General features: G+C 65.1%; 53 protein-coding genes and 3 pseudogenes (1 of these 56 cut by a window edge). 33 read left to right on the top strand and 23 right to left on the bottom strand.

Translation table 11 applies throughout. The features are described from left to right. A protein-coding gene (locus ACQI5H_RS13495) for a haloalkane dehalogenase (RefSeq protein ID WP_427079864.1) crosses the window boundary here: on the top strand, window positions 1–407 show its final stretch. It extends 499 nt beyond the left edge of the window; 407 of the gene's 906 nt are visible here — the last part of the coding sequence; its start codon lies beyond the left edge, outside the window; it ends in the stop codon at window positions 405–407. A gap of 43 nt (window positions 408–450) precedes the next feature. Here the strand turns inward: ACQI5H_RS13495 and ACQI5H_RS13490 are convergent, their stop codons facing one another. Beyond that, window positions 451–1179, bottom strand: a complete 729-nt coding sequence (locus tag ACQI5H_RS13490; protein WP_427079863.1) for a 3'(2'),5'-bisphosphate nucleotidase CysQ — start codon at window positions 1177–1179, stop codon at window positions 451–453. A gap of 180 nt (window positions 1180–1359) precedes the next feature. Here ACQI5H_RS13490 and ACQI5H_RS13485 point away from each other — a divergent pair, with 180 nt between their 5' ends. Next, window positions 1360–1917 (top strand): hypothetical protein, encoded by a 558-nt coding sequence (locus ACQI5H_RS13485; RefSeq protein WP_427080003.1) that lies wholly within the window; start codon window positions 1360–1362, stop codon window positions 1915–1917. 66 nt (window positions 1918–1983) lie between these two features. Here ACQI5H_RS13485 and ACQI5H_RS13480 read toward each other — a convergent pair whose 3' ends face one another. Continuing rightward, window positions 1984–3159, bottom strand: coding sequence for a thiolase family protein (locus tag ACQI5H_RS13480; protein WP_427079862.1), 1176 nt, complete (start codon window positions 3157–3159; stop codon window positions 1984–1986). Between the two features lie 100 nt (window positions 3160–3259). Here ACQI5H_RS13480 and ACQI5H_RS13475 point away from each other — a divergent pair, with 100 nt between their 5' ends. Together ACQI5H_RS13475 and ACQI5H_RS13470 are read left to right on the top strand one after the other, a co-directional pair. Further along, the gene (locus tag ACQI5H_RS13475; protein ID WP_427079861.1) at window positions 3260–3652 is read left to right on the top strand and encodes a DoxX family protein; all 393 of its coding nucleotides are present in this window, start codon (window positions 3260–3262) and stop codon (window positions 3650–3652) included. A gap of 197 nt (window positions 3653–3849) precedes the next feature. Next, a complete protein-coding gene (locus ACQI5H_RS13470) occupies window positions 3850–4710 on the top strand; it encodes a DMT family transporter (protein WP_427079860.1) in 861 nt (286 codons plus the stop codon). Window positions 4711–4722: 12 nt separating this feature from the next. Here the strand turns inward: ACQI5H_RS13470 and ACQI5H_RS13465 are convergent, their stop codons facing one another. From ACQI5H_RS13465 to ACQI5H_RS13455, 3 genes are read right to left on the bottom strand one after another with little or no spacing between them, the layout of a single operon-like run. Next, complete coding sequence (locus ACQI5H_RS13465; RefSeq protein ID WP_427079859.1) at window positions 4723–6255, bottom strand: class I adenylate-forming enzyme family protein; 1533 nt, start codon at window positions 6253–6255, stop codon at window positions 4723–4725. Next, window positions 6252–7100, bottom strand: a complete 849-nt coding sequence (locus ACQI5H_RS13460; RefSeq protein ID WP_427079858.1) for an acyl-CoA thioesterase domain-containing protein — start codon at window positions 7098–7100, stop codon at window positions 6252–6254. The genes ACQI5H_RS13465 and ACQI5H_RS13460 overlap by 4 nt, the downstream gene beginning before the upstream one ends. A gap of 56 nt (window positions 7101–7156) precedes the next feature. Continuing rightward, a complete protein-coding gene (locus tag ACQI5H_RS13455) occupies window positions 7157–7516 on the bottom strand; it encodes a bleomycin resistance protein (protein WP_427080002.1) in 360 nt (119 codons plus the stop codon). A gap of 194 nt (window positions 7517–7710) precedes the next feature. On the opposite strand from ACQI5H_RS13455, the gene ACQI5H_RS13450 reads away from it, so the two are divergent. Together ACQI5H_RS13450 and ACQI5H_RS13445 are read left to right on the top strand one after the other, a co-directional pair. Beyond that, on the top strand, window positions 7711–9036 hold the full coding sequence (locus ACQI5H_RS13450; RefSeq protein ID WP_427079857.1) for a magnesium transporter MgtE N-terminal domain-containing protein: 1326 nt from the start codon (window positions 7711–7713) through the stop codon (window positions 9034–9036). Next, window positions 9033–10712, top strand: a complete 1680-nt coding sequence (locus ACQI5H_RS13445; protein ID WP_427079856.1) for an Nramp family divalent metal transporter — start codon at window positions 9033–9035, stop codon at window positions 10710–10712. Before ACQI5H_RS13450 ends, ACQI5H_RS13445 begins: the two co-directional genes overlap by 4 nt. A 15-nt stretch (window positions 10713–10727) precedes the next feature. Here the strand turns inward: ACQI5H_RS13445 and ACQI5H_RS13440 are convergent, their stop codons facing one another. The 3 genes from ACQI5H_RS13440 to htpG all read right to left on the bottom strand — a co-directional run bounded on the left by ACQI5H_RS13440 (window position 10728) and on the right by htpG (window position 13653). Next, window positions 10728–11387 carry a class I SAM-dependent methyltransferase gene (locus ACQI5H_RS13440; protein ID WP_427079855.1) on the bottom strand — a complete coding sequence of 220 codons (660 nt, stop codon included), beginning with the start codon at window positions 11385–11387 and terminating at the stop codon, window positions 10728–10730. A gap of 8 nt (window positions 11388–11395) precedes the next feature. After that, on the bottom strand, window positions 11396–11614 hold the full coding sequence (locus ACQI5H_RS13435) for a hypothetical protein (RefSeq protein WP_427079854.1): 219 nt from the start codon (window positions 11612–11614) through the stop codon (window positions 11396–11398). Window positions 11615–11718: 104 nt separating this feature from the next. After that, on the bottom strand, window positions 11719–13653 hold the full coding sequence (gene htpG / locus ACQI5H_RS13430; RefSeq protein WP_427080001.1) for a molecular chaperone HtpG: 1935 nt from the start codon (window positions 13651–13653) through the stop codon (window positions 11719–11721). Between the two features lie 269 nt (window positions 13654–13922). Between htpG and ACQI5H_RS13425 the strand changes: the two genes are divergently transcribed. From ACQI5H_RS13425 to ACQI5H_RS13410, 4 genes are all read left to right on the top strand, one after another. Next, entirely contained in the window at window positions 13923–14549 is a 627-nt protein-coding gene (locus ACQI5H_RS13425; RefSeq protein WP_427079853.1) for a chitin-binding protein, read from the top strand. Window positions 14550–14694: 145 nt separating this feature from the next. Next, window positions 14695–14820 (top strand): DUF2563 family protein, encoded by a 126-nt coding sequence (locus ACQI5H_RS13420; RefSeq protein WP_427080000.1) that lies wholly within the window; start codon window positions 14695–14697, stop codon window positions 14818–14820. Beyond that, a complete protein-coding gene (locus ACQI5H_RS13415) occupies window positions 14802–16727 on the top strand; it encodes an alpha/beta hydrolase (RefSeq protein ID WP_427079852.1) in 1926 nt (641 codons plus the stop codon). The genes ACQI5H_RS13420 and ACQI5H_RS13415 overlap by 19 nt, the downstream gene beginning before the upstream one ends. A gap of 82 nt (window positions 16728–16809) precedes the next feature. After that, window positions 16810–17292 carry a hypothetical protein gene (locus tag ACQI5H_RS13410; protein WP_427079851.1) on the top strand — a complete coding sequence of 161 codons (483 nt, stop codon included), beginning with the start codon at window positions 16810–16812 and terminating at the stop codon, window positions 17290–17292. A gap of 6 nt (window positions 17293–17298) precedes the next feature. Here ACQI5H_RS13410 and ACQI5H_RS13405 read toward each other — a convergent pair whose 3' ends face one another. Next, a complete protein-coding gene (locus ACQI5H_RS13405; protein ID WP_427079850.1) occupies window positions 17299–18222 on the bottom strand; it encodes a TIGR03619 family F420-dependent LLM class oxidoreductase in 924 nt (307 codons plus the stop codon). Between the two features lie 104 nt (window positions 18223–18326). On the opposite strand from ACQI5H_RS13405, the gene ACQI5H_RS13400 reads away from it, so the two are divergent. Then, window positions 18327–19013, top strand: a complete 687-nt coding sequence (locus ACQI5H_RS13400) for a histidine phosphatase family protein (protein WP_427079999.1) — start codon at window positions 18327–18329, stop codon at window positions 19011–19013. A gap of 9 nt (window positions 19014–19022) precedes the next feature. Here ACQI5H_RS13400 and ACQI5H_RS13395 read toward each other — a convergent pair whose 3' ends face one another. Beyond that, the gene (locus tag ACQI5H_RS13395; protein ID WP_427079849.1) at window positions 19023–19658 is read right to left on the bottom strand and encodes a class I SAM-dependent methyltransferase; all 636 of its coding nucleotides are present in this window, start codon (window positions 19656–19658) and stop codon (window positions 19023–19025) included. A 4-nt stretch (window positions 19659–19662) separates the two neighbouring features. After that, window positions 19663–20106 carry a VOC family protein gene (locus tag ACQI5H_RS13390; protein WP_427079848.1) on the bottom strand — a complete coding sequence of 148 codons (444 nt, stop codon included), beginning with the start codon at window positions 20104–20106 and terminating at the stop codon, window positions 19663–19665. 542 nt (window positions 20107–20648) lie between these two features. On the opposite strand from ACQI5H_RS13390, the gene ACQI5H_RS13385 reads away from it, so the two are divergent. Beyond that, window positions 20649–21620, top strand: coding sequence for a YihY/virulence factor BrkB family protein (locus tag ACQI5H_RS13385; protein ID WP_427079847.1), 972 nt, complete (start codon window positions 20649–20651; stop codon window positions 21618–21620). Here ACQI5H_RS13385 and ACQI5H_RS13380 read toward each other — a convergent pair. Both ACQI5H_RS13380 and ACQI5H_RS13375 read right to left on the bottom strand, forming a co-directional pair. Further along, complete coding sequence (locus ACQI5H_RS13380; RefSeq protein ID WP_427079846.1) at window positions 21617–22750, bottom strand: BTAD domain-containing putative transcriptional regulator; 1134 nt, start codon at window positions 22748–22750, stop codon at window positions 21617–21619. The two genes, ACQI5H_RS13385 and ACQI5H_RS13380, sit on opposite strands and share 4 nt — an antisense overlap. Before the next feature lie 23 nt (window positions 22751–22773). Further along, window positions 22774–24171, bottom strand: coding sequence for a serine/threonine-protein kinase (locus ACQI5H_RS13375; RefSeq protein ID WP_427079998.1), 1398 nt, complete (start codon window positions 24169–24171; stop codon window positions 22774–22776). 197 nt (window positions 24172–24368) lie between these two features. Here ACQI5H_RS13375 and ACQI5H_RS13370 point away from each other — a divergent pair, with 197 nt between their 5' ends. From ACQI5H_RS13370 to ACQI5H_RS13340, 7 genes are all read left to right on the top strand, one after another. Then, entirely contained in the window at window positions 24369–25550 is a 1182-nt protein-coding gene (locus ACQI5H_RS13370; protein WP_427079845.1) for a TolB family protein, read from the top strand. A 12-nt stretch (window positions 25551–25562) separates the two neighbouring features. After that, complete coding sequence (locus ACQI5H_RS13365; protein ID WP_427079844.1) at window positions 25563–26264, top strand: hypothetical protein; 702 nt, start codon at window positions 25563–25565, stop codon at window positions 26262–26264. 68 nt (window positions 26265–26332) lie between these two features. Further along, window positions 26333–27238 carry an NHL repeat-containing protein gene (locus ACQI5H_RS13360; RefSeq protein WP_427079843.1) on the top strand — a complete coding sequence of 302 codons (906 nt, stop codon included), beginning with the start codon at window positions 26333–26335 and terminating at the stop codon, window positions 27236–27238. Between the two features lie 11 nt (window positions 27239–27249). Next, window positions 27250–27993 carry an esterase gene (locus ACQI5H_RS13355; RefSeq protein ID WP_427079842.1) on the top strand — a complete coding sequence of 248 codons (744 nt, stop codon included), beginning with the start codon at window positions 27250–27252 and terminating at the stop codon, window positions 27991–27993. Between the two features lie 22 nt (window positions 27994–28015). Beyond that, window positions 28016–29269, top strand: coding sequence for a hypothetical protein (locus tag ACQI5H_RS13350; RefSeq protein ID WP_427079841.1), 1254 nt, complete (start codon window positions 28016–28018; stop codon window positions 29267–29269). 69 nt (window positions 29270–29338) lie between these two features. Further along, the gene (locus ACQI5H_RS13345) at window positions 29339–30028 is read left to right on the top strand and encodes a glycoside hydrolase (protein ID WP_427079997.1); all 690 of its coding nucleotides are present in this window, start codon (window positions 29339–29341) and stop codon (window positions 30026–30028) included. After that, a complete protein-coding gene (locus ACQI5H_RS13340) occupies window positions 30025–30705 on the top strand; it encodes a Type 1 glutamine amidotransferase-like domain-containing protein (protein WP_427079840.1) in 681 nt (226 codons plus the stop codon). Before ACQI5H_RS13345 ends, ACQI5H_RS13340 begins: the two co-directional genes overlap by 4 nt. On the opposite strand, the gene ACQI5H_RS13335 is transcribed toward ACQI5H_RS13340, so the two are convergent. The 3 genes from ACQI5H_RS13335 to ACQI5H_RS13325 form a co-directional block, all read right to left on the bottom strand. Next, the gene (locus tag ACQI5H_RS13335; protein ID WP_427079839.1) at window positions 30671–30997 is read right to left on the bottom strand and encodes an STAS domain-containing protein; all 327 of its coding nucleotides are present in this window, start codon (window positions 30995–30997) and stop codon (window positions 30671–30673) included. The genes ACQI5H_RS13340 and ACQI5H_RS13335 overlap by 35 nt on opposite strands. Continuing rightward, window positions 30997–33462 (bottom strand): SpoIIE family protein phosphatase, encoded by a 2466-nt coding sequence (locus ACQI5H_RS13330; protein WP_427079996.1) that lies wholly within the window; start codon window positions 33460–33462, stop codon window positions 30997–30999. The genes ACQI5H_RS13335 and ACQI5H_RS13330 overlap by 1 nt, the downstream gene beginning before the upstream one ends. Before the next feature lie 154 nt (window positions 33463–33616). Continuing rightward, window positions 33617–34513 carry a TPM domain-containing protein gene (locus tag ACQI5H_RS13325; protein WP_427079838.1) on the bottom strand — a complete coding sequence of 299 codons (897 nt, stop codon included), beginning with the start codon at window positions 34511–34513 and terminating at the stop codon, window positions 33617–33619. Window positions 34514–34607: 94 nt separating this feature from the next. Between ACQI5H_RS13325 and ACQI5H_RS13320 the strand changes: the two genes are divergently transcribed. Further along, window positions 34608–35591 carry a glycoside hydrolase family 6 protein gene (locus ACQI5H_RS13320; protein ID WP_427079837.1) on the top strand — a complete coding sequence of 328 codons (984 nt, stop codon included), beginning with the start codon at window positions 34608–34610 and terminating at the stop codon, window positions 35589–35591. Window positions 35592–36034: 443 nt separating this feature from the next. Further along, window positions 36035–36523 carry a glutathione peroxidase gene (locus ACQI5H_RS13315; protein ID WP_427079836.1) on the top strand — a complete coding sequence of 163 codons (489 nt, stop codon included), beginning with the start codon at window positions 36035–36037 and terminating at the stop codon, window positions 36521–36523. A 60-nt stretch (window positions 36524–36583) separates the two neighbouring features. On the opposite strand, the gene ACQI5H_RS13310 is transcribed toward ACQI5H_RS13315, so the two are convergent. Beyond that, entirely contained in the window at window positions 36584–37048 is a 465-nt protein-coding gene (locus tag ACQI5H_RS13310; protein WP_427079835.1) for a DUF732 domain-containing protein, read from the bottom strand. 124 nt (window positions 37049–37172) lie between these two features. Here ACQI5H_RS13310 and ACQI5H_RS13305 point away from each other — a divergent pair, with 124 nt between their 5' ends. Both ACQI5H_RS13305 and ACQI5H_RS13300 read left to right on the top strand, forming a co-directional pair. Beyond that, window positions 37173–38504 carry a hypothetical protein gene (locus tag ACQI5H_RS13305; RefSeq protein ID WP_427079834.1) on the top strand — a complete coding sequence of 444 codons (1332 nt, stop codon included), beginning with the start codon at window positions 37173–37175 and terminating at the stop codon, window positions 38502–38504. A gap of 67 nt (window positions 38505–38571) precedes the next feature. Continuing rightward, entirely contained in the window at window positions 38572–39207 is a 636-nt protein-coding gene (locus ACQI5H_RS13300) for a TIGR03085 family metal-binding protein (protein WP_427079833.1), read from the top strand. Between the two features lie 9 nt (window positions 39208–39216). On the opposite strand, the gene ACQI5H_RS13295 is transcribed toward ACQI5H_RS13300, so the two are convergent. From ACQI5H_RS13295 to cax, 3 genes are all read right to left on the bottom strand, one after another. Next, a complete protein-coding gene (locus ACQI5H_RS13295) occupies window positions 39217–39645 on the bottom strand; it encodes a hypothetical protein (RefSeq protein WP_427079832.1) in 429 nt (142 codons plus the stop codon). A gap of 112 nt (window positions 39646–39757) precedes the next feature. Next, window positions 39758–40324, bottom strand: coding sequence for a dihydrofolate reductase family protein (locus ACQI5H_RS13290; RefSeq protein ID WP_427079831.1), 567 nt, complete (start codon window positions 40322–40324; stop codon window positions 39758–39760). 333 nt (window positions 40325–40657) lie between these two features. Continuing rightward, window positions 40658–41815, bottom strand: coding sequence for a calcium/proton exchanger (gene cax, locus ACQI5H_RS13285; RefSeq protein WP_427079830.1), 1158 nt, complete (start codon window positions 41813–41815; stop codon window positions 40658–40660). Window positions 41816–42053: 238 nt separating this feature from the next. Here cax and ACQI5H_RS13280 point away from each other — a divergent pair. Together ACQI5H_RS13280 and ACQI5H_RS13275 are read left to right on the top strand one after the other, a co-directional pair. Beyond that, window positions 42054–42326 (top strand): annotated as a pseudogene (locus ACQI5H_RS13280) (SDR family oxidoreductase); the annotation flags it as partial. Window positions 42327–42919: 593 nt separating this feature from the next. Beyond that, a complete protein-coding gene (locus ACQI5H_RS13275) occupies window positions 42920–43600 on the top strand; it encodes an SDR family oxidoreductase (RefSeq protein WP_427079829.1) in 681 nt (226 codons plus the stop codon). Between the two features lie 104 nt (window positions 43601–43704). Here the strand turns inward: ACQI5H_RS13275 and ACQI5H_RS13270 are convergent, their stop codons facing one another. Further along, on the bottom strand, window positions 43705–46479 hold the full coding sequence (locus ACQI5H_RS13270; RefSeq protein ID WP_427079828.1) for a helix-turn-helix transcriptional regulator: 2775 nt from the start codon (window positions 46477–46479) through the stop codon (window positions 43705–43707). Window positions 46480–46719: 240 nt separating this feature from the next. On the opposite strand from ACQI5H_RS13270, the gene ACQI5H_RS13265 reads away from it, so the two are divergent. From ACQI5H_RS13265 to ACQI5H_RS13250, 4 genes are read left to right on the top strand one after another with little or no spacing between them, the layout of a single operon-like run. Next, on the top strand, window positions 46720–47286 hold the full coding sequence (locus tag ACQI5H_RS13265; RefSeq protein ID WP_427079827.1) for a sigma-70 family RNA polymerase sigma factor: 567 nt from the start codon (window positions 46720–46722) through the stop codon (window positions 47284–47286). A gap of 3 nt (window positions 47287–47289) precedes the next feature. After that, window positions 47290–48156, top strand: a complete 867-nt coding sequence (locus ACQI5H_RS13260) for an SDR family oxidoreductase (RefSeq protein WP_427079826.1) — start codon at window positions 47290–47292, stop codon at window positions 48154–48156. Further along, entirely contained in the window at window positions 48153–49343 is a 1191-nt protein-coding gene (locus ACQI5H_RS13255; protein ID WP_427079825.1) for a cytochrome P450 family protein, read from the top strand. Before ACQI5H_RS13260 ends, ACQI5H_RS13255 begins: the two co-directional genes overlap by 4 nt. 11 nt (window positions 49344–49354) lie before the next feature. Further along, entirely contained in the window at window positions 49355–50686 is a 1332-nt protein-coding gene (locus ACQI5H_RS13250; RefSeq protein ID WP_427079824.1) for an alpha/beta fold hydrolase, read from the top strand. A gap of 52 nt (window positions 50687–50738) precedes the next feature. Here the strand turns inward: ACQI5H_RS13250 and ACQI5H_RS13245 are convergent, their stop codons facing one another. Further along, window positions 50739–52130 (bottom strand): amidase, encoded by a 1392-nt coding sequence (locus ACQI5H_RS13245; RefSeq protein WP_427079823.1) that lies wholly within the window; start codon window positions 52128–52130, stop codon window positions 50739–50741. A 19-nt stretch (window positions 52131–52149) separates the two neighbouring features. After that, a pseudogene (locus ACQI5H_RS13240) lies at window positions 52150–52388 on the bottom strand (GMC oxidoreductase); the annotation flags it as partial. Window positions 52389–52682: 294 nt separating this feature from the next. Here ACQI5H_RS13240 and ACQI5H_RS13235 point away from each other — a divergent pair. From ACQI5H_RS13235 to ACQI5H_RS13220, 4 genes and pseudogenes are all read left to right on the top strand, one after another. Then, window positions 52683–53171 (top strand): hypothetical protein, encoded by a 489-nt coding sequence (locus tag ACQI5H_RS13235; RefSeq protein ID WP_427079822.1) that lies wholly within the window; start codon window positions 52683–52685, stop codon window positions 53169–53171. A gap of 51 nt (window positions 53172–53222) precedes the next feature. Further along, window positions 53223–53849 carry a PaaI family thioesterase gene (locus ACQI5H_RS13230; protein WP_427079821.1) on the top strand — a complete coding sequence of 209 codons (627 nt, stop codon included), beginning with the start codon at window positions 53223–53225 and terminating at the stop codon, window positions 53847–53849. Window positions 53850–53922: 73 nt separating this feature from the next. Further along, window positions 53923–54864 (top strand): annotated as a pseudogene (locus ACQI5H_RS13225) (R2-like ligand-binding oxidase); the annotation flags it as partial. A gap of 17 nt (window positions 54865–54881) precedes the next feature. After that, window positions 54882–55676 carry an alpha/beta hydrolase gene (locus ACQI5H_RS13220; RefSeq protein ID WP_427079820.1) on the top strand — a complete coding sequence of 265 codons (795 nt, stop codon included), beginning with the start codon at window positions 54882–54884 and terminating at the stop codon, window positions 55674–55676. Window positions 55677–55780: the final 104 nt, after the last annotated feature.

The raw sequence follows: 55780 nt of genomic DNA, 5'->3' as shown, positions 1-55780 counted from the left end.
TCGCGCGCTACTCCCCCGTGCTGCCCGCCGGTCGCCTCGTGTCCGTCGGGACCGTCCGCAGGGTTCCGACCAAGGTGCGGGCCGGGTACGACGCGCCCTTCCCCGACAAGAGCTATCAGGCGGGGGCCCGCGCATTCCCGCAGTTGGTGCCGACCTCTGCCGACGATCCCGCCATTCCGGCCAATCGCGCGGCGTGGAAAGCCCTGGGCCAATGGGACAAACCCTGCCTGACCATCTTCGGGTATCGCGACCCGATCCTCGGCGCCGCCGACCGTCCCCTGATCAAGCACATCCCGGGCGCGGCCGGCCAGCCGCATGCCCGCATCAACGCCAGCCATTTCATCCAGGAAGACAGCGGCCCTGAGCTCGCCGACCGCATCGTCGCCTGGCAGCAGGCGGTGCGGTAAGCGGTTTGCGCTAAACCCTGCTGCCCACAAGCGAAATCGATGGTCAGCCGGTGACCGCGAGCACGGCCGCGGCGAGCTCGGGGCGGCACACCACCAGGTCCGGCAGCTTCGGGTCCGGCTGGTTGTAGGCCAGCGCTGAGCCGTCGATACGTGAGGTGTGCAAACCCGCGGCCCGGGCGACCGCCACAGGAGCGGCCGAATCCCATTCGAACTGGCCGCCCGCGTGGACGTAGACGTCCGACAGGCCCTGCACGATCGACGCCACCTTGGCTCCGGCCGAACCCATTTCCACCAAGATGCCGTCCAGGGCGTCGCGAACCGCCAACGCAATCGCGGGCGGCCGGGTGCGTGATACCACGATGCGCGGCTTGTCCGGTGCGGCGGGCGGTGCCGCGACGTCCGGTGTGGCCAGCGTAATGCCCTGCGCCGGCAGCGCCACGGCGCCGGCGACAAGCTCGCCGGCCTCCCAGAGCGCGACGTGCACCGCCCAGTCGTCGCGCCCGAGTTCGGAGAATTCCCGCGTGCCGTCGAGCGGATCGACAATCCACACCCGCTGCGAGCGCAGCCGTACCGGATCGTCGGCCCCCTCCTCGGATAGCACCGCGTCGTCGGGGCGCTCGTTCGCGAGCGCTTCCATCAGAAAGTCGTGGGATCGCTTGTCCCCCGCGGCTTTCCGCTCGCTCGCGTCGGCGTCGGCGAATTCGTCACGCACTCCGAGCAACAGCCGGCCCGCCTCGGTAGCCAGCCGCGCGGCCAGTCCGTGGTCATTCATCGGTCACTCCGGAGATCATCGCCATCCTCAATATGTTGGTCGGATTGACCAAACTTACCGTGCCGCGATTCATGCGGCACCTGCCACCCCGGGTGATGTTTCTGCCATAACCTAGGGAACGTGAGCGGCAACGTCTCTTCATCGAGTCGGCCGCGGCGGATTCCGCGGGGGCGCCTGAGCGTGATCGGCGTCGTCCTCGCCGTTCTGCTGATCGGCGGGCTCGGCTTCGTCGGGTTCAAGCTGACCCAGCACCAGAATGGCGCCGCGCCGTCGACCACCACCCAGCCGGCGCCCCCGACCAGTTTCGCCATTCCGGCTTGCTACAACCCAGCGGTTCAACCGGCCGAGCGTCCGAAGAAGCTCAATGTCCTGGGCTGCGCGAGCGTAGCCGTTGCGCTGCAAGACATGTCGTGGAGCTCGTGGGGACCACAGGGCGCCGACGGGACCGGCAACGCCGTCTTCAAAATGTGCGACCCGAATTGCGCGGCCGGCTACCAGCTCACCGATCCGGTCGTCGTGCACGCATGGAATCCGCAGCCGCCGCGCCCGGACGCCATCTGCCAAGTCGGGCTCAGGATTTTCGCCGACATGATCCTGGCGTTCCCCAAGGACGTCCCGCCGCCCACCGCGCAGAAAATGACCACCCAGTACAACGGAATGCCGGCGGTGCACTACGTGAACTACGCCGTCGGCAACGGTCGCGACACCCAATTCATCGGCTATACGTTCTGCAACTAGCCGCGGCCGCTCAGACCTGATGGCGGCGACCCGCATCGCCCGGCTTCGCCGCCCTCGCGATCGCCGCTAGACCTCGATGACGACCGCCCCGCCCTGGCCACCGCCGGCGCACATGGCGGCGACGCCGATGCCACCGCCGCGGCGGGCCAGCTCGTAGGTCAACGTGGTAACCATGCGCGCACCCGATGCCGCGATGGGATGGCCCAGGCTGCAGCCGCTTCCGGAGAAATTGACCTTCTCGTCGTCGATGCCGTACTCCCGGCATGCCGCGATCGGCACCGAGGCGAACGCCTCGTTGATCTCCCACAGCGCTACGTCGCTCACCGACAGACCCGCGCGCTGCAAGACCTTCCCGATCACCTTGACGGCACCCAGACCGCAGTCCCGTGGCGGCACGCCCACCGCGGCCCACGCCTTCACCGTGCCCATCACGTTGAGCTTTTCGGCTTCCGCGTAGTCGCGGTCGACGAGGGCGACCGCCGCGGCGGCGTCGTTGGTGCCACTGCTGTTGCCCGCCGTGATGGAGAATCCCTCGATCTCGGGGTGCAGCACCTTGAGCCCGGCGAGTTTCTCGACGGTGGTGTCGCGGCGCGGATGCTCGTCCACCGAGAAGTCCGTCACCGAGCCGTCCAGCTGGGTGATCTTCAGCGGGACGATCTCGTCGACAAACTTGCCCGCGTCGATGGCCGCGATGGCGCGCTGGTGCGACCGGGCGGCCCAGGCGTCCATCTCCTCGCGGGTGATGCCGACCGTCTGCGCGGTGTTCCAGCCCACCGTGATCGACATGTCCTTGGTGGGCGCATCGGGCGTCTCGACGTGGGTCGGCGGCAGCCAGCGCTCCTCGAACTTCAGCTCGGGACCGGGAATCCGCTGGTTCATCAGCGGGGTCATCGACAGCGACTGCACCCCGCCCGCGATGAGCACCCGCTCCATCCCGGAGCCGATCTGGGCCGCGGCGTTGCCGATGGCGGTGAGGCTGCCGGCGCAGTGGCGGTTGACCGCCTGACCGGGAATGTCCTCCATGCCGGTCGCCGCGGCCGCATAACGCGCCAGATCGCCTCCGCCGTAATGCGATTCGGCGAAGATGATGTCGTCGATGGCCGACGGGTCGACGCCTGAGCGACGCACCACCTCGGGTAGCACCGTGGTGACCAGAACCTCGGGCGGCGTGTTGACGAGCGTTCCTTTGAAGGAGCGCCCGATCGCGGTCCTGACTGCTCCGACGATGACGGGTGTGGCCATTGTTCACCTCGAACTGTTGGGTGGGCGGTGCGCCAAGTTTACACTAAACGCCTTAACCGTAACGCCACGGCCGGGTCACACATAGCGCTACGCTCGCGCAATGACCGCCACCCCCCTCATAAGGCCCGACACGACCCAGACCGCGGCATACCGCGTCGCGGCGATGCTGATGGGCATCGGGACCCTGCACTTCCTGGCACCCAAGCCGTTCGACATGATCGTCCCCGCGGAGCTGCCGGGAAGCGCGCGGCGGTACACCTACGTGTCGGGGGCCGCCGAAGTATCGATCGGCGCGCTGCTGTTGCCGCGACGCACCCGGCGGTCCGCGGCACTGGCGGCCGCCCTGCTGTTCGTCGCGGTGTTCCCGGCCAACGTCAACATGGTCCACTTGTGGTGGGGCAAGCCCTGGCCGATGCGAGTCGCCGCCCTGGCGCGCCTGCCGCTGCAGATACCGATGATCACCACCGTGCTGAAAATCCGGCGCAACAGCTAGCGTGTCCCATGCGCCACATGCGTCGCTGGCCGCGGCGGCGGCCGTTGTGCCCGCCTCCGAGCGACAACCGACAGTTGGCGGCGTCCTGCCTGGTCGCCCGAGTTGTCGCTACGAGGCGGGCAAACTGCCTGTCGCCTGACGCGGAAACGCATGTGGCAGTTGAGATCGTTGCGGCCTGAACACGCCGGGAGGTTTTAGTGGCAAAGGCGGACATCGCGGCCCTGCTCGCGGTCGCGGCGGCGTTGACGATGGCGATCGGAGACGTGATCGAGCAGCGATCCGCCCAGCAGGTCACGGACAAGCCGGTCGGCACGTGGACCCTGTTTCGCCAGCTGCTCCGCGATCGTCGGTGGTGGGCCGGCAGCCTCGTGGCCGGGGCGGGGTTCGGGCTGCAGGCCGCGGCGCTCGCGCTGGGTTCGGTGGTGCTCGTGCAGGCGTTACTGGTCACGTCGTTGCTATTCGCGTTGGTCATCAGTACGAAGACAAGCCACCGCAAAGTCACTCGCCGGCAAGTGATCTGGGCCGTGCTCCTCGCGGTGGCGGTGACGGTGGTAGTTGTCGTCGGCGATCCACAGGCGGGGAATCCGCGAGGGTCATTCAAGACGTGGAGCATCGTGGCCCTCGTCATGGGACCGGCGCTGATCCTGTGCGTGATCGGCGCTCGGGTCTTCTCGGGATGGACCAGCGCCCTGTTGCTGGGCCTGATGTCAGGTTCGATGTGGGGCCTGTTTTCGGTGTTGACCAAGGGTGTCGTCGACCAGCTTGGCCACGGGATCATGCCCTTGCTGCGCATGCCCGAGCTGTACGTGTGGGCGGTGCTGGCGGTCGCCGCGACGGCGTGGGAACAGTCGGCGTTTCGGGCCGGCCCGCTCACCGCGTCGCTGCCCGCCGTGACCGTCGCCGAGCCGATCGTCGGATCGGTACTCGGTGTCACGGTGCTCGGCGAAACGATGAGCACCAACGATGTCGGCCTGGTGGCGCTCGGTATGTCGGTCGCGGTGATGCTCGCCGCGACGGTGGCGCTGGCGCATGGGCAGGCCGCGGCATCGAGCGGCTAGCGCGCACAGCAGTCAGCCGAAGGTCTCGCGCAGTTCTTTCTTGATCACTTTTCCGAATTGATTGCGCGGCAGCGCATCGACGACCACGAGACGCTCGGGATGCTTGTACCGGCTGAGCCCGTGCGAATGACAGTGCTGGACAAGGGCTTCCAGCGACACACCGTCGGCTGACGTCGGTACCACCACCGCGCAGACCCGCTCACCGGCGCTGCGGTCGGGCACTCCGATGACGGCGACGTCGGCGACAGCCGGATGGGTAACCAGCACATTTTCGATCTCGGCCGCGGAAACATTCTCCGCGTTGCGGATGATCGCATCTTTGATGCGGCCGGTGACGCGAACGTTGCCGTTGGCGTCGATCAGCCCGAGATCGCCGGTACGCAACCAGCCCTCCCCGTCGAACGCGTCGGCGTCGAGCGTCGCGTCCGCATAGCCTTGGAAGCACTGCGGGCCCTTGAGCCGCAATTCGCCTTCACGCCCGGCGGGCAGTTCGACTTCCCGGCTGTCGACCGCGCGGACGCTGACCCCCGATACCGGCGGGCCCACGGTGTGGTCGAGCACCTCCGGCGGGGCGGTCAAAGGCGGTGAGGTAGCGCAGGGAAACTCGGTGAGCCCCCAGGCGTTGGCGATGCCGGCGACTCCAAAGGCTTCGCGAACCTGACGTCCCAGTTCGGGTGTGATGGGTGCGCCTCCGGCCAAGCAGCCCCGCAGGGCGGGGAACAGTGGCCGATCGCCGTGGGCGCGTTGGGCCTCGAGGAACGCCACGAAGAACGGTGTCGCCGTGCCGAGGAACGTAGGGTTATGCGCCGCAATGGAAAACGGCGTCGTCGCCGGGTCGAATGCCTCGAACAACGCCAACCGCATACCGGTCAGCAGCGCGGCGGCCAGCATCGCGGCGCCGCCGATGTGTGCGATCGGGAACGCGATCGGATCCACGTCGCGGCCCGTCGCGCCGACCATGCCCACCACGCCCGTCGAGCCGGCGATCACCGACGCGTCGGTGTGACGAATGCCCTTGGGAGCCGCGGTGGTCCCCGACGAGTAGTAGATCCAGCGGGTGTCGCCGGTGGATCCCGTTGGCGCCGTGAGGGTATCGACGCTGCCGCGGGGCAGCCGCAGCTGGCCGGCGGCGGGCGGTGTCTCCAGGTCGACGGCGATGACCTCGAAGCCCTTGTCCAAGGACAACGTCCTGGCAAGCCCGCCGTGGTCGAATCCGCGCCAGAAGTCGGGCGCCACAAAGAATTCCGTTGCCAGCTGCCCGGTGATGAAGTCGACTTCGCGTTCCCGCAGTATCGGGACTATCGGGTTTTGCACCGCGCCGAGTCGAGCGAGCGCCGCCATGACAACCATGGTTTCGAGTGTGGTGGGCAGCTGCCAGGACACGACTGTCCCCGCGCCGATCCCCCGTTCGGCGAACGCGGCAGCCGTCGCGCACGCGGCGTCGCAAAGCTCACGCGCGGTAAGGCTTCGGCCGTGCTCATCGGCGAGCAGGCGGCGATTCGGGTCGCGTTGAGCCGCGCCGGCGATCAACGACCAGAACGTCATCTCGCCAGTTGATCGCCGGACGGTGGGCGAAATCCGGAGTGTGCGAGCGAGACGGACACGGCGCTGCCGACCGGACCCTGGTGGTCGACGAGGACGGCCGACCCCGTGGCCACCCCCTCATTGCTGTAGTGAGTGAGCGCGGCCAGCCCGATATGCGGCCCTTCCGGCAGCCGGCTCAGGGTCAGGGTGTAGTCGACATTGATGAACTGCAGAGCCTGAGTGCCCCAGTTGGCGATTGCGGCCGTCACGTCGGCGGCCATCGCCGCTCGCGTAAAGGCCGTGAATGGCTCGCCGTCGATCAACGGGCGCGTTTCCTGCAACCACGTGTATTTCTGCCCGGACGCGTTGACCCAGTCGGGGTCGGGATTCTGGACTCCCGCGCCCCAGCCGTACGTCCGCATGAACAGCGACGGGTGTGTGCCGTCCTCCTCGATCGGTAGCCGCGGCATCTGCACCGGCTGTGACCACACGTCCCCGTCGGGCTGCGGGCCGCGCCGTAGAAACAGCGCACTCCCGCGCGCCACGGGGACGTCGTGCTGGATCAGGACCGCCTCGACGAGCCGCAGTCGCCGTCGCTCGTGTCGCACCTGGGTGCGCACCTCGATCGGTTCCAGCGCGGTCGGTGCGGGAAGGTCGACGGTCAGCCGCGCGGGCTGCAGTTCGGGGTCGTCGACGGCCTGTTCGACGGCCCAGCCCAAGAGGCCGCCGGCGACGTGGCCGCTGAGCGACGGCCCCCACCCTCCGCGGGCGATTTGGGTTGGCACGTAATGGCTTCCGTCACGCACGAAGTAGGGTGTCGCCGCCGTCGCGTCGACGTCGTCGGGCACGATCCTCGTCTCGGTCACCGCATGCCTGCCTTCTCCCGTAAAGCCACGAACCGTGAATATTACAGTATTGCCTTCTAGTCCTGTGGCGAGCCGACACGATGTGCGGTGCCGTCGGGATCGACATATGCGAATTCCCGTAAGCCGTAGGGTGTGTCGTGCGGAGCGATCAAGCGGCCTTCGAGGTGCTCCAGCGCCGTCCATTCCGCGTACACCGCGTCGGCGTCGCTCACGTAGAGGTACACACTCGCGGCCGTGCGGAGGGGATCGTGCTCGGCCCACTCGATGAGGTGGATCGACACCGATCCGCGGTCGGCAAAACCGTACTGCTCGGGTCCTTCGTAGGCGCGGGCATCGAATCCGAGTCGGCGGTAACGATCAAGCGCGATGTCAAGGTCTCGGACGGGGACGATCGGTGATACCGACGTGAAATCAATCGCGGGCACACCACAGTGTGTCAGCGGGGTCGGACGGCGCCCAAATGGCCTCCCGCCGTTTACCTGTTGGCGGTGGAAAGCCGCCACGACCAGGGCGTACACTCTGGCGGCCGAGCCGGTCAAGCGACGATACTTGCGCCATCACAGTGCGGGCCCGCTGGCGGGGGCCTATCGCACAGCGTTGAGGAGGACAAGTGAGCACATCAGAGACGCCGGCCGGGGGGCTGCCGGTCATCCATCTGTCGCAACTGCTGCGCGCACCGGTGCTGGCCCGCTCCGGCGAGACCGTGGGCCGGGTCGAGGACGTGATCGTGCGGCTGCGCGGCGCCGAGGAGTATCCGTTGCTGACTGGGATCGTCGCCGGGGTCGGCGGCCGGCGAGTCTTCATCGGAAGCAAGTCGATTCATGAGTACGCCACGGATCGAGTCATCTTGGCCAAGAACAAGATTGACCTCCGGGGGTTTGAGCGCCGCGACGGTGAGGTGCTGCTGCGCGCCGACGTACTGGGGCACAGGTTGATCGACGTGGCCGCCGTGGAGTTGGTGCGCGCCTACGACGTCGAGCTGGAAGACACCGGCGCCGGGTGGGTGCTCGCGCGGCTGGACACCCGGCGGCCGCCGTTGTTGTTCGGGCTGATCAAGCGCTCCGGGGGCCACGCGGCGCGCGATTGGAAGGCATTCGAGCCGCTGATCGGGCACGCGCGCTCCGATGCCGTCCGCCGCATGTCGGGCCGGTTCGGCGGATTCAAACCCGCCGAGATCGCCGATCTGCTCGAGGACGCCGACAAGGCCGAGGGCGGCGAGATCCTTGATCGGGTGCGCAGCGACCCGGAATTGGAAGCCGATGTCTTCGAAGAGCTCGACCCCGACAAGGCGAGCCAACTCCTCGATCGCATGCCCGACGACGAGGTCGCGGCGCTGCTGGGCCGGATGCGCGCCGACGACGCCGCCGATGCGATCGCAGACCTTCGGCAATCGCGGCGCCGGCGCGTACTGGACCTGATGCCGGCCCCGCAGCGCACCAAGGTGATCACCCTGATGGGGTTCAACCCCGACAGCGCCGGGGGGCTGATGAACGTCGACTTCGTCTCCTGCGCCGCCACCGCAACCGCCGGCACCGCGCTCGCACTGATCGCCGACGCCCGCACCGTACAGCCCGAGGCGCTGATCAAGATGCACGTCGTGGACGAGGACAAACGCCTCGCGGGCGTGGTGTCAGTGATCACGCTATTGCAGGCCGATGCCGCCGAAAGTGTTGGGGCACTGATGGATTCCGATCCGATCCGCGTCGGATCCGAAGCCGACCTGACGGACATCGCGCTGCTGATGGCCGACTTCAACCTCTATTCCATCCCGGTGGTCGACGAGCAGGACCGCATGCTCGGGGTGGTCACCGTGGACGACGTGCTGGAGGCCACCGTCCCCGAGGACTGGCGACGGCGCGAACCCGCGCCCCGACCGGTCCGCGATATCACCAGTGATGAGGACAACGCGTCGGTGCCGAGAGGGGAAACTACGTGAGTTCCGGCGACGACAACACGGCCGTCGCGGGAGCGTCGGGTCCCGGGGTCGAACCGCCTGAGGTGCGGCGGACCGCGGTGCTCGACAGCAAGCACCTGGGTGATATCGAGGGCGCGTTCGGGCGCATCAGCGTCGGCGAGACCGACCATCCCCGCACCCTGAAGACCAGGCTGCTGACGCTGCTGGCAATCGTCGGTCCGGGGATCATCGTGATGGTCGGCGACAACGACGCCGGCGGGGTGGCCACGTATGCCCAAGCCGGCCAGAACTACGGCTATTCCCTGCTGTGGGTGCTGTTGCTGCTCATCCCCGTGCTGATCGTCAACCAGGAGATGGTGGTCCGACTGGGCGCGGTCACCGGCGTGGGACACGCCCGGCTGATCAACGAGCGCTTTGGGCGCGGCTGGGGCTGGTTCTCCGTCGGCGACCTGTTCCTGCTCAACTTCTTGACGATCGTCACCGAGTTCATCGGCATCACCCTGGCCGCCGACTACATCGGGGTGTCGAAATACGTTGTGGTGCCGATCTCGGCGGTGGCGCTGGTTGCGATCATGGCGAGCGGCAGCTTCCGGCGTTGGGAGCGGGCGATGTTCGTCTTCATCGCGGTCACGCTGCTGCAGGTCCCGATGCTGCTGATGTCGCATCCGCAGTGGGCGCATGCGGCGAAGTCGTTTGTGGTGCCCAGCATCTCGGGGGGCGTCAGCTCGGACGCGGTGCTGCTGATCATCGCCATCGTCGGCACCACCGTGGCGCCGTGGCAGCTGTTCTTCCAGCAGTCCAATGTCGTCGACAAACGCATCACTCCCCGATTCATGGGCTACGAGCGCGCCGACACCGTCCTGGGGGCCTTCGTCGTGATCGTCGGCGCCGCGGCGCTGCTCATGACCGGCGACTGGGCGGCACGCTCCACCAACACAGCCGGCCGTTTCACCGACGCCGGCGACATCGCGCACCTGCTCGGCCAGCACAGCGCGACGCTTGGTTCTTTCTTTGCGATCGTGCTGATGGACGCGTCGATCATCGGCGCGGCCGCGGTCACCCTGGCAACCAGCTACGCCTTCGGCGACGTGTTCGGCCTGAAACATTCGCTGCACCGCGGTTTCGCCGACGCCAAACAGTTCTACCTGTCCTACACCGCGATGGTGGTGCTGGCCGCGGCCATCGTGCTGATCCCCGGCGCCCCGCTCGGGCTGATCACCACCGCGGTGCAAGCCCTCGCCGGTCTGCTACTGCCCAGCGCCAGCGTGTTTCTCCTGCTGTTGTGCAACGACCGGGAAGTGTTGGGGCCCTGGGTTAATCGGCCCTGGCTCAACTGGGTCGCCGGGTTGATCGTCGGCACCCTGCTGCTGCTGTCCGGGATTCTGATGGCCACTACCCTGTTCCCCGGTATCGACGTCGTCGCCGTCGCCGGCTACCTGGCCCTGACGTTGGTAGTGCTCGTGGCCGCGGCCGCACCGGCGTTGCGCTGGATGGCCCGTCGACAACCCGCGCCACCGGCCGCCAAGCTCCCGGCGCGCGGGATCGACCGCACCCATTGGCGGATGCCGCCGCTGACCCTCTTGGAGCCGGTCACCTGGTCGCCGGGCACCCGGCTCGGCATGATCGCCCTGCGCGCCTACCTGATCCTGGGAGCGCTGCTACTGGTGGTCAAGGCAATCCAGGTCAGCCGCGGATAGTGTTTCCGTTGTCGATCAATCGGGTTTGACGAGAGTGACCCGCCATAACCGACGCGGTAGGTCTCCCTCTTCGAAGGTGTGCACGTCGTCCAGCGCCCAGCCATCGGCCAACCGGTCGACGAGTTCGCGAGAGAAGAAATGCACTGCGAACCCGCCGTGCTCGAAAATCTCGTTGCCGAGCGGGTTTCCGGCCCCGTAGTGGGCATCGTCGGTGTGCCGGACTGTGTAGACGAACTGTCCGCCCGGTCGTAGTACGCGACGGACCTCGTTCACCGCGGCGTGGATTTCTTTGGTAGACAGCGCCATACAGAGCGCCATATGTGCGAACACCGCATCGACGGTTTCGTCATCGAGCGGAAGGCGCTCGCGCAGATCGTGCACGATCGTCGAGACCGTCGTGGCCAAGCCCTGGGCTTGGGCGGCCCGCTGGATTTGGTCGAGCGCGACCCCGCTGAAGTCGGTGGCCAACACAGTGAAGCCCTGCCGCGCGAAATAGAGGGCATCGCGGCCATGACCGGCCGCCAGCTCCAATACCCGCTTTGCGCCAGCAGCCCTGAATGCCTGCGCCGCGTGCACTGCCGGGGCCGACGGGGCAGACCCATACATGCCCGGGTGCGTCCGGTAGGTGTCGTCCCAGTGCTGGCGCTGTGTCCGGGTTGAATCCGCCTCCGACACGTGTAGAGCTATCGACGCGAGCGCGGAGGTCGGCTGCCCGGGGCGGTAAAGCCCCCGGTGTCATCGAAGAAGGCCCACTCCCCCTCGTCGTCGACTTCCATGCGCCAACCGAGCTCGGAGGTGTGTGCAACGGAATTCGTGAACCAGGCGTGCGCAGCCTCGGCGCTGTCGAAATCCCTTGTCGCGATGATTTCGCCATGCGGTCCGATAACGCGAAACCTAGCCATACGGTGTGGTTATCCCTTCTTATCGGCATTCAATCGCAAGTAATGTCCGCCGACAAGTGCCGCGAAGGGACCAAAGTCAAGTGGGCTTCATGGGGCGCCGAGTATTAGACGGTGCGCGCCAGCCGGCCCGCTAGCAGCTCGGCGAACCTCGCCGGATCTTCGAGCGCGCCGCCTTCGGCGAGAAGCGCTGTGCCATAAAGCAGTTCGGCGGTCTCGACGACCTCGGCGCGAGCGGCGTCGTCGTTCGCCTGCTGCTGCGCCTGCCGCAGCCCGGTGATCAGCGGGTGGGTCGGGTTGAGTTCGAGAATCCGCTTCCCGACCGGAACCGCCTGCCCGGAGGCGCGGTACATCCGCGCGAGGGCCGGCGTGATGCCGAAGGCGTCGGTGATCAGGCAGGCCGGCGACTCGGTCAGCCGGGTTGACAGCCGGACTTCCTTGACGTGCTCGCTCAGGGTTTCCTTCAGCCAAGCCAGCAGGTCGGCGAACTCTTTCTCCTGTTCCTCGCGCTCAGCCTCGCTTTGCTCCTCTTCGGCGTCCAGGTCCACCTCGCCCTTGGCCACCGATTGCAGCGGTTTGCCGTCGAACTCGGTCACCGTTCCGACCCAGATCTCGTCGACCGGGTCGGTGAGCAGCAGCACCTCGTAGCCCTTGGCCTTGAACGCCTCGAGGTGCGGCGACTTCAGGATCTGCTGACGTGTCTCGCCCGTCGCGTAGAAGATCTGCTCCTGCCCTTCCTTCATGCGCTCGACGTACTCGGCCAGGGTGGTGGCTTCCTCCTCGCTGTGCGTCGACGCGAACGAGGAGATGCGCAGCAGGGTGTCCTGATTGTCGAAGTCCGACATCAGGCCCTCTTTGAGGACCCTGCCGAACTGAGTCCAGAACGTGCGGTAGTCCTCAGGGCGCTCGGACTGCAGATCCTTGATCGTGGAGAGGACCTTCTTGGTCAGGCGGCGACGGATCGCGTTGATTTGCCGGTCCTGCTGCAGGATTTCGCGAGAAACGTTGAGCGACATGTCCTGTGCGTCGACGACGCCCTTGATGAACCGCAGATACGCGGGCATGAGCTGGTCGCAGTCGCCCATGATGAACACGCGTTTGACGTAAAGCTGTATCCCGACGCTGGCGTCGCGGTCGAAGAGGTCGAACGGGGCGTGGGTCGGGATGAACAGCAGCGCCTGGTATTCGAAGGTTCCCTCGGCTCTCATCGCGATGACTTCGAGTGGGTCGTCCCACGCGTGCGCTATGTGTTTGTAGAACTCCTTGTACTCCTCTTCGGACACTTCGTCTTTGGGCCTGGCCCACAGCGCCTTCATCGAGTTGAGGGTCTCGGTTTCGAGGGTGACGACCTCCTCGCCACCTTCCTCAGCGGGCGGAGTGCGGCGCTCGACTTCCATCCGGATCGGCCAGGCAATGAAGTCGGAGTACTTCTTGACCAGGTTCCTGATCATCCACTCCGCGGTGTAGTCGTGTAGCTCGTCCTCTTTGTCTTCGGGCTTGAGGTGCAGCGTGACCGACGTGCCCTGCGGGGCATCCTCGACGGATTCGATGGTGTAGGTGCCCTCACCGCTCGACGCCCACCGGGTGGCTTCGCTCTCGCCGGCTTTGCGCGTGAGCAGCTCGACCTTGTCGGCCACCATGAACGACGAGTAGAAGCCGATACCGAACTGCCCGATCAATTCCTCGGAAGCGGCCGCGTTCTTGGCCTCGCGCAGCTGCTGGCGCAGCTCGGCGGTGCCGGACTTGGCCAGTGTTCCGATCAGGTCCACGACCTCCGCCCGTGTCATGCCGATGCCGTTGTCGCGAACCGTCAATGTGCGGGCGCCCTTGTCGATCTCGATGTCGATGTGTAGATCGGAGGTGTCGACGTCGAGGTCTTTGTTGCGGAACGCTTCGAGGCGCAGCTTGTCGAGTGCGTCAGAAGCGTTCGAGATCAGCTCCCGCAGAAACGAGTCTTTGTTGGAGTAGACCGAGTGGACCATCAAGTCGAGCAGTTGACGTGCCTCAGCCTGGAACTCCAACTGCTCTACACCGGCGTTCATGCGATTCGACATAGAACTAAAATCTACCGAGATCTGAATCTGTGACGGTGGGGGGCCTCACACATTCGCTCATTCGACGAGCGAGACCGCCGCGCCGGCATATCCGCCGCCAACCAGGCGAAACACCGTCCCGTGCGACCCGAAATCAGCCGGCATCGGCCTCGTCGCGCAAAGAGTCTGCACGTCCGGATCACAGCGCACGCATAGCCGGGCTTCCTAGCGTCGGTGGGCGTAGGGGGAATCAAGCAACTAGAGACGGGTGACGGACCATGAAATTCAAGCAACTGATCGCGGGAGGAACCATCGCAGGTGCTCTCGGTGCGGCGGTGTTGGGTGTGGGAGGGGGCACGGCGTACGCGGCTCCGGCCTCGCCGCCGCTGGCTCCAGGCGCTCCCCATGATCCGCCGGGACCCGGTGGGCCCGGCGGTCCAGGAGGGCCCGGCAATCCCGGCGGACCCGGGAATCCGGGCGGCCCCGGTGGCCACGGCCAAAACGGTCCCGGCGGACCCGGTGACCACGGCCCGGGCGGGCCCGGCGGACCTGGCGGGCCCGGCGGACCTGGCGGGCCCGGTGGACCGGGCGGCCCCGGTGGTCCCGGGGATTACCACCCGAATGGGCCCGGCGGCCCAGGTGGGCCCGGTGGACCGGGCGGACCCGGCCCGTGGCGCGGCGATCCGCACCGTGGCTACTTCCACGCAGCCCCCTGGGGTGACGGACCCGCACCCTGGGGATGGGGTGAGCCGCCGCGGCCCGCGTGGGACCGGCCGCTCCCACCGCCCGGCGGGCAGTGGGGCTACGGCCCGATCAACTACTGGGGCTACCAGGAAACTCCCGTCTGGGACCCCGGCTTCAACCAGTGGGGCTTCTGGTTCTTCGGGGTCTGGATCCCGCTGTAAAAGCCACCTCACACGGCGCCCGACTTGCCGCTCGGCGAGGCGGGCGTCGGCGTCGGCGCCACTGCCCAAGGTGAATTGACGGCCACAGGGGCGGTAGTAGCGTGGTCTCGAGTTCGAAGGGGAAGCGGTGGTCGTCGGCAGGCAGATGCTGCACTCGGGATCCAACGAGTCGCTGGGCCGCGAGGCGCACTGTGCTGCCACGGATTTCGCCGCCATGGATGAGCGCAGCGTCGCAAAACCGCGGGCGGTGCGATGCAGCTGCGGTACATAAGCGTCGCGGCGCTCGTCGCCGAAGCCGGCGGCGATCCCTGGGCGATCAACCACAGCCTGCAGGCCGGCCGCCCGGCCCAAATCTCCGACCTGGCGGAGGCGTTTCACGCCGCGGGCCGCTCCACCTCCGAGTCCAGCGCCGCTTTCGACGAAGCCCGCCGCCGCTTCGAGGCGTCCTGGAATCGGGACAACGGCGAGAATCCGATCAACGACTCCGCCGAAGTGCAGCGCGTGTCCAAAGCTCTGGGCGCCCAGTCCGTACAGCTGCCCAAGATCGGCGTCGACCTGGAAAACATCGCCGCCGCCCTCGCCGAAGCACAGCGAACCGGCGCGGTGGAGATCTCAACCCTCGAGGGCCAACTACAGCAGCTCGACAACGAAATCGGCCAAGCGGTCGAAGAGGAGAAAGACATCCACCTCACCGCGGCCGATAAGTCCGCGCTCGATGCGCTGATCACTCACCTCGAGCAAGAAGCCATTGACGACACCAAATCAGTACTGGGCCAACTCGTCTCGCTGCGCGACGGCTACTCGGACTATCTGCAGAAATCACTGGCCACCGTTCGTGCCGACGGATACGACGCGCCAATCAGCCAGGGATTGGGTGTGCCACCGCAGATTCCGCCACCCAATACCAAGCCCGAAGATGTGAAGAAGTGGTGGGATTCGCTGACCCAACAACAACGAGACCAGCTGATCGCTGAGCACCCGCCGGAGTTGGGAAACCTCAACGGAATCAACGCCATCGCCCGCGACGCCGTCAACCAAGCGGTGATGAACGACGACATCAATCTCGTCGAGAACATCGCCAAGCAACGCGGCGTGTCGGTCGCGGACGTCCTCGCCAACCCTGGCCTATATGGCCTTTCGGGCACCGAGGTCACGCGCTATGGCAACGCCGTAAAGACGCGTGACGGCCTGAACTACGACCGAGGGCCGGAAGGCCCCAACCAACGACCCGTCATGCTCTGGGCCTACGACCCGTTGGCATTCAACGGCTGGGGCAGGGCGGCGATCGCGATCGGCAATCCCGACTACGCGCGCAACACCGCCGTCATCGTCCCGGGCACCGGCAGCAGCGTGCAGCAGGGCTGGATGTCGGGGCACCAAGACGCGACCAACCTCTACGACCAGTCCCTGGCGGCCGACCCCGACCACCACTACACGTCCGTGATCGCGTGGATGGGTTATGAAGCGCCGCACGGCTTCTCCGATGTCCGGGTCAGCGAGCCCGGGTTGGCGCGGGCTGGCGGTGATCTGCTTGCCGCCGACGTCAACGGCCTGTGGGTAACCCACAACAGCCTCACGCCCGAGCACATCACGGTCATCGGCCACTCCTACGGCTCGACCACCGTTGCCGACGCGTTTGCGCATAGCAACATGCACGCCAACGACGCCGTGCTGATCGGTTGTCCGGGAACGGATCTGGCGCACAGCGCCGCAGACTTCCACCTCGATGGCGGGCACGTCTACGTCGGCTCGGCCTCCACCGACCCGGTCAGCTGGATCGGCCAAGGCAGCGGCCTGCCCGAAGAATGGCTCAAAGGCAAGCTCAGGGACCACGGACTCCCCGTTCCCTACGACGCCGGTCTGGGCCGCGATCCGGCCGGCGATGGCTACGGATCGATCCGGTTCCACGCCGAAGTGGCGGGCTCCACGGACATGGACAGGCACGACCATTCGCACTACTACGACATGGGCAGCGAGGCGCTGCGCAGCATGACCGACATCGCCAGCGGCCAGTCCGACCACTTGGCGACCGACGGACTACTTGCGGACGGCCGGCGCCAGCCACACATCGGGCCGTTCCGAATACCCGGTATACCTGCATATATCGACCCCGAACACGACCGCCCCCGCGATACGATCAACGACAACCATGCCTACCCCGCGTACGCCCCTCGCTGATCGCCACCAAATGCCATGGCGGTCCGTGATCTTCACTGCGCTAGTCCTCGTCCTGTCGATCGCCACGGGAGGGTGTTCGCTGATGTTTCCTGACCGGCACGACATTGACCATCCGGCCAACCCGCTCTCCGATGACCAAACCCAAGCCCAGGTTGTCGACGCCGCCAAGCAAATCGCACAGCAGGTGAGCCTGCCAGACGTGTACGGGGGCTTCGTGTTTCAGTCGTGCAACGACCAGGGGGAGCCACCCTACCGCGGGGTCGTCGAGATGAGCTTCAAACTGCCAACGGATGACCGCAAGGGGTATCCCGCCGAGGTCGACCCGGACACGTTCTTCAATCAAATCGCCGCGACGATGGTCGCTCACGGGTGGACCGACGGGCCCCCGCCCGGATTGCGCCCGAACGGAAGGGTCATCAACAAGAACGGCGTCATGGCGGTCATGTCCGCGGGGCCGAACCCCGGCTGGAACCGCATCCAGCTCTACGGCGAATGCCGGAACATGACCGATCACCACAACGATGGCAAGACCAGCTGGGTGAAGATCACCGACCAATTGCGTTGAGGATGCTCAATCCGCGACGTGCGGTTTGATTTCCTCGATCACCCACTGCGCGTAGTCCAGGTAAGCCTCCGGCCCGTCCAGGCGCGGCGGAGGGACCGAGCTGAACGTCACGCCGAGTTCGGCGAAGCGGCACAGCTGGTCGATGATTTCTTGCTTGCCCATCCCAGGGCGATAATTGGGGTCGTCCGCCGCGACGTGGCCCTCGCCGACTCTGCCCATTCCCAGCGGATACATGACGTCGAAGGACCTGCCGTCGTACGTCGGCTGCGACTTGATGAAGTCGACCTTGACCGGAACGTCTTCGACCTTCGACAGAAACGGCCACCATCCCGATGCGAACCGCGCCGCCCGCTTCAGCGCCGCATCCGCGTCACCCGCGATCCAGATCGGCAGATGTGGGCGCTGCACCGGCTTCGGCGCGAACGCGATGTCGCCGAATGACACATACGTGCCCCCAAAACTCGGCGACTCGCTTGTCAACAGTTCGACCATCGCCTGAAGGTACTCGTCGGCGATGCGGCCCCGCTCATGGAACGGCACCCTCAGCGCGTCGAATTCCTCTGCGTCCCAACCCACCCCGAACGTCGCGGTGATGCGCCCGCCGCTCATCCAGTCCGCGGTCGCCAGCGCCTTGGCCAGCACAATCGGATGATGCAACGGCAGGATCGTCACGCTCGAATTGACCCGGATCCGCTGTGTCGCCCCGGCGACGAACGCCTGCGCGACCGTCGAATGCAGATAAAACGGGCCGGACAGCTCCAGGTGCGAATGCGGAACGACGAAATGCTCAGGCACCGAAACCATGTCGTAGCCCAGCTCGTCGGCGCGCTTGAGCATCGCCGCTTGCTGCGGTCCCGTCACGGCGAACTCCCAGTCGGCCGTCATCGCCGGCAACTCCAGCGTGTGCGGCAGGGCGAATGCCAACTTCATCCCGCCATGATGTCGGGTCGACGGCGAGCTGCGTCCGCCGGGTGCCCGGTCACGGGCCGCGGGCTTTAGACTGCTCGCGTGAATCCGGTGAAATCGTGCTAACCCTGCGGCGTTTCGCCGCCGTCGTGGCCGTCTCGGTGCTGGCCGCGGGGTGCGGATCGGCGCATGCGGCCGGCCCGCGCACCATTACGTTGACGCTAGTGCGCCACGCCCAGTCGGCAGCCAACGCGTCCGGCTTGATCGACACTTCAATCCCCGGCCCGGACATCACCCCCAAGGGGTGGTGTCAGGCGACGCTCGCGGCCACGCAATTGGCCCCCAATCACTACGACGGCATCTACGCCTCGCCCATGATCCGCACGCAGGAGACGGCCACGCCGACGGCTCAGGCGCTCAGCGAACCCGTAACGGTGTTGCCCGGGCTGCGGGAGATCGAGGCGGGCCAGTACGAGGGCACACCCGAGTCCGACATCCCGCAGACGTACTTCGCCGCCCCCCGGCGATGGTTGCAAGGTGACCGGAGCGCGAGGATCCCGGGCTCGGTGGACGGCAACGAATTCGATGCGCGGTTCGACGCTGCCGTCCAACAGATTTACGACAGCGGCGAGCAGAACCCCGTCGCCTTCTCGCACAGCGCGGCGATCATGTTCTGGATGCTGATGAATGTCCGCAACGTCCCGTCACAGCTGACCGCCAAGCCGCTGCCGAATGTCGGGCGCGTGGTGCTCACCGGAAATCCCTCGGGCGGCTGGACATTGACCGACTGGGATGCCGACCCCCCGCAGTGCTGACGACGTAGCTTAGCTCTTGGTTCCGACCGTGATCAGGTCGGAGACGATCTGAGTCCACAGCGGTCGCGGGATGCGGTGCTGATCGGCGACGGTGAACCCCGCTTTCTCGAACAAAGACCGCATCTCGGTTGGCGACGCGTTGTGCTGAGGTTTCCACCGATTGGCGGCCGAAGCCTGTAGCCGCGGTTGCCGCGTGCTCAGGGCGCTGACGGCCACCAGGCCGCCGGGGGCCAGCACACGGTGGAACTCTCGCAGCGCCGCCGGCTGGTCGAAGAAGTGAAACGCCGACGTCGTCACGACGGCGTCGAGGGCCCCTTCGCCGAAGGGCAGCTGCTCTGCCGGCCCGCGCAGCCATTTCACCCGGTCGGACCTGGCGCGGGCTTTCTCGAGCATGCCGTCGGACATGTCGATCCCGTAGATCTCATCGGGCTGCAGTTCGCGCTGAATCCGGTCGCTGAGAATGCCTGTGCCGCAGGCGATGTCAGCGATCCGTCGGGCTCCGTGCTCGCGTAGCTGCGCGATCACTTCGTCGTGCGGCGGTCGGTACACCCACTGCTGCAAGATCGGCAGGTCGTAGGCCGGGGCCAGGAAACTCCATAGCCGCGTTACCGCGCTGTTGAGTCCCCGCCGTTGCGGTGCCGTCATGCGCTCATTCTGCCCCGGCGCCAGCGGCGCGTCGAAGTGCGATCAGGACGGGGTTGTCTGATTCGGCCCAGGTGATTTCGAAGTAGTTGCCCTCCGGGTCGCACAGGTAGGCCGATCGGCCGCTGAAGAACTCCGCGTCGACGGGCTCCTTGGTCACCCGGGCGCCGGCGTTCCGCATGCGCTCTGTCAGCCGGTCGACCTCCTCGGGAGTGTCGACGTTGATCCCGATCGTGAAGCGAATGCCGCCCGTGCTCGGCTCGGGCTCGGTGTGTCCGTCACGGGCGAGCTGCGTGACCGGAAACAGAGCCAGGACGATGCCACGAAGTTCGAATGCCACGAACTCGCCGTCGTCGATGATCTGCGGCCAGCCGAGCGCGCGGTAGAACTCCCGGAGCGCTGGGAGATCGTGGGCACCAAGGGTGATCAAATTGGCCAGGGGTGCGTTCATGGCGCCGAGTATCCGCCTGGCCTACGACATCGGGTCGAGTCGCCGACGCGGACTCAGGTGCGAAAGTTCGCCTAGCGGCCCGGGCCACCTGGCCCACCGGGTCCCCCAGGCCCGCCGGGACCGCCAGGTCCCCCCGGCCCCCCGGGTCCGCCGGGTCCATTGGCGGCAGGGAGCACGAATACGCATTGGTTCAGGTCAACGCTCCAGGCCCAACCCGGGGCGCAGGGTTCGTCGGCCCGGCTCACCGCCGGCGAGACGAGTGCGGGCAGCGGCAGGCCCGCCAACACAAGAGCGAACACGCCAATTGCGCAACGCCGCCGGAAATGACTCATCGGCCCATTTTGCGCCCGTCGACGCGCTGGCGTTCCGGATTGGCCATATTGACGGAGCCCCGACGCCCCGAACGTGACGCTGCAGTCACGTTCGGCGCCCAGCGTGACTGCAGCGTCACGCTCGACCCGCGCGGTTGACGGTCGGCGGATGCGGGTATTACCTGGCCAACCCATCGATTGGGTGTATGCGTGGGGACGAAGTGAGCGAGGATGGTCGGCTGGCTGGACAGGCTGCAACGACGGAATCGCGCCGTCGGTGTCGTCATTGCCGTCATCTACAAGTACCTCGATGACCAAGGCGGTTACCTGGCCGCGCTGATCACCTACTACGGGTTCGTGTCCTTGTTCCCGCTGCTGCTCCTCTTGACCACCGGCCTCGGGCTGCTGCTTGCCGGTCACCCCGCCCTGCAACAGCAGGTCTTGCAGAGCACGTTGAGCCAGTTCCCGGTCATCGGTAGCCAGCTGCACGAGCCGCACGGGCTCAGCGGTGGGAGCGTTGCCGTCGTCGTCGGTATCGGTGGCGCGCTCTACGGCGGCCTGGGCGTCGGCCAGGCGGTGCAGAACGCGATGGACTCCGTGTGGGCCGTCCCGAGGAACCAGCGTCCCGATCCGTTCCGATCACGTCTGCGGAGCTTGCTGCTGCTGTTGGTGCTCGGCTCGGCGGCCATCACGGCCACCGCCCTATCGGCGATCGGCCAGGCCACCGGCTCGCTGGGCGTCTTCGGAAAGATCGGCGTCGCCCTCGCCGCCGTGGCGATCAACGCGATGATCTGCCTGGTGGCTTTTCGCGTGACCACCGCGCGAGCGCTCACCTACCGGCAGGTCTTGCCGGGAGCGATTGTGGCGGCGTTCATCTGGCAGATCCTGCAGTGGTTCGGGGCCGGTTATGTGGGGCACACGGTGAAATCGGCCAGCGCCACCAACAGCGTCTTCGCGTTGGTGCTCGGTCTGCTCGCCTTCCTCTTCCTCGTATCCTCGACGCTGGTGCTGTGCGCGGAGATCAATGTCGTTCTGGTGGAAAAGCTTTACCCACGCGCGTTGCTTACTCCGTTCACCGACGACGCCGACCTCACCCCGGCGGATCGCAAGACCTACGCCAAACGGGCCAAAGCCGAACGCGTCAAAGGCTTTCAGCGTGTCAGCGTCAGGTTCGGCGACGGCCGCCCTAAGGCCACGCGCTAGCTTCGGTCTGTTTCAAAGGTGAATTCGTGGCCGCAGATGCGAATGCGGTCACCATCGGACAGCGTCGCACTGGTGCGAATCCGCTGGCCCGCGACATCGACGCCGTTGGCTGACTGCAAATCGGTGATGACAAAGCTGTTTCCGGTGTCGACTATCACCGCGTGGTAGCGACTAACCGTGTCATCGTCAATGACGATGTCGTTGTCGGACAGTCGGCCGATTCGAGTGGCCGCCCCCCGCAACGGATAACGACGCCCCGCGGGGTCGTGCAGATGTGCGACGGAGGATTCGCGGGTCGTGTCGCTACGCCACTGGAGGGTGCTGGCGGCACGCTTAGCGGTGGCGCGGGCCGCGTGTTTGACGTCCAGCGGCTCTTGGCGAAGGACCCGCTGATGAAGGCTCTGCAACGTGGGCCCGGGGTCGATGCCCAAATCGTCGGCGAGCGCGGTCTTCACTCGGTCGTAAGCGTCGAGCGCATCATATTGGCGCTCCGTCAGGTAGTAGCCGGTTATCAGCTGTGCCCACAACGGTTCCCGGTAGGGATGCTCGGCTACCAGCGCTTCCAGTTCCCCAACAATAGAATGAGTTCGCCCACAAGCGATTTCAGCTTCGGCCCGCACGGTCAGCGTCACCAGCTTGTCCTCCGCCAATGCGGCGGCGAAGGCGTCGACGAATCGGAAGTCGCGCAGATCTTCGAGCACCGGGCCGCGCCACTCCGCCAGCGCGGCCGATAGCTGGCCGCTGGCCTGTTCGAATCTGCCCGCGGCCGCGGCCTCGAATCCGGCTTTCCGTGCGATGGAAAAGCGGCCGACATCGCACGCCTCGTCGGACACGCTGAGCCGATATCCCGGTGGGGCACTGGCCAGGACGGCGGCCGGATCCACGCCGGCGCTGCTCACCATTCGGCGGAGCCGGGATATGTGCGCGTGCAGGCTTCCCCGGGCCTCGGGCGGGGGGCGTTCCTGCCATGCCGCGTCGATCAGCGAGTCGACCGGAACGGTGCGATTTCGATTGATCAACAGCGTGGCCAAGACCGCCCGCTGCTTCGCGGCGCCCAACGGCACGTCAGTACCGTTGGCGCTCACCCGCAACGGCCCCAGCACGCCGAACCAGAGGTCGCCCTGGGCCATCGCGGTACCAATCCCTTCAGCTCTCACCACATGTACACGCGCGCGCTTTTTCCCCCGATGCAGGTGATCCAGCTGTCTCCCGGCTGCTGCTGGCAGTGCATGAGGAAGTTCGAACCGTTGCACAGCGCACCGGGCACGGTCTTGCAGTCAACGGCCCCCGGCGCCGAGACGGCCCGCGGTAGCGGACTGGCGTTGCCGTACTCGGCCCAATACGACGTCAGCACGCTGCTGGTGAAAAGGCATGACGTTTCGGGGGTTCCCCGCCCGGCGTGGGTGCCGAATCCCGTGCCGGTGGGCAACGAGAAGCCCTGATCGCAGGACTGGTGCAGGGTGCTCAGGTCGGGTCCGGTCACCAGCGGCGGCAGTGCGGCACGCGCGGGCGGGCTCTGCTGTCCGGTCGGTCCGTGGACGAGCAGGCCGATGACCACAGCAGCCGCCGCGAGAACCAGCGCCGCGCCGACGGCAATTACGGTTGGCACCGCCCATCCGCGGCGGCGCTTGTTCGAGTCGCGCTGGGGAGGCGCGACCGCTGTGTACGGTCGGGTGCCGTCCGGGTCGGCCGGTAAACCTGACGTCATGGCGTCGGTCAGGTCGTCTCCCCCGCTCCCCACGGCACGCTGCGCAGCGCGGGCGAGGCCGCCCGCCGTCGCGTACCGGTCGTCGGGATGCTTGGCCATGCCGCGGGCGACGACCTCGTCGAGCGCCGCGGGAACCCGCCGATTCGCCAGGCTCGGTCGCGGGGGCGGCAACGCGAGGTGGGCCGCCACCAGATGCTCGAGGCTGTCGCCGGCGAACGGGGCGTCCCCGGTCAGCGACTCGTACAACACGCACGCCAACGAATAGACGTCGACGGTGGGGGTGGTCGCCTTGTCGTTAAACCGTTCGGGCGCCATGTAATTCAGCGTGCCGATCTGGGTCCCCACCGTCGTCAGCCGCGGATCGCCTTTGGTCTGGGCGATTCCGAAGTCGACGAGATATACGAAATCCGCGGGGGTGACGATGATGTTCTGTGGCTTGACGTCTCGATGGATCAATCCCTCGGCGTGTGCGGCATCGAGTGCGGCGGCGACCTGGCTGACGATGGCCACGGCCCGCGCGGGTGGCAGCGGACCCTCGGCGATCAGGTCGAGCAGCGTCTGCCCTTGCACCATGCGCATGTCGATGTACAGGCTGCCGTCGATCTCGCCCCAGTCGTGAATCGGAATGACGTGGGGTTCTTGCAGCATCGCCGCCGCCTGGGACTCGCGCTCGAACCTGGTCCGAAACGTGTCGTTGGCCGAGAACTCGTCGGCGAGGATCTTCAGCGCAACGGTTCGTCTCTTGCCGGTGTCGTAGGCCTCGTACACCACGCCGCCGCCGCCCTTGCCGAGCAGGCGCGTGATGTTGTACTTGCCGAACGTCGTACCGACGCGCGAGTCCACCGCCACCGCCTCATTTTCTCGAGTATCGACGCAGTATCTCCCGTCGCGGCCGGGTGTTGCAGCTATTTGCTGCGAGAGCCATGACGGCGGGTCGGCGACCCGATACAAGCTTCGCGCAAGAAATGCGCAAGGCATGCGCCGCAGCCTCGACGTGACCGGGCGACGAGACCCGGACACGTTTCTCTCAGGAGCCCGATATGACCAGCACGTTCCGCGCGATGTTCGCGCTGATGGCAACGGCGACCGCCGCTGCGACAATCGCCTTCACGCCGGCCGCGCACGCCGAACCCTCCCCCACGATGGCGGCCCACGGCGTCGAGGCACCGCTCTCGGCCGTCCCCTGGTCACAGGTCGGTCCGGGTTGGATGCTCGCGATGTGGAGCCCGGTTCCTGGTCTGCACCATGGCGAGTCACCGCCCGCCGGCTCACCAACCTGGCGTACGGCCGCCACGACGCTGTTTCTGGTCGACCCGGCGGGTGGTCGCTACCCGATCATCACCTTCCCGCCGCCGGGCGACGGTCATAGCCCGACGTTGGACGACTGGTCTGGCGACGGGACCCGTGCCCTGTTCTCTGCAACGGAAAAGGGCCGAACGGTCGTCACGGAGGTCGACCTGCGCACTGGCGCGAAGACCACCTTCACCACCGAGAACGGCGGCTCCCCTCGCTACACGCGCCCCGACGGCAGGGCAGTCCTGGTGTCCCGACGGAAGGGCTCGGGACCAGGGTCGCTCGAACGAGTCGATCTCGCGGGTAACCACCAGCTGACGTACCCGCTGGCCGAGGACTTCACCTCGTATCTGGCCACTGCGGACGGCACGCGGCTGGTGGTGGGAACGGCCTCCGGCCTGGCCCTCATGGGCAACGACGGCGTGCCCGGCAAAGCGCTGCCGATCGCCGGGCAGAAGGACTGCTCACCGACGCGGTGGTGGGACGCCGGCTCGACGATCGCCCTCGCCCGCTGCGGTAGCTCCGGCGTGTCCCAGCTATGGCTGGTGCCGATCGACGGCGGAGCGCCGACGGCCCTCACCGCGCCGAACGACGGACACCAGGGCCCCGACTACGGCGACTTGAACGCCTGGCAGCTTCCCACAGGAACCTTCGTACAGGCGGCGGGCGCGTGCGGCGTCGTTTTCCTCGCCAAGCTCAACGGCGACGGCACCACATCGAAGGTCTCGGTGCCCGAGGTGAAGGACGACAGCGTCGTCGTGGTCGGTGTCAATGGCGGCGACCTCGACCTCAAAGCCAGGGCCGGGTGCGGGGGCGGTCAGGCACTCATCGACTACAACCCCGCGACCGGCACCTCGACCGTGCTGCTGGGGCCGTCAGTCAACGGCGGTGGCGTCATCAACGCGGTGCCTTACCCGGGCCAGAAGTGAGCGGATCACAACATGACTAAAACCGAACGCCACCAACAACTTACGAGCCGCGCCTTGATCAACACCGTGACGGCGCTCGTCACCGCGGCGGCATCGTTCGGCATCGCCGGCGCGCCGCCCGCAACCGCGGATGCGCAGTGCGGGCCGGGTGGGCCACCGCCCGGCGCGGCGAGCAAGGACGTCAGCGATGCCTACGGCCAGCCCGCCACGCTGTGGATCACCGACACGATCGTCGGCATCGCCACCGCCCGGGGCTACGGCGAGGCGCAGATTCATAGCCCCAGCCCCCTGCAGCGCTCCGCGCTTCTGATCGACGCTCAACAGGACGGCAACCACCAGATCATCGTCGACACCGGCCGCGAAGCGATCCTGTATGCCGTGTCCGGCTGCGCCATCACCCCGGTCGTCGATCAACGGGGCGAGCCCTTCCGATTCGACCGCGGACACCGCAGCGGCAACGGCGACGGCATCGGCTGCAGCGACCTCGGCGACGGCCGCCGCCTGGTCGGGCTGCTACAACTGCTCGACGATCAGCACAACCCACTCTTGACCGTGCGCCGCACCGAAATTGACCTGGACGGCGCGACGGCGACGATCGGCCGCTCGGATACCGTCACCGCAACATCGGTTCAAGACCCCGCATGGAGCACGGCAGGCGGCATAAGCTGCGGCGACCTGACCATGCAGCTCGACGGCGTTGAGGCCCCTCACTGATGGCACCGCGGACCCGGCACAAGGCTGACGCAAGAATCGCGCAAGGCCTCCGCCGCAGCCTGATACCCATGAGGAAACGAATCGCCGTTGCCCTGACGGTCGGGATCGCCACGGTGACACTGTCAATGGCGGGGTGTGCCACCACCCCCGCCGGCCCACCTGCGGCACACAGCGCCACGACGCCGAGCGCTAACGAGCCGCCGCGCCCCGTGACCTATGCGCCCCAAGTCGAGCTGCCGTTCGGCAAGTCGATCAACCACCTCGCCGGCGTGGCGGTGGACGGCGCGGACAACGTATACGCGCTCGACCTCTACTACGGCCAGGTGTGGGAGATGGCTGCGGGTACGAATAACCCAGAGCCGTTGCCGTACAAGGACCTCGGCCGGGCCCTCGATGCGGCGGTCGACGCGGCCGGCAATCTTTACGTCACCGACGACTTCCACAAGCGGGTACTGAAACTGACCCCCGGTACCACGGCCCCCGCGGTGCTGCCCTTCACTGGCCTCGACGTGATCGCCGGCGTTGCGGTGGACACCGCGGGCAATGTCTACGTCAGCGACTCGACCAACAAGCGGGTGCTGAAGCTGGCACCGGGGTCCGCGAGCCCGACCGCCTTGCCGTTCAACGGCATTCAACCCGACGGAGTGGCGGTCGACATCAATGGCAACGTCTACGTCGTCGACTCCGACGGCAAGCGGGTGCTGAAGCTGGCGCCCGGCGCCGAGGGCCCAACCGTGCTGCCGTTCGGCGACCTGAAACTGCCCACCCATGTGGCGGTCGACAGACGCGGCAGCGTCTACGTCGTCGACCTCGGGACGGACCGCGTGCTGAAGTTGGACGCGGGCGCGAGCAGCCCAACCCTGTTGCCGTTCACCGACCTCGAGGACCCCTCCAGCGTGGCGGTCGACAGCAAGGGCAACGTGTATCTCAACGACGGCCTGCACTTCCGCATTCTCGAGCTGCCGGCCCGGTGATGGACACCGCCATGAAAACCAGGTTGCGTCACATTGCCGTCGCCATCGCGGCCACGGCCTCGATCGCCGGTGCTGCGGGGTGCGGTACGTCGAGCGTCACGCATCAGGCCGCGCCGACGACAGTTACCACATCGCTTGCCGCGCAGGGGCAGTCGGCATGCACCGATCTCAACGGCGCAGTCGGCCCTGACAACATCTGCCGCGTGCGGAGTGCCACATCGACGTACAAGATCGAGATGACCTTTCCCCTCGATTACCCGGAGATGCCGGCGGTGGCCGCGTTCGTGAAGCGGGATCGCGACGAGTTCATCGATTGGGTCGCCCGGTTCGGACCGCGCGATGGGCGTCATCGGCCGTATCAGTATTTCGTCAGGGCCAAGGCCTACCGTTCGGGAAAACCGGCCGCGCGCACGCAGAGCCTGGTGCTCGAAATCGACAACGACACGGGCGCCGCCAACGAGGGCCACCCGGATACGACGTTCCGGGCGTTCAACTTCGACCTGGTCAAGCACGTCCCGATCACGTTCGACACGTTGTTCAAGCCCGGGACAAAGCCGCTGGATCTGCTCAACCCGATCGTCCGGGCCGAATTGGACGCGCCGTCCGCCGACCTCGACGAGACGACCTACCGCAACTTCGCGATAACCGACGAGACGGTGATTTTCTTCTTCGGCCAAAACCAAGTGGTGATGGACCACGCAGGTCCACACAAAGTCGCGGTACCTCGCGTCGAACTCGCATCAATGCTGAACTGACCAGGAACGGAACCCAATCATTATGAACTCCAAAGGAATTCGAGGACGCGCCGCCGCCTGGCGCAGTCGCGCCGGAGTCGTCGCGGTGGCGGCGCTACTGACCGCTGGGTGCTCGCCGTCGACCGGATCGACCACGGCGCATGGTCCGTCGGGCAGCACCGCAGAGGCACAGCCGGCGGCCCATGGCGTCGAGGCCGCCATCGGAACCATCCCGTGGTCGCAGGTCGGCCCGGGTTGGATGCTCGCGTTGTGGAGCCCGGCCATCAGCCGTCGCCCCGGCGAGAAAGGCGCCCCCGACGAGCCCGACCCGGCCACGGTCACCACGACGCTGTATTTGGTCGACCCGGCCGGCGGGCGCTACCCGATCACCACGTTCCCGGCCGGCCCCAATGCCCGGTTGGTCGACTGGTCGGCTGACGGGAGCCACGCACTTATCTCCGCGTTCAAACCCGGGGCGTTGCACGACGAAACGGCGATTGCCGTTGACCTTCGCGACGGCAAGCAGACCGCGTTGCCCGTCGTCGACGGAGGACCCATCGGCTACGCGCGCCCCGACGGCACGGCGATGCTGATCGGCAGGGGCCACTACCCCGCTCGGCCATCGCTCGAGCGCGTCGACCTCGCCGGCAACCGCGAGCTGACGTATCCGGTGGGTCCGGATTACAAGTGGGGCGCCCTCCCTACGCCCGACGGCGCGCAGCTGGTCCTCGGCTCGTCGAAAGGACTTGCCCTGATGGGCAACGACGGAACGCCTGGCAAGGCGTTGCCGGTGCCCGGTAAGCTCACCACGTGCTCGCCGGTTCGGTGGTGGACCTCGACGGTGATCCTCGCACGTTGCAGTGATGACGACCGTTTTTCACACACGAATCAGCTCTGGCAGGTACCCGTCGACGGCACGACGCCGACGGCACTCACCGCGGTCAACTCGGGAGGCGGAGATGACCCCGGATTCAAGGGCGACCTCGGCGACACCGACGCGTGGCAGTTGCCGAGCGGCACGTTCCTGCAGTCGATCGGCGGATGCGGCACCCTTTTCCTGTCCCGCCTGACCCCCGATGGGCACGCCACGCGCGTGAAGGTGCCCGGCGTGTCCAACAGTGTGATCGTCGACGGGGTGAGCGGGGACAAGCTGGTCCTCGTTGCGCATGCGGGCTGCGGTAGCGGGACGTCGCTGCTGGCCTACGACCCCGCGGCCAACACCTTCACCACGTTGCTCGGGCCGACCGTCAACGGCGGCAGCGTGACTCAGGCGATCGTTTTTCCCGGCCGGAAGTAGTCGAGTCAACGTCGAAACAGTGCCACACGCGTCGCACACGGCACTACAGTGCTGCTGGTGAGCACGAACGTGTTGGCCAACGGCCGGGGCCGATGGTTGGCAATCGTGGCCTCGCTCGTCGTCGCCGCGGCGATGATCTACGCCCAAGACACCAAGCCCCGGTCCTACGTCCAGCCCCCGGCGGCAACTCCGACGGCGGCCCCGTCGGCGACCCCGAAGGATCCTGCGGCTGTGCCCCCCGGCGCCCCACACATCGCCAGTCAGGCCGAGGCGGAACAGTTGGCCGCATTGGCCGCAACCGCGCCTACCACCGCCCAGCAATTCCAGTTCCCGTTGTCTCCTGGCGTCGCGTCGGAGGACAGATTGCAGGTCAAGACAATCTGGGCGGCCCGCGTGATCAGCGTACTGTTTCCGGAGATCAAGACCATCTACGGCTACCGGCAGGATCCGCTGCCGTGGCATCCCAACGGGTTGGCCATCGACGTGATGATCCCGAACCCGCACACGCCGGAAGGTATCGAGCTCGGCAACCAGATCGCGGGCTATGCCCTGGCGAATGCCAAGCGATGGGGAATCAACCATGTGATCTGGCGGCAGAAGATTTACCCGGGCGTCGGCGCGGGTAGCTGGACGGCCGACTACGGGTCGGAAACCGCCAACCACTACGACCACGTGCACATCGCCACCAACGGTGGCGGATACCCGACCGGGCACGAGACGTACTACATCGCATCCATGACGCCCACACCGCCCGCGTGATCCAACCGCTGTATCTGCTGGCCGACAGTCAGTTGCTGTTCTGGAAGCGGCAGAGTCGTCTGATCCTCGAGGTGGCCATCTCTGGAGTGGCCGGGCATCCGCTCACCGCGGCCTACATCGGTGCCTCCAACGGGGATCGTCCGGAGTTCTACGAGATATTCGAGGCGGCGATGGATGCGATCGGAATCACGGAGCGCCGCATGATCGATTCGTCGTTCGAGCCCGATGACCGCGCGTTCCTGGCGGGTGCGCAGTTGATCGTTCTCGCGGGCGGCGATGTGCGCCTTGGCTGGAACACCTTCGAGAGAACCGGTATGAAGGATGTGATCCTGAGCCGGTACGCCAATGGCGCTGTCCTGGTGGGTATTTCGGCTGGCGCCGCCCAACTAGGGCGCTGCGGAATCGTCGAGGCTGCCGAATCCATCGAGCTGTTCGATGTGTTCGGCCTCGTCCGGATGATTGTCGACACGCACGATGAGCGGGCCGAGTGGGCGCGGCTGTCGCGCGCGATTCAATCGCTTAAGGGCGCGACGAGCGGGCTCGGAATCCCCTCCGGCGGCGGGGTCATCGTGCACCCGGATTCCACGATCGAGCCGCTGCGGCGCCCCGCACACGAATTCCGCTTCGACGGCGCGCGATGCGTCAGTGCTCTGCTGCCGGCGGAGCGGATTCGATAGGGACCAGTTCGGCGAGGCCGCTGATGGTCAGGACAGGCATGAGGACCGGGTGTGCGATCAGGCGGATGTGGTCGGCGCGGGCGAATAAGGCGTTGACGGCGGCGCTGTCCAAGTACTCGACGGCGGTGAGGTCGACGGTGAGAGTTCCGTCGCCGTCTGCGACCGCGGCAATGGCGACAGCGAGGGCTTGGTCGAATGCGTCGATGTTGCTCAGGTCGATTTCCCCGGCTGCGCTCAGCACGAGTTTCCCGTCGTCGTTGCGCGCGGTGTCGAGGGTAAGCGAGGCGGGCATCAGGTAATCCTCGTGGATAGGTGAACTGTGGTTCCGTCGGTGTCGAGGTTGATGGTGACATCGTGCATCAGCCCTCGCATGAGGGTGATACCCCGGCCTCGATGAGGGTTGGCAGCCGGTTGTGGAGGCTTCCACGAGCCGGTGTCGGCGATGGTCACGAGCAGCTGGTCGACAAGCGCAATCGCGGCCAGGCTGATGGTGCCCTCTGGATCGTCGCGATGACCGTGCTCGATCGCATTGGCGACGGCTTCACCGGCGGCAATGAGCACGTTCAACGCTTGATCCGGCCCGATCCGGGCTCGGGATAGCCAGGTGCGCAAGGCTTTCCGGGAGGAAGCGAGATTGTTGGCTTCGGCGGGAAACTTCAACTCCAACGGGGCTGGTTGGCGATACAGCAAAAGGGCAACGTCGTCCTGATAGCCGCCGCTTGGCGCGAGACCAGACATGATGTCGTTCGCCAAGTCCTCCAGAGGCGAGCTGCGGCCCTCCTCGAGGAAGCTGGCGGCGCGGGAGATGCCTTCGTCCAGGGGAACACGGCGACGTTCGACCAGCCCGTCGGTGTAGAGCAACAGGGTCGCGCGCGCCGGTAGGGTCGCATGGGCTTCGGGGCGGGGCCGGTCGGGTCGCACTCCCAATGCGATGGTGTGGCCATCATCGAGCATCCGCATGGTGCCGTCGGCGTTGACTACGACCGGCGGCGGATGCCCGGCAGTGGAGTACACCAATTCACCGGTGTCGGGGTTGAGCACCGCACAGACGGCGGTCGTGGATTTGGCGCCGGGGAGCCGGGCGGCGAACCGGTCCAGCCCCGCAAGGGCGGCGGCGGGGCTCGGGTTTTCGAAGAGCAACGCGCGGCAAGCGCTGCGCACCTGTCCCATTACGGTCGCCGCGCCGAGGCCGTGGCCGACACAGTCGCCGACGATCAACGCGATGCGGCCGTCCTCGAGGTCGAAGACGTCGTACCAGTCGCCGCCGACTTGCAGGGGTCGGGTGGCGGCCTGATAGCGCACCGCGAACCCGTTCGGCAGATCGGCGGGGCCGAGGATTGCGTGTTGCAGCGCAAGCGCGGTTTCGCGCTGCTGGTCAACTTGGTGGACCCGATGCAGGCCCTGGCTCAGGCGGCCGGCCAGCACGGTCAGCAAGGTCTGGTCCTCGAGGGTGAACGGCCGTTGCTCCGCCAGCTCGATCCAGACGACGAGCACGCCCTCGGGATGCTGTAGCGCTATGGCCGCCTCACCGGGCTGTGTCGTGCTGGGGGTGAGTAGATCGCCGTCCCGCATCGAGCTGAGCATCTGTCGTGTTTCCGACGACAGATCGACCCACTGCGTGAGTGCGCCGACCGAGACCAAATCCACTGCACCGGAATCGATTTCCGCATCGGAGATGTGGGCGGGAAAGGTGACGGCCACGACCCGGCGCGCCCGCCACTGGCGGCGCAGTTCCTCGGCCGCGGCGTGCACTGCGTCATTGACGTTGCCCGCTTGGGCGAGTTCCTGAGTGAGCGCGTGTTCTCGACCTGCCGCCAGCGCCAACGCAAGGGCGGCGTGTCGGGCGAAGTCACTGACCAGGTCGAGGTAATCGTTGCCGAACGGCGGCTGGTAGGGGTGGCGTGCGACTGCGATCACTCCAAGCACAGCACCATCCGCGATCAGCGGTATAACGATTGCCGAACGCTCACCGACATCGGTGAATCCCTCGATCGGATATTGGAAGGAGTCGGTGATCAGCGGTAGGCCGCGGCGCGCGACGCCGCCTGTGGTGGAGCCGTCCATCGGAACTTGCTGACCGATGACCTCCGCGGAGTACCGGCCCGCGGTGGCAGCCACAATTAGGGTGTCGACGTCTTCGGCCGGCAGATCGGGCTCGCTCGGAACCAGCAAAATGGCCTGTTCGGCCGCGGCCAGATCGAGCGCCAGGTTCACGATGAGTTGCAACGGCCCCGTCTGCGGGTCGCCGGATAGCAGCGCGGTCGTGATCTCGCGGCTGGCCGTGGTCCATTTCGCCGACTCGCGCTCGCGCTCGAAGAGTCGTGCGTTGTCGATCGCGGCCGCGGCCGCGGTGGCCAAGGCCCGGACGGCCGCCTCCTGCGCGTCGGAGAACACGTGGTCTGGCCGGTCGTCGGCCAGATAAAGGGTCCCAAAGTCAGCGCCCCGCACGGTGATCGGTATCCCGAGGAATGCCCGCAGCGGCGCGCCAGTTGCCTGCAGCCCGGCGCCCTGCGGATGAGCGCTCAGATCATCGACCCGTAGACCGTCACCTATCTGCAGCTCGCCGAGCCGCCGCGCGGCGTCCTCGTCGATTCCCGCGCGGACGAAGGAGACGGGTGCACCCTCGGACGTGCGTATGCCCAGCGCTCCATACCGGGCGCCCGTTAGATCCATGGCCGCGCTGACGATTCGCTGCAACGTCACATTGAGGTCCAGATCGGAACCGATCTCGACGATGGCGCGCACGAGTCGTTCCATCTGGTCGAGCGCTGCTGCCAGCTCATCCGGGCGGCTCACCGGCTCGCGCCTGCCCTGCCAGGCGAATGCGGACGCCGCCGGTCGCTGCTCACGAAGACAATTTATCGGTCGGATGGGCGCTAGTCACTCGAATGCGCAACCATTGCGGTCGGGGTTAACGCGTGGATGTGGTGCCTCGCCGTCGTGGCGTGCGGTGCGCTGCCTGCACGTCGGCGTTGGCTAGCGTCTGCGCCTGGGCGGCCAGCGTCGATGCGCGGTTGGCATACGCAATTGCTTCGTTGGTTGCCTCTTTGCCGTGCGCCGCTGCCAAATACCGCTTCGCCTCGTCGCAGCGCGCCTTCGCCTCGGAGCCGATGCTGTCGCGATGCCTGGCGACATAGTCGGAGATTTGGCGCAGCCTGGCGTCCGCGGTGGACAACGCCTGCTGGTGATCGCCCCCTTCAATGGGCACATCGCGGGAGTCGACGCGGCGGGCCCGTCGGCGGTGGCGGCGGTAGAGCAGGAGAAGCACCACGATGACGACGACGAGCACGATCACGGCCACGCCGATCGCGATCAGCGGCCAGATCCGGTGCGAGGAGCTTGCCGATTTGTTCAACCCGTCAGCCGCAGCGACCGCAGCACCGCTCCAGTCTTTGGCGTTCACTTTCGGTTCAATTTGGTTGCTACGCAGGCTGTTTAACTCGCCTGTCGTGAGGCCCGGCATTGTGGGCGGCACGCTTAACGAGTACGCCCTGGCGTTGGTGGCCACGGCCAGCAGGGCGTCGTGGTCGCCCATCTCGCTGGCGCTGCGGGTTCGGTCGGCCCAGTTGTCGGGTTTGAAATGGGAGAAGTTGTCGACGTAGACCACCCACAGTTGGATGTGCTTGTCGCGGTAGAGCCGGTCGATTGCCGAGCTGACCGCCGCCCGGCTGGAATCCGTCAACGTCCCCGTGTTGTCGGTGACGTGATCGGTGAGCTTGGACGGCGGTTGGGCTTGAGCAGGGATGGCCAGTAGCACCCCCGCCGTCAGAATCGTCAGGACTACACCGAGCAGGCGGACGGGGCGCATACGGGTAATCTAGCCCGCTTCCGACTGCGACCCGAAGGTTGCGTGCCGACACCTGCCGTCGGTGAGCGCCGCTCCATGCACTACTTTTCCTGGGGTGATGTTCTCAGCTGCTGGTGCAGTTGCGCGATGGGTCACCGTCTTCCTCACGGTCGCGGCCGTTGGTTTTCTCGCGGTCGGTCCCGCCCCGACGGTTCGCTTGGCCGATGACGCCAACCCGTTGGCCGGCATGCCGTTCTACGTCAATCCAGGCTCGGCGGCCATGCGTGCCGCGCAGCATGCCGATCCGCCGAGTCCCGAGTTGACCGCCATCGCCAACACGCCGCAGGCGTACTGGATCGTCCCGGGTCCTTCCGCGGGGACGGTCGGCAAGTACACCGGCGACGCGGCGGCCGGCGGCGCCATCCCGGTGCTGGCGATCTATGGGATCCCGCACCGCGACTGTGGCAGCTTCGCCGCGGGTGGTATGGCGACGGCCGACGACTACCGCGGGTGGATCGACGGCATCGCGTCCGGCGTGGGCGGGACGCGTACGGCGATCATCCTCGAACCCGACGCGCTCGCCATGGCCGACTGCCTGTCCGCGGACCAGCGCCAGGAACGCTATGACTTGATTCGCTACGCGGTCGACACGCTGACGCGCAATCCGGCCACGGCGGTCTACGTCGACGGCGGTCACCTGCGCTGGCATAGCGCCGAGGACATGGCCGCCAGGCTCAACAAGGTCGATGTCGCCCGCGCACGGGGTTTCAGCCTCAACACCGCGAACTTCTACACCACCGCGGACGAAATCGGTTACGGGGAAGCGATTTCGGGGCTCACGAATGGTTCGCACTACGTGATCGACACGTCGCGCAACGGTGCCGGGCCAGCGCCCGACTCCGGGCTCAACTGGTGCAACCCCAGCGGTCGAGGACTTGGCACTCCGCCTACCACTGCCACCGCGGGCGCGCACGCCGACGCCTACCTATGGATCAAACGTCCCGGTGAATCCGACGGCACATGCGACAAAGGTGATCCGCCGGCGGGCACCTTCGTTAGTCAGTACGCCATCGATATGGCCCACAACGCGGGCCAGTAGGAGGGTCTCGCGTCTGACTCGGCCGTCTGCACGCGTGAGCGTTCGCCTTTGGGCGGAAACCCAACAGACGGCCATGGTTGAGGTTACGATCCGCCACCATGGGCAGATTGACAGCGCTGACAATTGGATTCGCCGTAGGGCTCACGTTCGCCCCGGCGGCCAACGCCGATCCAGGCGATGCGTCGTTTGTGTCGTCCCTGGGGCCAGTAGCCCCCATACCGCAAAAACCAAGCCCATCATGCGACCCGAATTACTCGGGCGCCTGCGTCCCGATCGCCAGCGATGTCGACTGTGCGGGCGGTAGCGGTAACGGCCCGGCCTATGTCAAGGGTCCCGTAACCGTCATTGGAAAGGACATCTACGGGCTTGACCGGGACGGCAATGGGATTGGGTGCGAATAGGCGCCCACCCCCCACGACGCGACCAGTGTTAGCGTCATCGGCGTGCCCCTCAAAGACATCGCATTGACCACCCTCGACGGCAAGCCGGCCACGCTAGCTGAATTGTCCACCGGCGCAACGCTGGTCGTGAACGTAGCCTCCAAGTGTGGACTTACTCCGCAGTACACGGCATTGGAGAAGCTGGCCCAAGACTACGGCGATCGTGGCCTGACGGTCATCGGGGTGCCGTGTAATCAGTTCATGGGCCAGGAACCGGGCACGGCCGAGGAGATCCAGGAGTTCTGCTCGACGACCTACGGCGTGACGTTTCCGTTGCTGGAGAAGACCGACGTCAATGGCGACGACCGCCACCCCCTCTACGCCGAGCTGACCAAGGCCGTCGACTCCGATGGCCAGGCAGGCGACATTCAGTGGAACTTCGAGAAGTTTCTGGTCGCGCCCGACGGTGAGGTGGTCAAGAGGTTCCGGCCGCGGACCGAACCGGACGCGCCCGAGGTCATCAGCGCGATCGAGAGCGTGCTGCCCCGATAGACGGCGTGGCGTTTGCAACTCGCGTGGATAAGGACTGAGTCACCGTCGCCGCTCTCGGCGCTAGGGCGTTAGGGTGCTCCGAGGGACGCTGCTCGGCGCACTGCTCGCCACACCGCTCGGCGCACTGCTTGCCGCACTGACAGGGGCACCGCTCGGCGCACTGCTTGGCGCACTGCTTGGCGCACTGACAGGGGCACTGCTCGGCGCACTGCTCGGGGCACTAGTGGTCGAGATCGCGTCCGGGCAATACGCGTTGGCGGCGATCGCCGCGAACTTGCCGGCCTTGTCCGGGTTCAGCGAGGCGTTTTTGGTTGCGAGCGTCTTGACGACAGACGACATGTCCGTGCCGCCATTTACCTTGTCGCACACCCATTTGCCTGCCCCTACCGCCGCATCTGGGTCGGAATAGGTGATGCCGGCCGCATTCAGTGAGGCGATGAATGCGTCGTCGGTGCTATCGGCGTGCGCGGGCATGGCCATGCCGATGATGGCGGCAAAGCTCGTCAGGGTCAGCAGTAGCTTCATGGCGCTACTGATCGTCGCAGATGGGAGGTCGGACCGCATCTCGTGTGCCTAGCCCGTCTGCCTCGGCAAGCTGCTCAACGCCGTACAACAGGCGTCCACCGATGTGCCGTCGTATTATCCGCGCATGGTGCAAGACGCCAGGCCCCCCGGCGACCAGCCCGATTTCTTCCTGCAGGCCGGCGGATCGGCGCCCGAGGGACGAAACAGCGCGACAGCGCACTCGGCGCCCGCCAGTTCGGGGTGGGGAGCTCTGGGGCGCAGGCGCCGCCGGATCGTGGTCGACACGGCAGCGGTGGCCGCGCTCGCCGTCATGCTCGGCGTCCTCGTCTACAACATCGGTGCCGTCGACCAGAAGACCTCCGCGTCGGCAACCAGCGCCCCTGCCCCAGCGGCTGCTCCAGCCGCTGCGGGTCCCGTACTCGACGGGACCTACCGCGTGGACTACGACCTTGTAAAGCAGACGCAGAACGGTGCGCAAACCCAGCCCAGTTGGGCCTTTCTTTCATCTTCTTCGTGGGGCTTTCGTTCGATCTGCACACCCACTGGATGCGTAGCCACCGGGGCCCAGCCAGACGACAACAACCATCAAGTGGCGCGCCCGCCGGCGTATCCACACGTTCTCCACTTCGTCGACGGTCACTGGCAAGCCGCGCCTGTTCAGGGCCAAATCCAGCAACTGCGGTGCCTCGGAGCAAACGAAAAAGTCGTAGCTGGTGCAGAAACCGAGGCGTTTACTTGGTCATTGGATCCACAGCCAGACGGCACGCTCCGAGGCGTTGCGACCGAAACCGTTCTCACCAATGAATGCGCGGGTCAAGGAACGGTGGTCCAGACACCCTTTGTGTTGACACGGACAGGCGATGTACCCCCGGGCTCCGCTGTGGCCGACCCAGCGACAGTCACCGGGTCCCCGGCGACCAGCACCCCTGCGCCAGCCGCTGCGGGTCCGGCACTCGACGGCGCCTACCGCGTGGACTACGACTGGGCAAAGCAAACGGCCAACGACCACCCGACAACCGGCGATCCCACCACCGCCCAGACCACTAATTGGTGGGCGTTTCGTTCGTTGTGCACAGCTACGGGATGCGTGGCAACAGGATCCCGGCTGGCCGACACCAACCACAACGAGGCCACAGGTGGTGCGCACGTGCTCCATTTCGCCGACGGTCACTGGCAGGACACGCCCTATCTTCATCCACCAGTACAGTGCCGCGGAACAAGCGGCACAGCCGCTGACACCTCGACACTGAGTTGGTCATTGGATCCACAGCCCGACGGCACGCTCCGAGGCGTTGCGACCGAAACCGTCCTGACCAATGAATGCGGCAATCAGGGAACGGTGTACCGAACACCGGTCGTCGCGACCCGGTCCGGCGATGTGCCGCCCAGCGTCACCGTGGCCGATCCAACGATGTTTGAGGCCCCGCCTTCGCCGGCCACTAACGGCCCTCACTAAATCAGCAATTGAATTCGCCGTGCGGGAGCCCGCAGTCGGGCCGTCTCCTCGGGCTTATCGTGTGGGCATGTCGGTAGTCCAACGCGAACGCGTTGCCATGGTCGAAACCCTGCGCGCAGCGGGACCGGACGCCCCGACCCTGTGCGAGGGCTGGACGACCCACGACCTGGTCGCGCACCTCGTGGTGCGCGAACGCCGCCCCGACGCGTTGCCCGGCCTTGTCTTCGGGCCCTTGGCGTCCTACACCGCACGCATGCAGACCCGACTGGCGACGACGAGGACGTGGGAGGATCTGGTCGAACTGTTCGCATCGGGTCCTCCGGCGCTTTCCCTGTTCAAGGTTCTCGACCCGGTGGCGAGCATCCACGAGATGTTCGTCCACCATGAGGATGTCCGCCGTGCGCAGAAGGGCTGGGAACCAAGGGAACTCGATGCGCGCACCAGCGCGGCGGTGAAGCGGCGCGTCGGGATGATCAGCCGGGCCGGAATGTCGAAGTCAATGAACGCGGTGCGCGTGCGGCTGACGCTGCGCACCCCCGATGGTCAGACAGTGGTGGCGGTCGGCAGCGGTTCGCCGGTCACGGTGACGGGCGAACCGCTGGAGCTGCTGCTGTTCGCGTTCGGCCGCAACGCCGTCCGCGCCGACTTCGGCGGGGATGACCATAGCGTTGCCGCGGTGCGGGCCGCCAAGCGCGGCTTCTAGACATCTACGTCAGGGCGCCTGCGTGAGTTGGATCTTGCGACCGTATTGGTAGCCCGCCGGCGCTCCGCAGGCCGGCACAGTCAGGGTTATTTGGTCTGTGCCCGCAAGGGTGTTCGGATCCCACACCATGCGGGCGGCACTCGCATTGGGAACCACTGTGCCGTCGGGACAGTGGATGTCGCCCGCCGCCTCTGGACTTGTCCATTGCCCGTTAACCAACCGCGCCTGACCAACAGGGATTCCATTGCTGACTAACGATGCGCATCCGTCACCGCACGGAGTGAAATTCCAATCGTTGGTTACCGGCCGACCATCGTTATACGTCTCAGTCATGATGTAGTGGCCGCTCATCGTCGTGTCTGCAGACGCGCTGCTAGCCGTACCGACCGCTGAACCGGCGAGCATGACGGCTGCGGCCATCCCGCGTGTGATCGTCATGATCCTGTTCCTCCCTGACGATCGATCGGTACGGGCACCTCTCCCCGACGATCTGGACGCTATTGCGGACGCCTTCGATTCTGCTCCGGGCGCCCTGGGCTGTGTAGTCCGATCAGTCGCGTTTGGCCTCGTAGCGCAGCAGGACCGTGCCACCGGGGAAGGTGCGGTTCTCCACCAGTCGCAGCGAGATCCATGACGGCAGGGTCGGAAAGAACGGGGTGCCGCCGCCCACGGCGGTGGGTGCGAGCACGATCCGGTATTCGTCCACCAGTCCGGCCTGCACGATCGGTGCGGCCAGCGTCGCGCCGGCTACCTCGAGGCTGCCGTCGGTTTCGGCTTTCAGCTTCGTCACCACCTCGACCGGGTCGCCGCGTTCCAGGCGGGAGTTCCAGTCGACGGCCTCCAGGGTGCGCGAGAACACGACCTTGGGCATGTCGCGCCAGATGCGGGCGAAGTCAACGATCAGGGGTGCGGCGTCTGGGGCCTTGTCGGCGGTCGGCCAGTAGGCGGACATCAGTTCGTAGAGCCGCCGGCCGTAGAACGACAGGGCGGTCTGGCGTTCGAAGTCGTTCCAGTACTGGTGCAGTTCTTCGCTCGGATCGGCCCAGTCGATATTGCCTTGTGCGTCGGCGATGTACCCGTCCACCGACACGTTGAAGCCATAGATGAGTTTGCCCATGCAGATCAGACTGCAGCAGAGGGCAAAACTCACCGCGACGCCACACCGGATAATGGTCAAATCCTCGTGGATGGGCGAACGTCGGGCGGCCTCATTCGTAGTCGAAACGATTGGCTAATTTACCCTAAATCTTCTGTGAGACAACGAATCTGACTGCCGTAGGTACGGTTACGGTATGACCTCGGTACGCCTACAAATCGCCCCCAGAGGCCGGGGTGGACGCAGGCGCGGCATGTTAGCTACCGACGAGTCGCCCATGCATTAAGGCACCGCGACGAGGCTAGCGGCGCGAACTCGCCAGGCGCGACGACGGACCTCAGACTGTTGGGGTACTCACCCCCACCAGAACGACGTGGCGATCGCCACGTAGAGCGCGATGAGCACCGTCCCCTCGAACCAGGTCGACTCGCCGTCGAAGGTCACCAGCACCGCGACCAGCGCCGACATGATCATCGACGCCAACAACAGCGGTGAGAACACCAGATCGAAACCAGGCTGGCCGAGCCATGCCGCCGCCAGGCAGACGATCGGGGCGATGGTGAGCGCGATCTGGACGGGCGACTGGAGGATCACCTGGACCGCGTAGTCCATCTGGTTCTTGGCCGCCAGCTGAATGCCGACGAAATTCTCCACCGCGTTACCGGCGATCGCCACGATCACCAGACCGGCGAACACCTCGTTGATGCCCGCTGCATGCATCGCCGGCTCTAGGGCGGCGACAAACCATTCCGACACGAAGGCCGCACCGATTCCGGCGACGGCCAGCATGCCGATGGCCATCGCCAGCGGCCACTCCCCGTGCGCTGCCGCCATACTGGCGGCTTTGGCCGAATCGGGGCTGGCCACAATGGGAGACGACGCTCTAGGCGTGCCATGACCAACCTGCCCCACCGGGTCGACAGCACGCTTTCCGAGCGTGGCCGGCAGCGAGAGTGCGAACAGCGTAAGCATGACGATGGAGACGACGACCGACACCGCCCGCTCGTGCGGTTGCGCAGGGGTATGTGTTGCAGCGGTGATCGAGGGGACAGCGAGGATGAATACCGCGAGGGTGAACATCAATCCGAGGGTGCGTCCGTCGTCGGCGGCGAAACGCTGGCGGCCGTGTTTGATACCGCCGACCACGAAGGACAGCCCGAGCACCAGCAGGGCGTTGGAGAGAATTGAGCCGACGATGGTGGCCTTCACCACCCCGTAAAGGCCTGCTTTGAGTGCGAACAGTATGACGAACAATTCGGGCAGGTTCCCCAGCGCCGTCTGCAGTATCCCAGTCGCGTTGGGCCCGAGCCGGTCTCCGAGCGCCTCAACAGAACGGCCGACCAAAGATGCCAGCGTGGCCAACGCAAGTGCGGCCACGATGAATGCCAGCACTGCATTCACGTGGGCGAAGTGCAGAACTCCGGTCGCCATGGCCGCGATCAGCGTGATGGTGAGCATGATGCGGTCGCGCCGGGTCAGCAGTGGGAGCCGTTCAGTATGGGTGGTCGTCACGCGCCTCTCCTGCTCTGATCGCGCCGAAGTTTTCCAGAATCGCACGGTTCGCGTTTAAAAATCGCCACTCGCGACCAAGCAATGGCCGATGCGAAGGCGATTAGCTCTGTCATTCGATGCGTCGATACAGCAGGGTGTCCGGCAGATATGGCAGTTCTTTCCAAATCTCGTGCGGCAGCTTTACAGACGGAGTCGAACGTTGAATTGAGGTTTTCTTGCTGGTCAGGCTGCGTCGAAGGCGGGGATCGTCGGGATGGCGCGCACGCCGGCCGCCGAATGGGGTCCGCGCGGGATTCGCTGCAACGCGGTGATGCCCGGCATGATCGCCACCAAAGTGCGCGCGATGCCCGCCCCCGCGCGGGATGGCGCGATGACCCAGATCCCGCTCGGCCGCTTCGGCGAACCCGCGGACCTGGCCGGCGTTGCCGCCTTCTTACTCTCGCCGGCCGCGGCGTACATCAATGGAACGGTCCTCAGGGTCGACGGCGGGTTCGGCCTGTCGATGCGATGACTATCGCATTCGCGGAGCCAAGGGTGGGGGCCCCTCGTTCGCCCAATGCGCGCCTTGGACAAGCCGGCGACCGCTCTCTCCGCCGGAAACGTAGCGGATGGTTCCATCGTCCGCAGTTCGTCGGCAGTAGCTTCGACAACCGTCGAATCCCCCCAACGTAGCCAACCATGTGACGTGCACTCTCACGGCGCAGCCAACGCGGCCAAATAACTGCAAACGCCCCAGTCGACTCGTTCGCATCGAATAGGTCGAACTAACCGGTCTCGGCTGCAGCGCGCGACGAAGCGGGACCTATAGCGAAAACCGCCCGGTGATCGTTACGGCCGCCGGGGCTTCTTCATTGGTCGAGTCATGTCTTCGGCCGCCAGACTATGACTGCGTGGCTGCCTTGGCCGCGCCTGTGGCCGGAGGACTCCGCCGTCATCCTTGATCCCAATGAACACATACTTGCCGACGCGCTGGCGACCGAAATGCCGAGAATAAAAGCGACACAGTCGATGTTAGACAATCCAAGGCGGCAAATGGGGAGCCCAGCCCAGCCGCCTCTCAAAGCCGCAGACCCAACGTCGGCCTGAGATGCTAAGGAGACCGTCTTGGACACCGAACACGTCACCGCACTTATCACTGGAGCGAATCGCGGCCTTGGTAGGGAGTTCGCGGCCGAACTCGTCGCGCGCGGGGCGAAGGTTTATGCCGCCGCACGCCGCCCGGAGACAATCACACTCGCGGGCGTCGTGCCGATTAAAATCGATATCACCGATTTGGAGTCAGTGCGCCGTGCCGCCGAGATTGCCTGGGACGTAAACGTTCTGGTGAACAACGCTGGCGTCTCTACACGTGCTTCACTGCTATCCGGTCCGATCGAAGATGTACGGTTGGAAATGGAAACGCACTACTTCGGCACGCTTAATGTCACCCGTACCTTCGTCCCAATTATCGAAAATAACGGCGGCGGCGCGATCCTCAACGTGTTATCGGTGCTGTCCTGGTTGCACTTCCCCGCTGCCGGTGCCTATTCGGCGGCCAAGGCCGCGGCCTGGGCGCTGACCGGTGCGATAAGCGAAGAGCTGGCCCCGCGAGGCATTCATGTGACCGGCCTGCACGTCGGCTACATGGACACCGACATGGTGAGCTATGTCCCGGCCGACCAAAAGATCGATCCCGCCGTAGTGGCTGCGTTGGCCCTCGACGGCCTGTTCAACGGCGAAGCGGAGGTCCTCGCCGACGACCTGTCACGGACGGCGAAAGCACAGCTGTCCGAGAGTCGCCGCTAGCGCTGGGGACCGGATTGCCGCGTTAACTACAACAACTGAATGCTCAAGTCTGTTGGAGCCAAGCTCTCGCTGTCCCGATCAACAAGAGGAAGCTCTGCGCGCGTCTAAGTGCCGACCAGCGGCTCCAATTGCTCGCGTGATTCGATCTGCAGCTTGCGGTAGATATTTCGGAGGTGCCACGCAATGGTGTTGCGTGACACGAAGATATGCTCCGCAATTTGATTATTCGACAGGCCCCGCGCCGCGAATTGTGCCACCCTTAGCTCTGTCGGTGTTAGTGATTCGATCCCGGTGACTGCAAGCCGGCGGGGACGGCCGCCAGCCGCCGTCAATTCCTCGCGGATGTCGGCTTCGAGCCCCATCGCACCACACCGATGCGCCAGGTCAAGACCGATTCCCAAATGGGTCCGTGCCCGTACCCGCTGCCCAGAGCGACGCAGCGCGCGTCCAAGTCTCCAGTAGGTGCGGGCTAGTTCAAGTTTGGCCTGTGTGTGTTCCAGTGTGCCCACGGCCTGCCCCAACAAGTCGCGAGCGTAAGCGCCCTCCTGCGTGAAAGCTTTACGTCTTAACGAGATTCCCAATGAGACTGGCACCTCGAACACCCTTGCCAGCCGAATCTCCTCGTCGATCAGATCCTCGGCACGTTCATGTTCACCTGCGAGGTATGCCACTACGCCAGCCAGCGACCGCCATCTGGACGGTCCTGGGTTTAGGACGCCGTATGCTCGCATCGCAGTTTCAGTAGCATCGAGATCTTTGCGGGCGGCATTGATATCCCCGCGTCGAAGGTGCAATAGACCGCGAGCGGTATACACATACGCTCCGAGGGCCGGTGCATCACACGGTCCAGAGTCGTTCCAGGCGTTTTCAAACAGGAGAGCAGCCTCCTCAAGCTCGCCGCGCTCAATCATGCAAAGGACAAGCGTGGCGAGCGCCGTGTCCGCATGCGCATGGGATCGAGCGTTCATGCCTTCCCATGCCGCCTCAGCATCAGCTGCTGCCTCCGGGATGCGGCCGCACTCATAAAGCACCAGCGCACGTACGAGCGATGCCTCGGCGTATGCCAGCACGCCGCCACGATCCCGAGCGTCATGAAGTGTTGCCTCCGCGGCGTCGAGCGCCTCCAGCAGGCGTCCGGAATGCAGCAAGGCGAGGGTGGCCAGGTTTACGCTGGGACCTTCGGACGTCTGCTCCGCGAGGAGCGCGCCGTCACCGAGAGCTCGAACAGCCAGATCGCCCGCACGATGCGCCGGGGGCACTGTCATGGCGTCACGGAGCGCTTGAAATGCTAGCACCGCTCGGTCGCCAGGTCCGTCGGGTTGGTCATGGTCTTCGATGCTGGTGCTGGGCCCCCGCTGCTCAGGCGCCAGGTGATACTCGGCACCGCACGCAGCCCCCTCAAACCGTAGACGGATCTGCAGTTCACCGTTCTCGAATAACTCAGCCCCGCGGCGAAATGCCTTGCCTGCCTCGGCGTACCGGCCAAAGCGGAATAACGTCTGGCCGAGTGAATATAGTGCGTCTGCGCGTTCGTCTGGCCCACTCACCAGCTCCAGTGCTCGCTCGAAACGGTCGAGTGATGTCGGCACCCCCGCAGCCGCCTCGGCGAGTCCGAGATCGATGAGCAGCTGGACCGGCATCTTCTTGACCTCGGCAAGGTCGACGGCGCGGCGCAGATAGCGTACGGCCGAACCATGCGCGCCCTTTCGGGCCGCGGCGCGCCCGGCTTCGTGCAGAGCGGTCAGGGCCCAACTTTCTTCGGGCAGTTTGGATTTCAGTAGATGTTCAGCGACAGCTTCCGGCTCTCGGCCGCCGGCCGCCAGCAGCTTCGCGGCGTGTGCATGAAGCGATAATCGCTCGCTCGGCTTCATCACGTTGTAGATCGCCATCCGAGTAATCCTGTGCGCGAAAATGACAGGTTCAGCAGATGCGAAAACCCCTGCGGCGACGAGTTCTTGCGCCGACACAAGCCCTTCGTCGGGGTCGAGTCCTGCCAGGCGGATGACATCCCTCGCCGCGGCGTTATCGCATATCACCGCGGCGGCTTTAGCGAGTTCCCGCGCGGCTCGATTCAAGCGAGCCATCCGGCGAACAATGTGGCGGCGTACTGACTCAGGCGTGGCGATTCTGGTATCCAAGCCGGCGCTCAAAGCGTCTGCCATTGCCAAGACAAACAGCGGGTTGCCGCCAGTCTCGCGCACCACCGCCTGAGCAAGATTCACATCGACGTCACGGTCGGGCAGCGCGTCGGCGAGCAACGCAGCAACGGCTTTCTCGCCGAGCTCTGCTGGACGGATCGGTGGTGAGGTGACTGCATCCCAGAGGTGACTAATCAGCTGTGACTCGGCAAACTGGTCCCCGGTGCGGATCGTTGCGACCAGGGCCACAGGAACGTCGTCGATTCGTTCGGCCACGTATACCAGGAAGCGCAATGTGAGGTCATCCGCCCAGTGGACGTCGTCGACCAGGATCACCATCGGTTGTTGCTCGGCGAGATTTACGGTGAGCCAGTAAAGGCCGTGAATCACACCGAACTGGTCTAATGCTTTGCCTTGGCCAAAGAGCGGCTCGGCGAGAGCGGCTGGGCCCCGCATGAATTCGGTCCGCTCTTCGGGGGAGGCATGGATCAATCTGCTTTCAAATAGCGTTCGGGCGATGCCAAACGGGTAGTCGCGCGTCAATTCATTGCCGCGCGCTCGTACTGCGCGCATGCCAAGCGCGTCGGCTATTTGACAACACTCGTCGAGCAGCCGAGTCTTGCCGACGCCACTAGGGCCCTCGATCACGCACACTTGCCCGCGGCCGCCTCGTGCCGCGTCCAGCAATGCCGAAAGCTGCTCCAGCTCAGCTTCGCGCTCTACAGGTCTCGCCAAGCTCATTGTTGGAATCGTAAACCCCTCAAACCGGCCCACTAATCCCCTCTAGGGGGCATGGCGACGATGCTTCAACGGCTGCATACCTTCGGAACCATGTCTCAAATCCGCCCTATAAATGCAGCTCAGCGCGCCACCGCCATGGCCGACCCGACTAGTCCGACCACTGCAGCCGATTCCAATTCAATACACCAGCGCCAATCCCGGAGCCTCGGGCCCCGAGGGTCACACACCGATACAAAGTTGATGGCCCGTTTTGAGCGCGATGCGATTCCGATGATTGACCAGCTCTACGCTAGTGCGCGGCGGCTGACCCGATGCAACGCCGACGCCGAAGACCTATTGCAGGACGCGATGCTGAAGGCTTATGTGGATTTCGCATCATTCCAGCCGGGGACGCATCTGCGGGCATGGCTTTTTCGCATCATGTACAACACGTGGGTTAATGCCTATCACAAAAATCGTCGGCGGCCCCTGGAGAGTCTGAGCGCCGACATAGCCGATTGGCAGCTCGTCGCCCATCATCGGAATGCTGCAGCCCCGCTACGTTCTGCGGAACTGGAAGCGCTCGAGGCATTGCCGGACAGCCAGATAACACGAGCGCTGTCTGGGCTTCCCGACAACCTGCGGACCGTCATCTACCACGCCGACATAGAAGGATTCCATTATCGGGAAATCGCCGATATCGAGGGAATCCCCCTTGGAACGGTAATGTCGCGACTGCATCGCGGACGCCGCCTGCTGCGCGAACGGCTGGCCGACGTGGCACGCCAACGTGGGTTCACGACCCCAAATCTGCGGCGAGCCGGCTAAACCATGCACATTGAGGGAAGCGTCGCCGTTGTCACAGGCGGCGGCTCGGGAATCGGTAGAGCAGTGGCGGAGTCGTTTGCGGCGGCCGGAGCACCCGTAGTGGTCAGCGACATCAACACTGATAGTGCGCGCGCGACTACCGACCGGATCACGTCTGTAGGGCATGCAGCCGCGGCATGGCAAGCGGATGCAAGCACGCCGACCGGCATACGCTCGCTGATTGACTTTGCCAACAACACGTTTGGACCGGTAGATATCTATGTCGCCAATGCTGGGGTGGTCGGCCCGTCCGGACTCGGCTTGGCAGACCGTGATTGGGATCACACACTTGCGGTGAATCTACGAGCCCACGTCCGAGCGGCCGGCATGCTGGTGCCAGGCTGGGTCGAGCGCGGCACCGGCCACTTCGTCAGCGTCGCCTCCGCCGCAGGTCTGCTCACTCAACTCGGTGGAGCAGCGTACGCGGTTAGCAAGCACGCGGCCGTGGCCTTTGCCGAGTGGCTGGCAATTACCTACGGGGAGAGCGGTGTTGGCGTCAGCTGCATATGTCCGATGGGCGTCAACACACCGCTGCTGAGCACCACGCTCGGGTCACCAGACGCCGATAACCGGCTTGCGGCCAATGCGATTGTCAACTCAGCAGATGTCGTCGAACCGGAACTCGTGGCCGAAGCTACTCTGCGAGCGGTGCGTGAGGGCCGGTTTCTATCGCTGCCGCAGGAACAAGCACGAAAGCTATTCCAGCAAAAGGCTGCCGATCACGACCGCTGGGTGTTGAGAATGCAGCGATATCAGAAATCGCTTCGCTTCCATGGCGGCCAACCCGCCGGCCGCACACCGACGTCACTTACGCAGCCGATAGTGCCATGATTCGGCTCGACCGAACGTTCATACAGAATCCGCATGACCTGTATCGGCGGTTACGGGCGGAGGGGCCCGCGGCCCGAGTAGTGATCTGGGGCGCCGTGCCGGTGTGGCTCATCACGCGCTACACCGAGGCAAGAGCACTATTGAACGATCCGCGGCTGAGCAAGGACCACGCACGCATGCAGACACTGTTTCCGCCTGGAACCGGTGGGGCCCACGCATTCTCGATCGATGCCACGATGCTTCAGCAGGACCCGCCCGAACACACCAGGCTGCGCCGGCTCGTTGTCAAGGCATTCACGGCGGGCGCCGTCGAACGGATGAGGCCAGGAATCGAGCGAATCACCGAGGAACTGCTCGACACCCTCGAAGGTGCGGCCGCTGTCGGCCCCGTGGACCTAGTCGAGTCTCTCGCCAGGCCTTTGCCGCTACGAGTCATCGGGGACTGCCTCGGTGTTCCGGCGACGATGCGGGATAGGTTCCGGACCGCCGTCGAGCCGCTGCTTTCCTCGATCCGTCCAGACGAGGTGGCCACGGCATCCGCCATTTTGACCACTCTGATGCGCCAACTCATTGCTCAGAAGCGCCATGACCCGGGCCCTGACTTGCTGTCGGCGCTCGTGGACGCACGAGACAATGGTGATCGACTCTCGGAAGGTGAGCTCCTCGCGACAACGTATCTGCTCATCTTGGCCGGCTACGAGACTACGGTGAACCTCATCGGTAACACCGTTCTGGCCCTGGTGCAGAACCCGTCGCAGCTTGCGCTGCTGCGCGATCAGCCCTCTCTATTGCCAAAAGCGGTGGACGAGTTTCTTCGCTACGAGGGTCCGGTCAACATCGCCACCGTGCGGTTCACCATTGTTCCGATCCGTGTCGGCGACGTCGACATACCCGCGAACGAGCTTGTCATGATCGCGCTGAGTGCAGCAAACCGCGACGACGGCCAATTCGACAATCCCGATCGCCTCGACATTACGCGAAAGCCGCATTCCCACTTAGCATTCGGCCATGGCATCCACTACTGCGTCGGTGCTCCGCTAGCACGACTGGAGGCCGAGGTCGCGCTCGATCGGTTGTTGGCACGGTTCGCCCGGATCACCCTGGACGACACGGCAACGTTGCAGTACCGCATCAGCACCCTGACCCGCGCGCTCAAATCGCTTCCCGTACAACTTATCCCAAGGTGAGACCCGTTAACGTGAACCAAGGTCGGGTGCACTACGCCAGAAACGGGAAGGCACGCATTGCGTACCGAGTGTTGGGAGACGGCGACACGACGCTGGTCTTCCTTCTCGGATGGGTGGTCTGCAGCATCGACGCCTTCGAGGAACCCACAAGTCCGTATGCCAGCGCATTGAATTTGTTGGCGTCACATACTCGGATACTCATTTGGGATCGTCGCGGCACTGGTCTGTCGGATCCGGTGTCCGACGTCCTATCGCTCGATGAACGTGTAGAGGACCTTCGTGCCGTTCTCGATGCCGCCGCCGTCGATCGCGCCGTCCTTTGGGGAAGCGGGGAAGCCGGCCCGGTGAGCATTCTCTTTGCCGCCAGGTATCCGGAGCGGGTCAACGCCTTAGTGTTGCCTCTCACCGCAGCACGGTTTTCCCAATCGCTGCCGGATCATCCATGGGGCTTTACCAGAGCTGAAATCGAATCCCAATTAAAAGAGATCGATTGTCTCTGGGGCCAAGGCGCTTTGGCGGACATCTATTTCGGTGAAGCCGCGGCTATCCCAGGTGTGCGGGACGAGTTTGGCCGCCAGCAGCGCGCAGTCTCTAGTCCGACGCTGGCGCAGCTGCTATGGAAGTCGACGATGGAAATCGATGTACGCCAACATTTGTCGGAGGTGCGCGCGCCCACCTTGGTACTGGCACGCTCGGGTGATCGCTTTGTACCTTTCGAGGCTTCGGCGGCACTGGCCGCCTGCATTCCCAAGGCGCAAATGCGAGAATTGCCGCCCGGCAATCACAGTTGCTTCGACATCATGGACATCCTCGTTGCCGAAACGCTGGAGTACGTGTGCGGGTCGTACGATGCTGGGCCGCACACAAGGGTACTCGCCACAACGCTCTTCACTGACATCGTCAGTTCTACCGAACTGGTAAGCACTCACGGGGATGCGCATTGGCGCCACTGGCTCAGCGTCCACGACGACATCGTTGACTACTTGCTGGCTAAGCACGGCGGCCGCAGCGCCAAACACACGGGGGACGGGGTGTTCGCGCTATTCGACAGCCCGACGAATGCGGCGCACTTCGGCCTGGAGCTCGTGGCCGCGCTGGCCACTCGCGGGTTACGTATCCGAGCCGGAATCCACACCGGCGAGGTCGAGCGTCGCGGTGACGAATGGAGTGGTTTGGCCATCCACATCGGCGCTCGGATGGTCGAGATGGCTAATCCAGGCGAGGTTATCGCCAGCGGCACCGTCCGCGAGCTGTCCGCGGGATCCGACTTGACATTTGACGACCTCGGTCCGCACCACCTCAAAGGACTGCGCGAAGCGGTCCACGTATACCGCGTTCGATAGCAGTGCTGTTCCACCCCGCGGAGCCGTCGGCCGCGCTGGCCCCGGAAAGCGTTCAAGACCATCGTGGGCGGCGTCGCGCCCATGGACGGACGGCTTCGAATTGCGCGCTGAGTGATAGGAGCGTTGCTTCGTCGAATGGTCTACCAACCAACTGGATCGACAGTGGAAGACCGTCTTCGTCAAATCCCCACGGTATGACCGCCGCCGGCTGACCGGTCACATTGAATGCTTGCTGGAACGGAACGTGCCTGGATGCGAGCGCCAGCGTAGTGATGGCGCCGCGGCCTTGGTACTTACCTACTCGGGGTGGTCCTGAAGCGGTTCCGGGTGTGACGAGCACGTCAACATCATCGAAGATGCGTTGCAATCGCCCGGTAATGGCTTGTTCGCGAGCACGGACGGCGGACATCCGCCGATCCGAAAGGAGCCCACCCAATTTCGCCATAGTGCGGGTCCGAGCCTCCAACCGATCACGATGTGGCAATGCTGTTACATCATCATGAATTCCCCGCAAATAGCGGGGGATGAAACTTCCTGTGATCGTCGACAGCGGGTAGCCGGGGTCGCGCCGGATGACTTGATGGCCAAGCCTCTGCAACAAGGCGCCGGCTTGATCAACGGCGGCACGTTGCGCCATGCCGAGGCGGCTAAAGACGAATGGCGGGACCTTCGTGCTGAGGGCAATCCGCAGGCGGGGAGGTGTTTGGGTGAGAGCTCCGACGAATCCGCCGCCAGGCGCATCGGCTGTGGTGGTGATATCCAAGAAGAGCGCCGCATCCTCGACTGTCCGCGTCAGTACGCCATTGACGTTCAGTCCGTACCAGCCCTCGTCGTTGGGCGACAAGGGGACACGGCCTCGTTGTGGTTTGATGCCGAAGACGCCGCACCACGTTGCCGGAATACGGACCGAGCCGCCGGCATCGGAACCGAGGGCAAAAGAGGCCATGCCTGCCACCGTTGCGACCGCAGCGCCACCACTGCTGCCGCCGGGTGTGCGGGTCTTGTTCCACGGATTTCTTGTGGCGCCGAACGTAACTGTCTCGGTGAACGGCCACATGCATAGTTCGGGGCAGGCCGTCTTGCCTATAATCACTGCACCAGCAGTGCGTAGCCGTCGGACCACCTCGGCGTCGCGTTCCTTGGCGGCACCGTGCGCACGGGTACCGAAAGTCGTGTACGCTCCGGCGACGTCCACGTTGTCTTTTATCGCCACAGGCACTCCCAATAGTGGCCTAGTTTCGCCTGCATCGAGCATGCGTTGTGCCGCTGCCGCTTCGGCGCGAGCCGTGTCGTCAAACACCGCAGTGAAAGCTCTCAGCTCTGGATTCAACCTTGCGATTCGTTCGAGATACAGTTCAATTAAGGCAGGTGAGGTAATCACGCCGTCGGCGAGCATCCGATTGTGATCTGCCGCGCCGGCGAATGCTATGTCCGCCAATTTCATATGTGCCCAGCTTTCGCGGTTACTGCAGATGATGTTCTGCCTCAAGCATTTCGGCCGCGCGATCGCCGATGATGACGCATGGAGCCATGGTGTTACCACTGGTCGCGCGCGGAATGATCGAACCGTCGGCAATCCGAACACTTTCGATCCCATGCACTTTCAGCGTTGCATCAACCACTGACACCTCATCCGTGCCATCTTTGCGGTGCCGGTCTGATGCCAGTAACTAGCGGCGGCGTCGCGGATGAAATGCGCGAGGCAGAATGACACACGTCTGCGACGGTAGGTTGGTTCGCAACGCGCAGTCCCCACCCCAGGTTGAGGGGATTAACCTTCGGCGGTGAGTGGGTTTACTTGCCGGCGAATATTTTCGGCGCGTCAGCGGTTCCTATAGCGCATGACAATGTCACTCGTCAGTAGCGCCTATCTGCAATCGGTCGTGATCGAGTGACTGGGCGACCTGACACTGGCGACATGTGCGTATGCCATGCATGCCAGCCACGTAGCGCTGCTTGGCTCAACAATGCGAGGGGATTCATGCGTCGACATGAGATGGTCGAACTGTGGGAGAAGCACGCGTTCTATGAGTTTGGCGTTAAGGACGCCGACCTCGCCGTTTCCACCATGGTTGAGGATGCGAGTGTGATGCACCTGCCGACGATGAGCGGTGGCTTCGGACGCGACCAGTTACGCCGCTACTATGCGGACGTTTTCATACCCGGTATCCCGGATGACACGCGCAGCGAACTGATCGATCGCCGGGTCGGGGACGACTTCCTGGTAGACGAGTCGATCATGTGCATGTCCCACGACCGAGAGATTCCCTTCCTTCTTCCGCGAGTGCAGCCCACGGGACGGACAATCGAAGTCCCCTTCGTGGTGATCGTAAATTTTCGCGGTCCCCTGATGCAAAGCGAACGACTGTATTGGGACCAGGCGGGCGTGTTGAGCCAACTGGGATTGCTGTCTGCGACAGACCTACCCATAGCGGAGTTCTCGGAAGTCACCGGGTTCCTTCGGAACACGACGTCAACAACATGAGCCGAAGCTGTTTCGTTCAGTGAACAACATTGAAAGTCGTAGGTGGAAGCAATGACAAGCGAGTTGGGGAAGCCGCTACCTGCCGAAGAATGGGGACCAACCCGTAGACGCACCGTTGAATGGCATGCGCCTACTCTTACTACGGTCAAAGGCCGTTCGATGCAAGGCATTGATTATCTGCGTGCGATGATGGATGGTCGACTCGCGCCACCGCCAATCAATGCGTTGCTTCAGATGGAAGCGATGTTGGTTGAGCCAGGGCGAGTGGCGCTCTCGTGTATCCCGGACGAATCGATGTACAACGCCACCGGGACCATCCACGGGGGGATCATATGCACTCTGCTGGACACCGCTGCGGGATGCGCGTTATTGAGCACGCTGCCGCAGGGCAGAGGACTCACTTCGGTCGAAATCAAGGTGAACTACCTCAAAGTAGTCCACCCGAGTAGCGGCATCCTCACTGCCATCGGTTCAGTGGTGAGGGCTGGATCGCGGGTCGGGTTCACCGAGGCAACTGTGACCGACGCCGCCGGCATCGTGGTCGCAACCGCGTCGAGCACATTGTTGATATTCGATCTGTCGAATGCCGCAGCAATATCGGATGGCCGAAAAGGCTTGCGCTCAGGCGAACTTGGGCAACACGCCGGGGGGACCGATGAGCGAGTCGCCGGTGTTTAGCCGTCGCAGGTAATCGCGTTGGCAGCGATGCAGAGGCTACCCACCCACTCAACCACGAGATCAGGAGGTTAAGCGAATGACACGAACACGATTCCGCTCGATCGGCGCAGGCGGGCTCAACTGGGACAGCCTGCCGCTGCGGCTTTTCACGGGAGGCAACGCGAAGTTCTGGGACCCCGCCGAGATCAATTTCTCCCGCGATCGAGAAGACTGGGAATCACTCTCGGAGCGAGAACGCGACTACGCCACGCGTCTGTGCGCCGAGTTCATCGCCGGCGAGGAAGCGGTGGCCCAGGACATCCAACCGTTCATGACCGCAATGCGTGCCGAGGGACGCATCGGGGACGAGATGTATCTGACCCAGTTCGCCTTCGAGGAGGCCAGGCACACGCAGGTGTTCCGGCTGTGGCTCGACGCCGTCGGGATCACCGATGACCTGCACGCCTACATCGATCAGATTCCCGCCTACCGCGAAATGTTCTACGAGGAGCTTCCCGAATCGCTTGATGCGTTGAGCTCCGACCCCTCCCCAGCCGCCCAGGTTAGAGCCTCCGCAACTTATAACCACGTGATCGAGGGCATGATGGCGCTGACCGGATACTTCGCCTGGCAGAAGATTTGTGTGAACCGCGGCATTCTCCCCGGTATGCAAGAGTTGATCCGACGCATAAGCGATGACGAGCGACGTCACATGGCGTGGGGCACATTCACCTGTCGGCGCCACGTCGCCGCCGATGACGCAAATTGGACGGTATTCGAAACGCGAATGAACGAGCTGATCCCAATTGTGCTGCGCAACACCGAAGAGGTTTTCTCGCTATACGGCGGCGATATGCCCTTCGCGCTCTCACGAGACGAGTTCATTCAGTACGCCGGCGATAAGGGCACGCGCCGACTCGGAGCCATCCAAATCGCACGCGGCCGGCCAGTCGGTGAGATCGACGTCGACTACTCGCCGATGCAATTAGAAGAGATGTTCGCCACCGAGGACCAGCAGTCTCGGGTCTATTCATAAGCTGGACAATCCTATTCATGCCCGACATCAAACACGTTGTCCTGATCCACGGGACGTGGTGCCGTGGGGAGACGTGGAGTTCGGCACGGGCTGCGTTCGCAGAACGTGGCTATACCGTGCATACCCCGACCCTGCGCCACCACGAACTGCCCCTGCGAGAAGGCGCTCTGAAGATAGCGCCGCTGAGCATGCGCGACTACACCGACGACCTCGGCGCCCTCATCGGCTCGCTGAATTCTCCGCCGCTCCTCGTGGGGTTGTCGCTGGGGGGCCTCCTGGCCCAGCTGGTGGCCGCGCGTATCCCTCATGCCGGCCTCGTCGCCGCCTGCCCCGCACCGGCGGCGGGGATGATCCTGAACCCGAAGATGTTGCGCGGCGCCTTAAGCGTCCTCGGCAGGCACTATCTACAACCGCGACCGTGGGCCAAGCCGATGTATCCGCCCACGTGGCAGCGGTTTCGGCGGTGGATAGCCAACGCACAGAGCGAGGCGGTCGCCCGCGAGGTTTTCGCCGGAATGGTCGCTGAATCAGGGCGCGCCTACTGCGAGATCGTTTTCCCGTTTCTGGACCGGGGCAAATCCACCGCCGTCGACTTCGCAGCTGTTACGTCGCCGGTCCTTGTGATCCGGGCCGAATATGACCGTCTCATCCCGCCACAGGTCGCCCCCTGGACAGCATCCCGGTATCAGAGCGGGACCTGGGTAGAGATTCCCGGCTCCGATCACCTCGTATTTTTCGGGGAGGCGTTGCCTGTCACCATGAAATACATTGACGACTGGATCAAAAGAAATCGCGCAATGTCCAACACCTAGCCGCTGACTGTGAAGTGGGGACGCGTTGCTTGCTAGTTCGTGTAGCGCGGAACGAACTGACGCAGTGGAGGGCTCCTGACGCCACCCGCCAACCCAATTACCCC

The organism is Mycobacterium heidelbergense, assembly GCF_050205645.1.
GTDB classification, from domain to species: Bacteria; Actinomycetota; Actinomycetes; order Mycobacteriales; family Mycobacteriaceae; genus Mycobacterium; species Mycobacterium heidelbergense_A.
The sequence above is the reverse complement of the archived record's forward strand: the minus strand, read 5'-3'. Positions and strand labels throughout refer to the sequence as shown.

What these genes read in the sequence shown, in the direction of transcription:
- ACQI5H_RS13490 (WP_427079863.1), bottom strand. Translation starts at nt 1,179, where the DNA reads ATGAATGACCACGGACTGGCCGCGCGGCTGGCTACCGAGGCGGGCCGG.
- ACQI5H_RS13480 (WP_427079862.1), bottom strand. Translation starts at nt 3,159, where the DNA reads ATGGCCACACCCGTCATCGTCGGAGCAGTCAGGACCGCGATCGGGCGC.
- ACQI5H_RS13475 (WP_427079861.1), top strand. Translation starts at nt 3,260, where the DNA reads ATGACCGCCACCCCCCTCATAAGGCCCGACACGACCCAGACCGCGGCA.
- ACQI5H_RS13465 (WP_427079859.1), bottom strand. Translation starts at nt 6,255, where the DNA reads ATGACGTTCTGGTCGTTGATCGCCGGCGCGGCTCAACGCGACCCGAAT.
- ACQI5H_RS13435 (WP_427079854.1), bottom strand. Translation starts at nt 11,614, where the DNA reads ATGGCTAGGTTTCGCGTTATCGGACCGCATGGCGAAATCATCGCGACA.
- htpG (WP_427080001.1), bottom strand. Translation starts at nt 13,653, where the DNA reads ATGAACGCCGGTGTAGAGCAGTTGGAGTTCCAGGCTGAGGCACGTCAA.
- ACQI5H_RS13425 (WP_427079853.1), top strand. Translation starts at nt 13,923, where the DNA reads ATGAAATTCAAGCAACTGATCGCGGGAGGAACCATCGCAGGTGCTCTC.
- ACQI5H_RS13420 (WP_427080000.1), top strand. Translation starts at nt 14,695, where the DNA reads ATGCTGCACTCGGGATCCAACGAGTCGCTGGGCCGCGAGGCGCACTGT.
- ACQI5H_RS13415 (WP_427079852.1), top strand. Translation starts at nt 14,802, where the DNA reads ATGCAGCTGCGGTACATAAGCGTCGCGGCGCTCGTCGCCGAAGCCGGC.
- ACQI5H_RS13410 (WP_427079851.1), top strand. Translation starts at nt 16,810, where the DNA reads ATGTTTCCTGACCGGCACGACATTGACCATCCGGCCAACCCGCTCTCC.
- ACQI5H_RS13405 (WP_427079850.1), bottom strand. Translation starts at nt 18,222, where the DNA reads ATGAAGTTGGCATTCGCCCTGCCGCACACGCTGGAGTTGCCGGCGATG.
- ACQI5H_RS13395 (WP_427079849.1), bottom strand. Translation starts at nt 19,658, where the DNA reads ATGACGGCACCGCAACGGCGGGGACTCAACAGCGCGGTAACGCGGCTA.
- ACQI5H_RS13390 (WP_427079848.1), bottom strand. Translation starts at nt 20,106, where the DNA reads ATGAACGCACCCCTGGCCAATTTGATCACCCTTGGTGCCCACGATCTC.
- ACQI5H_RS13385 (WP_427079847.1), top strand. Translation starts at nt 20,649, where the DNA reads ATGGTCGGCTGGCTGGACAGGCTGCAACGACGGAATCGCGCCGTCGGT.
- ACQI5H_RS13380 (WP_427079846.1), bottom strand. Translation starts at nt 22,750, where the DNA reads ATGGCCCAGGGCGACCTCTGGTTCGGCGTGCTGGGGCCGTTGCGGGTG.
- ACQI5H_RS13370 (WP_427079845.1), top strand. Translation starts at nt 24,369, where the DNA reads ATGACCAGCACGTTCCGCGCGATGTTCGCGCTGATGGCAACGGCGACC.
- ACQI5H_RS13365 (WP_427079844.1), top strand. Translation starts at nt 25,563, where the DNA reads ATGACTAAAACCGAACGCCACCAACAACTTACGAGCCGCGCCTTGATC.
- ACQI5H_RS13360 (WP_427079843.1), top strand. Translation starts at nt 26,333, where the DNA reads ATGAGGAAACGAATCGCCGTTGCCCTGACGGTCGGGATCGCCACGGTG.
- ACQI5H_RS13355 (WP_427079842.1), top strand. Translation starts at nt 27,250, where the DNA reads ATGAAAACCAGGTTGCGTCACATTGCCGTCGCCATCGCGGCCACGGCC.
- ACQI5H_RS13350 (WP_427079841.1), top strand. Translation starts at nt 28,016, where the DNA reads ATGAACTCCAAAGGAATTCGAGGACGCGCCGCCGCCTGGCGCAGTCGC.
- ACQI5H_RS13335 (WP_427079839.1), bottom strand. Translation starts at nt 30,997, where the DNA reads ATGCCCGCCTCGCTTACCCTCGACACCGCGCGCAACGACGACGGGAAA.
- ACQI5H_RS13330 (WP_427079996.1), bottom strand. Translation starts at nt 33,462, where the DNA reads ATGGAACGACTCGTGCGCGCCATCGTCGAGATCGGTTCCGATCTGGAC.
- ACQI5H_RS13325 (WP_427079838.1), bottom strand. Translation starts at nt 34,513, where the DNA reads ATGCGCCCCGTCCGCCTGCTCGGTGTAGTCCTGACGATTCTGACGGCG.
- ACQI5H_RS13310 (WP_427079835.1), bottom strand. Translation starts at nt 37,048, where the DNA reads ATGAAGCTACTGCTGACCCTGACGAGCTTTGCCGCCATCATCGGCATG.
- ACQI5H_RS13305 (WP_427079834.1), top strand. Translation starts at nt 37,173, where the DNA reads ATGGTGCAAGACGCCAGGCCCCCCGGCGACCAGCCCGATTTCTTCCTG.
- ACQI5H_RS13300 (WP_427079833.1), top strand. Translation starts at nt 38,572, where the DNA reads ATGTCGGTAGTCCAACGCGAACGCGTTGCCATGGTCGAAACCCTGCGC.
- ACQI5H_RS13295 (WP_427079832.1), bottom strand. Translation starts at nt 39,645, where the DNA reads ATGACGATCACACGCGGGATGGCCGCAGCCGTCATGCTCGCCGGTTCA.
- ACQI5H_RS13290 (WP_427079831.1), bottom strand. Translation starts at nt 40,324, where the DNA reads ATGGGCAAACTCATCTATGGCTTCAACGTGTCGGTGGACGGGTACATC.
- ACQI5H_RS13270 (WP_427079828.1), bottom strand. Translation starts at nt 46,479, where the DNA reads ATGAGCTTGGCGAGACCTGTAGAGCGCGAAGCTGAGCTGGAGCAGCTT.
- ACQI5H_RS13265 (WP_427079827.1), top strand. Translation starts at nt 46,720, where the DNA reads ATGGCCCGTTTTGAGCGCGATGCGATTCCGATGATTGACCAGCTCTAC.
- ACQI5H_RS13260 (WP_427079826.1), top strand. Translation starts at nt 47,290, where the DNA reads ATGCACATTGAGGGAAGCGTCGCCGTTGTCACAGGCGGCGGCTCGGGA.
- ACQI5H_RS13255 (WP_427079825.1), top strand. Translation starts at nt 48,153, where the DNA reads ATGATTCGGCTCGACCGAACGTTCATACAGAATCCGCATGACCTGTAT.
- ACQI5H_RS13245 (WP_427079823.1), bottom strand. Translation starts at nt 52,130, where the DNA reads ATGAAATTGGCGGACATAGCATTCGCCGGCGCGGCAGATCACAATCGG.
- ACQI5H_RS13235 (WP_427079822.1), top strand. Translation starts at nt 52,683, where the DNA reads ATGGTCGAACTGTGGGAGAAGCACGCGTTCTATGAGTTTGGCGTTAAG.
- ACQI5H_RS13230 (WP_427079821.1), top strand. Translation starts at nt 53,223, where the DNA reads ATGACAAGCGAGTTGGGGAAGCCGCTACCTGCCGAAGAATGGGGACCA.
- ACQI5H_RS13220 (WP_427079820.1), top strand. Translation starts at nt 54,882, where the DNA reads ATGCCCGACATCAAACACGTTGTCCTGATCCACGGGACGTGGTGCCGT.